Source organism: Parathalassolituus penaei (assembly GCF_026626885.1).
Taxonomy (GTDB): domain Bacteria; phylum Pseudomonadota; class Gammaproteobacteria; order Pseudomonadales; family Oceanobacteraceae; genus Oceanobacter; species Oceanobacter penaei.
The window spans coordinates 1-57,671 of record NZ_JAPNOA010000020.1 but is presented as its reverse complement, the minus strand read 5'-3'; the positions used below and the strand labels follow the sequence as shown (position 1 = coordinate 57,671).

Annotated in this window: 46 protein-coding genes (1 of these 46 running past the window's edge); 27 read left to right on the top strand and 19 right to left on the bottom strand. The window is 57.0% G+C overall.

The annotated features are described in order from the left end of the window. Positions 1 to 1,496, top strand: the 3' portion of a protein-coding gene (locus OUO13_RS07165) for a PAS domain-containing hybrid sensor histidine kinase/response regulator (RefSeq protein ID WP_283173185.1). The gene continues 649 nt to the left of window position 1, outside the view; 1,496 of the gene's 2,145 nt are visible here — the last part of the coding sequence; the start codon falls outside the window, past its left edge; it ends in the stop codon at positions 1,494 to 1,496. A gap of 16 nt (positions 1,497 to 1,512) precedes the next feature. Here the strand turns inward: OUO13_RS07165 and nudE are convergent, their stop codons facing one another. Next, positions 1,513 to 2,079 (bottom strand): ADP compounds hydrolase NudE, encoded by a 567-nt coding sequence (gene nudE / locus OUO13_RS07160; protein WP_283173184.1) that lies wholly within the window; start codon positions 2,077 to 2,079, stop codon positions 1,513 to 1,515. 42 nt (positions 2,080 to 2,121) lie between these two features. Between nudE and yrfG the strand changes: the two genes are divergently transcribed. The 7 genes from yrfG (at position 2,122) to gshA (ending at position 12,333) form a co-directional block, all read left to right on the top strand. Beyond that, positions 2,122 to 2,802 carry a GMP/IMP nucleotidase gene (yrfG, locus tag OUO13_RS07155; RefSeq protein WP_283173183.1) on the top strand — a complete coding sequence of 227 codons (681 nt, stop codon included), beginning with the start codon at positions 2,122 to 2,124 and terminating at the stop codon, positions 2,800 to 2,802. Continuing rightward, positions 2,799 to 3,215, top strand: a complete 417-nt coding sequence (hslR, locus tag OUO13_RS07150; RefSeq protein WP_283173182.1) for a ribosome-associated heat shock protein Hsp15 — start codon at positions 2,799 to 2,801, stop codon at positions 3,213 to 3,215. Before yrfG ends, hslR begins: the two co-directional genes overlap by 4 nt. A 78-nt stretch (positions 3,216 to 3,293) precedes the next feature. Next, positions 3,294 to 4,148 (top strand): Hsp33 family molecular chaperone HslO, encoded by an 855-nt coding sequence (hslO, locus tag OUO13_RS07145; protein WP_283173181.1) that lies wholly within the window; start codon positions 3,294 to 3,296, stop codon positions 4,146 to 4,148. 277 nt (positions 4,149 to 4,425) lie between these two features. After that, on the top strand, positions 4,426 to 5,964 hold the full coding sequence (locus OUO13_RS07140; RefSeq protein ID WP_283173180.1) for a phosphoenolpyruvate carboxykinase: 1,539 nt from the start codon (positions 4,426 to 4,428) through the stop codon (positions 5,962 to 5,964). Between the two features lie 211 nt (positions 5,965 to 6,175). Continuing rightward, positions 6,176 to 7,687: an SPFH domain-containing protein gene (locus OUO13_RS07135; RefSeq protein ID WP_283173179.1), complete on the top strand. Its 1,512-nt coding sequence runs from the start codon at positions 6,176 to 6,178 to the stop codon at positions 7,685 to 7,687. A 560-nt stretch (positions 7,688 to 8,247) separates the two neighbouring features. Further along, complete coding sequence (locus OUO13_RS07130) at positions 8,248 to 10,581, top strand: Tex family protein (protein ID WP_283173178.1); 2,334 nt, start codon at positions 8,248 to 8,250, stop codon at positions 10,579 to 10,581. A gap of 156 nt (positions 10,582 to 10,737) precedes the next feature. Further along, positions 10,738 to 12,333 carry a glutamate--cysteine ligase gene (gene gshA / locus OUO13_RS07125; protein ID WP_283173177.1) on the top strand — a complete coding sequence of 532 codons (1,596 nt, stop codon included), beginning with the start codon at positions 10,738 to 10,740 and terminating at the stop codon, positions 12,331 to 12,333. Between the two features lie 433 nt (positions 12,334 to 12,766). Here gshA and OUO13_RS07120 read toward each other — a convergent pair whose 3' ends face one another. Further along, positions 12,767 to 13,198, bottom strand: a complete 432-nt coding sequence (locus OUO13_RS07120) for a flagellar basal body-associated FliL family protein (protein ID WP_283173176.1) — start codon at positions 13,196 to 13,198, stop codon at positions 12,767 to 12,769. 144 nt (positions 13,199 to 13,342) lie between these two features. On the opposite strand from OUO13_RS07120, the gene OUO13_RS07115 reads away from it, so the two are divergent. The 3 genes from OUO13_RS07115 to OUO13_RS07105 all read left to right on the top strand — a co-directional run bounded on the left by OUO13_RS07115 (position 13,343) and on the right by OUO13_RS07105 (position 15,595). After that, positions 13,343 to 13,876, top strand: a complete 534-nt coding sequence (locus tag OUO13_RS07115) for a disulfide bond formation protein B (RefSeq protein WP_283173175.1) — start codon at positions 13,343 to 13,345, stop codon at positions 13,874 to 13,876. Positions 13,877 to 14,035: 159 nt separating this feature from the next. Next, positions 14,036 to 14,512, top strand: coding sequence for a sigma D regulator (rsd, locus tag OUO13_RS07110; protein ID WP_283173174.1), 477 nt, complete (start codon positions 14,036 to 14,038; stop codon positions 14,510 to 14,512). An 81-nt stretch (positions 14,513 to 14,593) separates the two neighbouring features. After that, a complete protein-coding gene (locus tag OUO13_RS07105) occupies positions 14,594 to 15,595 on the top strand; it encodes a WD40 repeat domain-containing protein (RefSeq protein WP_283173173.1) in 1,002 nt (333 codons plus the stop codon). Positions 15,596 to 16,048: 453 nt separating this feature from the next. Here the strand turns inward: OUO13_RS07105 and OUO13_RS07100 are convergent, their stop codons facing one another. After that, the gene (locus OUO13_RS07100) at positions 16,049 to 16,531 is read right to left on the bottom strand and encodes a DUF4124 domain-containing protein (RefSeq protein WP_283173172.1); all 483 of its coding nucleotides are present in this window, start codon (positions 16,529 to 16,531) and stop codon (positions 16,049 to 16,051) included. Positions 16,532 to 16,936: 405 nt separating this feature from the next. Then, complete coding sequence (locus OUO13_RS07095; RefSeq protein WP_283173171.1) at positions 16,937 to 17,542, bottom strand: TIGR02444 family protein; 606 nt, start codon at positions 17,540 to 17,542, stop codon at positions 16,937 to 16,939. 27 nt (positions 17,543 to 17,569) lie between these two features. Between OUO13_RS07095 and OUO13_RS07090 the strand changes: the two genes are divergently transcribed. Next, on the top strand, positions 17,570 to 19,465 hold the full coding sequence (locus OUO13_RS07090; protein WP_283173170.1) for an ATP-binding cassette domain-containing protein: 1,896 nt from the start codon (positions 17,570 to 17,572) through the stop codon (positions 19,463 to 19,465). A 117-nt stretch (positions 19,466 to 19,582) separates the two neighbouring features. On the opposite strand, the gene OUO13_RS07085 is transcribed toward OUO13_RS07090, so the two are convergent. After that, on the bottom strand, positions 19,583 to 20,554 hold the full coding sequence (locus OUO13_RS07085; RefSeq protein WP_283173169.1) for a carbohydrate kinase family protein: 972 nt from the start codon (positions 20,552 to 20,554) through the stop codon (positions 19,583 to 19,585). Positions 20,555 to 20,768: 214 nt separating this feature from the next. On the opposite strand from OUO13_RS07085, the gene OUO13_RS07080 reads away from it, so the two are divergent. From OUO13_RS07080 to OUO13_RS07070, 3 genes are all read left to right on the top strand, one after another. Next, the gene (locus OUO13_RS07080; protein WP_283173168.1) at positions 20,769 to 21,791 is read left to right on the top strand and encodes a sugar ABC transporter substrate-binding protein; all 1,023 of its coding nucleotides are present in this window, start codon (positions 20,769 to 20,771) and stop codon (positions 21,789 to 21,791) included. A 74-nt stretch (positions 21,792 to 21,865) separates the two neighbouring features. Continuing rightward, positions 21,866 to 22,969 carry an ABC transporter permease gene (locus OUO13_RS07075; RefSeq protein ID WP_283173167.1) on the top strand — a complete coding sequence of 368 codons (1,104 nt, stop codon included), beginning with the start codon at positions 21,866 to 21,868 and terminating at the stop codon, positions 22,967 to 22,969. Positions 22,970 to 22,982: 13 nt separating this feature from the next. After that, positions 22,983 to 23,774: an ATP-binding cassette domain-containing protein gene (locus OUO13_RS07070; protein WP_283173166.1), complete on the top strand. Its 792-nt coding sequence runs from the start codon at positions 22,983 to 22,985 to the stop codon at positions 23,772 to 23,774. A 275-nt stretch (positions 23,775 to 24,049) separates the two neighbouring features. Here the strand turns inward: OUO13_RS07070 and OUO13_RS07065 are convergent, their stop codons facing one another. From OUO13_RS07065 to OUO13_RS07055, 3 genes are all read right to left on the bottom strand, one after another. Further along, the gene (locus OUO13_RS07065; protein WP_283173165.1) at positions 24,050 to 25,582 is read right to left on the bottom strand and encodes an IS1182 family transposase; all 1,533 of its coding nucleotides are present in this window, start codon (positions 25,580 to 25,582) and stop codon (positions 24,050 to 24,052) included. A 431-nt stretch (positions 25,583 to 26,013) separates the two neighbouring features. Then, positions 26,014 to 27,393: a bifunctional UDP-N-acetylglucosamine diphosphorylase/glucosamine-1-phosphate N-acetyltransferase GlmU gene (glmU, locus tag OUO13_RS07060; protein ID WP_283173297.1), complete on the bottom strand. Its 1,380-nt coding sequence runs from the start codon at positions 27,391 to 27,393 to the stop codon at positions 26,014 to 26,016. 120 nt (positions 27,394 to 27,513) lie between these two features. Beyond that, on the bottom strand, positions 27,514 to 28,485 hold the full coding sequence (locus OUO13_RS07055; RefSeq protein ID WP_283173164.1) for a metal ABC transporter solute-binding protein, Zn/Mn family: 972 nt from the start codon (positions 28,483 to 28,485) through the stop codon (positions 27,514 to 27,516). Positions 28,486 to 28,543: 58 nt separating this feature from the next. Between OUO13_RS07055 and OUO13_RS07050 the strand changes: the two genes are divergently transcribed. Genes OUO13_RS07050 through znuB form a run of 3 tightly spaced genes read left to right on the top strand, consistent with a single transcriptional unit; the run spans position 28,544 to position 30,604 of the window. After that, the gene (locus OUO13_RS07050) at positions 28,544 to 29,059 is read left to right on the top strand and encodes a Fur family transcriptional regulator (RefSeq protein WP_283173163.1); all 516 of its coding nucleotides are present in this window, start codon (positions 28,544 to 28,546) and stop codon (positions 29,057 to 29,059) included. Then, complete coding sequence (locus OUO13_RS07045; protein WP_283173162.1) at positions 29,049 to 29,816, top strand: ATP-binding cassette domain-containing protein; 768 nt, start codon at positions 29,049 to 29,051, stop codon at positions 29,814 to 29,816. The genes OUO13_RS07050 and OUO13_RS07045 overlap by 11 nt, the downstream gene beginning before the upstream one ends. Beyond that, positions 29,813 to 30,604, top strand: coding sequence for a zinc ABC transporter permease subunit ZnuB (gene znuB / locus OUO13_RS07040; RefSeq protein WP_283173161.1), 792 nt, complete (start codon positions 29,813 to 29,815; stop codon positions 30,602 to 30,604). Before OUO13_RS07045 ends, znuB begins: the two co-directional genes overlap by 4 nt. A 69-nt stretch (positions 30,605 to 30,673) precedes the next feature. On the opposite strand, the gene OUO13_RS07035 is transcribed toward znuB, so the two are convergent. From OUO13_RS07035 to OUO13_RS07025, 3 genes are all read right to left on the bottom strand, one after another. Beyond that, positions 30,674 to 31,321 carry an LVIVD repeat-containing protein gene (locus OUO13_RS07035; protein WP_283173160.1) on the bottom strand — a complete coding sequence of 216 codons (648 nt, stop codon included), beginning with the start codon at positions 31,319 to 31,321 and terminating at the stop codon, positions 30,674 to 30,676. Between the two features lie 134 nt (positions 31,322 to 31,455). Continuing rightward, positions 31,456 to 32,403, bottom strand: coding sequence for a hypothetical protein (locus tag OUO13_RS07030; RefSeq protein ID WP_283173159.1), 948 nt, complete (start codon positions 32,401 to 32,403; stop codon positions 31,456 to 31,458). A gap of 132 nt (positions 32,404 to 32,535) precedes the next feature. Next, positions 32,536 to 33,138: an SCO family protein gene (locus tag OUO13_RS07025; protein WP_283173158.1), complete on the bottom strand. Its 603-nt coding sequence runs from the start codon at positions 33,136 to 33,138 to the stop codon at positions 32,536 to 32,538. Positions 33,139 to 33,194: 56 nt separating this feature from the next. On the opposite strand from OUO13_RS07025, the gene OUO13_RS07020 reads away from it, so the two are divergent. Then, positions 33,195 to 34,535, top strand: coding sequence for an MATE family efflux transporter (locus tag OUO13_RS07020; RefSeq protein WP_283173157.1), 1,341 nt, complete (start codon positions 33,195 to 33,197; stop codon positions 34,533 to 34,535). Positions 34,536 to 34,704: 169 nt separating this feature from the next. After that, the gene (locus tag OUO13_RS07015; protein WP_283173156.1) at positions 34,705 to 35,319 is read left to right on the top strand and encodes a hypothetical protein; all 615 of its coding nucleotides are present in this window, start codon (positions 34,705 to 34,707) and stop codon (positions 35,317 to 35,319) included. Here the strand turns inward: OUO13_RS07015 and OUO13_RS07010 are convergent. After that, positions 35,305 to 36,237 carry a LysR family transcriptional regulator gene (locus OUO13_RS07010; protein WP_283173155.1) on the bottom strand — a complete coding sequence of 311 codons (933 nt, stop codon included), beginning with the start codon at positions 36,235 to 36,237 and terminating at the stop codon, positions 35,305 to 35,307. The genes OUO13_RS07015 and OUO13_RS07010 overlap by 15 nt on opposite strands. A 124-nt stretch (positions 36,238 to 36,361) precedes the next feature. Between OUO13_RS07010 and OUO13_RS07005 the strand changes: the two genes are divergently transcribed. After that, positions 36,362 to 36,904, top strand: coding sequence for a cytochrome b (locus OUO13_RS07005; protein ID WP_283173154.1), 543 nt, complete (start codon positions 36,362 to 36,364; stop codon positions 36,902 to 36,904). Positions 36,905 to 36,973: 69 nt separating this feature from the next. Further along, a complete protein-coding gene (locus OUO13_RS07000; RefSeq protein WP_283173153.1) occupies positions 36,974 to 37,543 on the top strand; it encodes a YceI family protein in 570 nt (189 codons plus the stop codon). Between the two features lie 163 nt (positions 37,544 to 37,706). Here the strand turns inward: OUO13_RS07000 and OUO13_RS06995 are convergent, their stop codons facing one another. The 6 genes from OUO13_RS06995 to prlC form a co-directional block, all read right to left on the bottom strand. Next, on the bottom strand, positions 37,707 to 37,982 hold the full coding sequence (locus OUO13_RS06995) for a SemiSWEET transporter (protein WP_283173152.1): 276 nt from the start codon (positions 37,980 to 37,982) through the stop codon (positions 37,707 to 37,709). A gap of 293 nt (positions 37,983 to 38,275) precedes the next feature. After that, entirely contained in the window at positions 38,276 to 39,355 is a 1,080-nt protein-coding gene (locus OUO13_RS06990) for a hypothetical protein (RefSeq protein ID WP_283173151.1), read from the bottom strand. A 27-nt stretch (positions 39,356 to 39,382) separates the two neighbouring features. Further along, positions 39,383 to 39,997: a penicillin-binding protein activator LpoB gene (locus OUO13_RS06985; protein ID WP_283173150.1), complete on the bottom strand. Its 615-nt coding sequence runs from the start codon at positions 39,995 to 39,997 to the stop codon at positions 39,383 to 39,385. A 61-nt stretch (positions 39,998 to 40,058) separates the two neighbouring features. Further along, complete coding sequence (locus OUO13_RS06980; protein ID WP_283173149.1) at positions 40,059 to 41,717, bottom strand: COG3014 family protein; 1,659 nt, start codon at positions 41,715 to 41,717, stop codon at positions 40,059 to 40,061. A gap of 1,238 nt (positions 41,718 to 42,955) precedes the next feature. Further along, complete coding sequence (locus tag OUO13_RS06975; RefSeq protein ID WP_283173148.1) at positions 42,956 to 43,240, bottom strand: YheV family putative zinc ribbon protein; 285 nt, start codon at positions 43,238 to 43,240, stop codon at positions 42,956 to 42,958. Then, positions 43,240 to 45,300, bottom strand: coding sequence for an oligopeptidase A (gene prlC, locus OUO13_RS06970; RefSeq protein WP_283173147.1), 2,061 nt, complete (start codon positions 45,298 to 45,300; stop codon positions 43,240 to 43,242). The genes OUO13_RS06975 and prlC overlap by 1 nt, the downstream gene beginning before the upstream one ends. 263 nt (positions 45,301 to 45,563) lie before the next feature. On the opposite strand from prlC, the gene OUO13_RS06965 reads away from it, so the two are divergent. The 5 genes from OUO13_RS06965 to OUO13_RS06945 all read left to right on the top strand — a co-directional run bounded on the left by OUO13_RS06965 (position 45,564) and on the right by OUO13_RS06945 (position 51,332). Next, a complete protein-coding gene (locus OUO13_RS06965) occupies positions 45,564 to 47,594 on the top strand; it encodes a monovalent cation:proton antiporter-2 (CPA2) family protein (RefSeq protein ID WP_283173146.1) in 2,031 nt (676 codons plus the stop codon). Between the two features lie 124 nt (positions 47,595 to 47,718). After that, entirely contained in the window at positions 47,719 to 48,270 is a 552-nt protein-coding gene (locus OUO13_RS06960; protein WP_283173145.1) for a gamma carbonic anhydrase family protein, read from the top strand. Positions 48,271 to 48,383: 113 nt separating this feature from the next. Beyond that, positions 48,384 to 49,028, top strand: coding sequence for an LON peptidase substrate-binding domain-containing protein (locus tag OUO13_RS06955; protein WP_283173144.1), 645 nt, complete (start codon positions 48,384 to 48,386; stop codon positions 49,026 to 49,028). 143 nt (positions 49,029 to 49,171) lie between these two features. Beyond that, the gene (locus OUO13_RS06950; RefSeq protein WP_283173143.1) at positions 49,172 to 50,125 is read left to right on the top strand and encodes a hypothetical protein; all 954 of its coding nucleotides are present in this window, start codon (positions 49,172 to 49,174) and stop codon (positions 50,123 to 50,125) included. 280 nt (positions 50,126 to 50,405) lie between these two features. Then, positions 50,406 to 51,332, top strand: coding sequence for a hypothetical protein (locus OUO13_RS06945; RefSeq protein ID WP_283173142.1), 927 nt, complete (start codon positions 50,406 to 50,408; stop codon positions 51,330 to 51,332). 79 nt (positions 51,333 to 51,411) lie between these two features. Here the strand turns inward: OUO13_RS06945 and OUO13_RS06940 are convergent. Next, on the bottom strand, positions 51,412 to 57,671 hold a 6,260-nt coding region (locus OUO13_RS06940), incomplete at its 5' end, for a tandem-95 repeat protein (protein ID WP_283173141.1).

Genomic DNA, 57,671 nt, shown 5'->3' with positions numbered 1-57,671 from the left:
TGTTGGTGTGTGATGCTGATTGCATGGTACGACGAGTCAATCATCAAACTCTGGTACTACTACAGTTGTCGGAAAAACAGATCAACGGTTTCCCACTGAGCTGGCTGATGCCTCGCCATCAGGCACTGGCTACCGAGCTGCAAATTAAAAATGTGATTGGCCGTCAAAACGGTAGCCTGGCGCTGGAGTTTCCGCTGGTAACCACGCACGGTCGTGAACGGATTGTTAACTGGCGCATTACCTGGCTGGACGATTGTCAGGAGTTATTGCTGGCGGGCCTCGATATGACCGAAATCATCGCCAACCGCACCGCCCTCGAAGCTGCCAACCAGCGCATTCGCGAGGCCCTGACCCAAGCCGAACAGGCCAACCATTCCAAGTCGATTTTCCTGGCCAACATGAGCCATGAAATTCGCACCCCGATGAACGGCATTCTCGGTGCCACCGAGCTGATTCTCGACTCCAGCCTCAGCCATGAACAACGTCATTACCTCGACATTATTCATCGTTCATCGCAGGGCTTGCTGGAAATTCTCAACGACATTCTCGACCTGTCGAAAATCGAATCCGGCCATCTGGAACTCGAAGACATCGATTTCGACCTCAACCAGCTACTCACCGAGATCTGCCAGTTATTTCGTGAACCAGCACGCCGTCAGCATCTGAATCTGATTTATTACTATAGCGGTCACTTGCCACATCAATGGCGCGGCGACCCCAAACGCCTGCGCCAGATCATCACAAACCTGCTCAGCAACTCCCTCAAGTTCACCGAAGAAGGCCGGATTGAAATCCGGGTTGAAGGGGAGCAAACCGCTCAACGGGAATACCGGCTGGACATCGCCATTATTGATACCGGCATTGGTATCTCAGCCAACCAGCAAGAGCAGATTTTCTCGGCTTTCCGTCAGGCCGACAGCAGCACCAGTCGCCGTTACGGAGGCACCGGACTGGGCCTGACCATTTGCCGCCATCTCGCCGAAGCCATGAAAGGCCAGATCCTGCTGCACTCCGAACCAGGACGCGGCAGTACTTTTACCCTTACCCTACCAATACGCCAGGCCAGCCTGCCAACATCGTCAGGGCCCGCCGCTCGCCTACAACCGGCACACTTACAAGGCCATGTACTGTTGGCCGAAGATAACGAGGTAAACCGCAAGGTTGCCACCCGCATGCTCGAAAAGCTGGGGTTGACCTGTCTGAATGTGAATAACGGTGAAGAGGCGGTAGAAGCGGTACAACGCCATCCGGTTGATCTGGTGCTGATGGACATCAACATGCCGGTACTGGATGGCATTCAAGCGACCCGCGCGATTCGGGCCTTGAAAGACGAATGTAATACCGTGCCGATTCTGGCGTTAACGGCCAATGCCATGATGGAAGATCGACGCCGTTGTCTGGAAGCAGGCATGAATGGCTTTATCAGCAAACCGATTCGGCTTGAACAGCTACGCCAGGCGCTGCTGGAAGCGCTGCCAACGCTGGCAGCGCCATAATCAGCAACCGGGGAAACTACAGCAGGCGAGTACCTTCAAATTCACCGGCCAGCCACAGCTGTACCAGTGACAACGCGGCAACCGCACGGCCCTCGTGGAAATCCTCACGGGCGTACAGTTGTGGCAGTTCAGACAGTTTCCACGGGACTACTTCCAGAGGTTCCGGCTCATCGCCATCCAGCTTTGACGGATACAGATCACGCGCTACCACCAGTTGCAGACCAGCACTCATATAACCCGGTGACAGCGTCAGCTTTTTCAGCAAGGTCAGCTCACGGGCAGCAAAACCGACTTCTTCCTGCAGCTCGCGGTTGGCAGCATCCGCCAGCGACTCTCCCATATCAATCGCGCCCTTCGGCAGGGTCAGACAGTAGTCATCGATACCGCCCGCGTATTCACGGATCAGGGCAACAGTGTCATCATCCAGCAAGGCAACCAGCATCACCGCACCGTTGCCACGCGGCGCCAGCCGTTCGTAGGTACGTTCAACGCCATTGCTGAAACGAAGTTCCACCGACTCGACCCGGAACAACCGGCTTTCGGCCACAATTGAACGATGAAGAATTTCCGGCTTGCTGCGCATGAATTGCCCCGATTTCAGAATCTGATAACTGAGTATAACCCCATGACCGCACCCGACTGGCAACAAATTGATACTGTTTTGCTGGACATGGACGGCACCCTGCTCGACCTCCACTTCGACAATTATTTCTGGCTGGAACACCTGCCCAAAGCCTATGCGGCCAGCAAGAACATCAGCCCGGCAGAAGCCCTGGCAGAGCTCGATAAAAGTTTTGTGGGCCTGCGCGGCACCCTCAGCTGGTACTGTCTGGATTACTGGAGTGAACTGACCGGCTTGCCGGTGGCGCGCCTGAAAGAAGACGTCGCCTATAAAATCGGCTTCCGCCCCCATGTTCAGGACTTTCTGCAACAATTGAAGCTGGCAGGCAAACGTCGGGTAATTGTCACCAATGCCCACCGTGACAGCGTTAATCTGAAACTGCGACATACCGGCCTCGACCAGTACGTCGACCGTATTATCAGTTCTCATGACTATCGGGAGCCCAAGGAAACCCAGGCTTTCTGGGATCATCTGTTGCAAGACGAACCCTTTGATCCGACCCGCACGCTGCTGATTGACGACAGCCAGGCTGTGCTAGAATCGGCAGCCCTATGGGGTATTGGCCACCTGCTGATGGTTTTCCATCCCGACAGTGCCAAGGCACCGGTTGTCAGCGACCGATTCCCCGGAATCTACCACTTTGATGAACTGGCCCCCGGCCAGCAGGACTCAGATCAGGCGTGAACGACAGCGACAAGATCCGACTCGACAAATGGCTCTGGGCCGCCCGTTTTTTCAAAACCCGGGCGCTGGCCAAAACCGCAATTGAAGGTGGCAAGGTGCATTACGAAGGGCAACGCTGCAAGGTCAGCAAAAGCCCGGAAGTAGGTGCCAAACTGACCATCCGCCAGGGCTTTGATGAAAAAGAAGTGATCATCAAGGCACTGTCGGAACAGCGTCGTGGTGCCCCGGAGGCACGCCTGCTGTACGAGGAAACCCCGGAAAGCATCAAAAAACGGATGGACGAAGGTGAACGCCGCCGTATCCTGGCCCTCAGCCAGGTCGTTCCTGATCATCGCCCTAATAAGAAAGAACGCCGCGACATGCGTCGTTTTGAAGCGCAGCAGCAACCGGCAGACTGGCCCGACTTCTATTGAAGTCCGCCGGTTTGACCCCATCTTGCTGCCCTACCGGACGACCCGCATCGTCACCCACGACTACCACAGGTAATTGCCATGTCACTCAGCAGTGCCGACCAGCTGCAACGTTTCTCTTTCGACGACACCCCGATTCGTGGAGAAATTGCCCATATCAATGAGAGCTTCCGCGAAGTACTCAAGCGCCACCAGTACCCGGCGCATATCAGCAAGGTACTGGGTGAACTGATGGCCGCCACTGCCCTGATGAGTGCCAGCCTCAAATTCAAAGGCCGCCTGACCCTGCAAATCCGTCTGCCGGGCAATATCTCCCTGCTGCAGGCCGAAACCAGCGATCAGGGTGAGCTGCGTGCTATCGCCCGTTACGACGTTGATCAGCCAGAAAGTGAACTTGTGTTTGAAGACGGCCATCTGGTGATGACCATTGAGCCGGAACAGGGCCAGCGTTATCAGGGCATTATCTCCATCAACGCCGGTAACGTTGCCGCCGCACTGGAAGACTATTTCACCCAGTCGGAACAGCTGCCAACCCGTTTCTGGCTGAGCGCCAACGCCGACTCTGCTGCCGGCCTGATGTTGCAGAAACTGCCATCACAACAGACCGAAGCGGACGTCGACGCCTGGGATCGCATCAGCCACCTGGCTTCCACCGTACGTCCAGCCGAACTGCTGGAACTGGAAACCGAAGAATTGCTGCATCGCCTCTATCACGAAGAAGTATTGCGTCTGCACCCGGCAGCAGCCCTGTGCTTCAAGTGCACCTGCTCACGCCCGCGTCTGGCCGACGCCCTGCATCAGCTGGGCTATGCCGAACTGGCCAGCATGCTGGCCGAAAGCGCCCCGATCAGCATTACCTGCGACTTCTGTCAGCAACACTACGAATTCAGCCAGGCTGACGTGGACGGGCTGTTTCCAGAGCGCAATTTGCACTGAAAAAGCGCATGAAATCAGGCATTCTGGCCAGCCATTGATCTGGATTTGTCCGCTTTATCAGTAGCGAACAAATGTAAAAATCGTGGCAAAACAGGCTGGTATCGGTCAGTTATTGACCGATCCGCATTTGGGGGGCTTAGCGCAACATTGTTTTTCTGGCATAATCGCGCCCCTCATTGTTATGAGAACGTCTGAAGCACCGGACGGTTGTACGAAAAAAAACAGGTAATGGCCGACCGGCCAACCGCAACAGCGAGGACCCTCCCGGGGTATCCATATGACCACTGTATACACGGATTTATCTACGCCATTTCTGGTAGAACAGGCCATCGCGCGTGGCGAAGGCAAACTCCAGGACAATGGCGCCCTGGTAGTCGAAACCGGCGCCCGTACTGGCCGCTCTCCGATGGACCGTTTCATCGTTGAAGAGCCAAGCAGCAAGGATGCAATCGATTGGGGCAATATCAACCGCCCGTTCGATGCGGACAAATTTGATGCCCTGTGGGACCGCGTTGAAGAATACCTGGCGCAGCATGACAGCTTCGTGTCTCATGTTCACGTAGGCTCTGACCCACAACACTACCTGCCAGTCAAAATGGTTACCCAGACGGCATGGCAGAACCTGTTCGGTCGCAACCTGTTCATCCTGCCAGAAAGCTACAACCCGTCAGATAAAGAAGAATGGACCATCCTCAACGTTCCAGGTTTCGAATGTGTTCCTGAGCGCGATGGCACCCGTACTGACGGCACCGTTATCCTGAACTTCGCCCAGCGCAAGGTTCTGCTGGCTGGTATGCGTTACGCCGGTGAAATGAAGAAAGCCATGTTCGGCGTTCAGAACTTCCTGCTGCCAGAAAAAGACGTTCTGCCGATGCACTGCTCCGCCAACGTTGGCGAAGACGGTGATGTATGCCTGTTCTTCGGTCTGTCCGGTACCGGCAAGACCACCCTGTCTGCTGACCCTGAGCGTTACCTGATTGGTGACGACGAACACGGTTGGGGCAAGGGCACTGTATTCAACATCGAAGGTGGCTGCTACGCCAAAACCATCGATCTGTCCAAGAAGAACGAACCAATCATCTGGGATGCCATTCGTTTTGGCGCCATCGTTGAAAACGTTGTTATCGACCCGGTTACCCGCGTTGCTGACTACAAAGACGTATCCCTGACTGAAAACACCCGTTGTGCTTACCCGCTGTCCCACGTGGCCAAGCGTGTTGAAGAGAACATGGCTGGTGAACCAAAAGCCGTTATCTTCCTGACCTGTGACATGACCGGCGTACTGCCACCAGTATCCGTTCTGACCCACGAACAGGCTGCTTACCACTTCCTGAGTGGTTACACCGCTCTGGTTGGTTCGACTGAAATGGGCGGCGTGAAAGGTCTGAAATCTACCTTCTCTACCTGCTTCGGTGCTCCATTCTTCCCACGTCCAGCGGGCGAATACGCCGAACTGCTGATCAAGCGTGTGAAAGAGTTCGACTCCCAGGTTTACCTGGTAAACACTGGCTGGACCGGCGGTCCTAACGGTGGCGGCGGTGAGCGTTTCAGCATCCCGGTTACCCGTGCTGTGATCAGCGCCATCCAGACTGGCAAACTGCGCGGCGTCGAAACCGAAGTGGTTCCAGTATTCAATCTGCTGGTTCCGAAGACTCTGGAAGGCGTCGACAGCAAACTGCTGAACCCACGTAACACCTGGGCCAGCCCAGAAGCTTACGATGCAGCAGCTCGTCAGCTGGCTACCCAGTTCGTTGAGAACTTCAAGAAGTACGACGTATCCGACGCGATCGTCAAAGCCGGTCCACAGCTGGGTTAATTCCCACGCTGACCTGCTGAAAAACCGCGGCTTGCCCGCGGTTTTTTTATGCCCGTGATATGGGCCAGGCGCTGCCAGCATGCTCCTCTAACAAGTGCTCTGTATTTTCTACACCGCAAATTCTGCCACTGGTCTGTTAATTCAACCCTGTCACATACGTCCCCAGCACAAACCCTTAGAATCCTGAAAACGATACAGAAAGGGAATAATCATGGTGTTTTGGGGATTTCTGATTGCCATCCTCTGTCTGGTACTCACCGCCGTTGTGGCCTTCAAACGCAACCAGCTGCGGGTACGCAAACAACGAATAGAACATGACATCGCCGCCAAACAGGGCAACAGCGATCTGTTACACGCCGAGCTGGAACAACTGGGTTCCGGCCTGCCAGCCCAGCTGATTCCTGGCCTGCTCAGTGCTGCCGTGCTGGCCTTTATGGTGGGCGGTTTTAACCAGATGTTTTTCTACGCCGAACCCGGCTACATCTACCATGTCCGCACCATTACCGGTGAAGAAAAAGTCGTATCGGATGTGGGTTACAACCTTTACCTGTTTGGCCGTTACAACGCCTGGAAACGTGCCCTGACTGTTCAGGCCGTCAGCGGCAAACCACAGGAAAGTATGGATGCCGAAACCGACCAGCACGACGCCAGTGCCACCCTGCCACCGCTGAACATCATGTTCCTCGACCAGGTAGACGCCAACGCCGAAGCCACTGTACGTTTCAGCATTCCGGAAGATACCGAAAACTTCCTGAAGCTGGCGCACGAATATCGCTCACCGGAAAACATGTTACGCACCGCGTTGATTCCAGCCTTCAAGGAAACCCTGCAGGCCACCGCATCCCTGATGAGCGCCGAAGAGTACTACTCCGGCAGCCGTTCCGAATTCAACACCGAGTTCGAAAAACAGATGGGCAACGGCACCTACATCGTCCGTCGTGAAGAAGTCGCCCAGTCCACTGGCCGTCGTGCCAAATCCACCGCCAACGCCACCCTCGGTGAACAGCAGCAGGAATACGGCGACGAAACCAAACTCATGTTTGTGGTGAACAAGGTACTGGATGAAAACGGCCTGCCAATGCGTAAAACCCAGAAATTCACCAACTTCGGCATCACCGTGGTGGATGCCCGCGTCACCGACATGCGTCCGAACAACAAGTTTGTCGAGCGTATGCAGCTGAAACAGAAAGCCTCCGCCGACCGCGCCATCGCCCGTGAACAGCGGATTCAGGAAGAAGAACAACGTCTGTTGGCGATCGCCAAGGGTGAACGTGAAGTGGCGGAACGTCAGGCTCAGGCCAAGGTTGAACAAATCCAGCGCACCACCGAAGCCGAGACTGAAAAACAGCTGGCCCTGACCAACGCCGAAAAACTGCGTGAACAAGCCGAAATTGCCAAGGAAACCGCCCAGATCGAACTGGAAAAAGCCCGAATTGAAGCCGAAACCCAACGCACTCTGGCCGATGCCGAGGCTTACCAGAAAAAAGTGATTCTGGAAGCCGACAACGCCCTCGCCCAGAAACTGCAGGCTGAAATCGACATCCAGAAAACCTGGGCTGACGCCTTCGCCCAACGCAAAGTCCCAACCACCGTATTTGGCGGCAGCGACGGCGGCGCCCCGGTCGGCTCCGACTCCGAGGTCAAAGCCTTTATGCAAATCCTCACACTCGACGCCGCCAAACGCCTGAGTTACAGCCGCGAAATTACCGAAGCCGGAAAATAATCGGCAGTCGGGGCGGGCCGCGTTCGGATCGGGCGTCGGGCGTCGGGCGTCGGGCGTCGGGCGTCGGGCGTCGGGCGTCGGGCGTCGGGAGAACAGTATCCATCAACAACGATTTCACCCAGCGCAGCTGGCCGCAGAATGCCCATCTGGGCGAGCCGGGATTCACCGCAACGGCCGACCCGGCCGGGGCATGGATGCTCCGCTAGCTCAGTTGGCACAGGGATGTGCCATCTGAGCGGGGTCGAAACGCCGTTGTCGGTGAAAACCGGAAAAACGAGCCCAGCAGGGCTAAGCAGGGGGAGGCCTGCCCGGCCGGGGGACAAGGTCCCCCAAGAGGGCAACCAGACTGGAGCCTGACGCCAGCTTTACCCAGCGCAGCTGGCTGCCTAAGGCCCATCCGGGCGAGCCGGGATTAACACAGAGGCCCGACCAGGCAGGGCAAGCAGCCTGGGCTTTACCCAGCGCCAGCCCGATTTCCAATTCCCGGCCATTGTTCCTGCCCACCCTCTACCTTTCCGTTATACTCCAAAGCCTGTCGACCGATCACAGATGGACTTTTTATGCTGCTCGAAGCCATTGGCCAACGCCTTGCCCAGGAACTCAACATTCGCCCGCAACAGGTTGCTGCGGCCGTTGCGCTGCTGGATGAAGGCGCCACCGTTCCGTTTATCGCCCGCTACCGTAAGGAAGTGACCGGTTCTCTGGACGACACCCAGCTGCGTACTCTGGACGAACGTCTGCGCTACCTGCGTGAGATGGAAGACCGTCGTGCCTCGATCCTCAAGAGCATCGAAGAACAGGGCAAACTCAGCGCTGAACTGAAGCGCGAAATCCTGCTGGCCGATAACAAGACCCGCCTCGAAGACCTTTACCTGCCGTACAAACCAAAGCGCCGCACCAAAGGCCAGATCGCCATTGAAGCCGGTCTGGAACCACTGGCCGACGCCCTGTTTGGCAACCCGTCACTGGACCCGGAAGCAGAAGCGGCGGCCTTTATCAGTGCCGATAAGGGCGTTGAAGACAGCAAGGCTGCGCTGGATGGCGCCAAATACATCCTGATGGAACGTTTCGCCGAAGACGCCAACCTGCTGGCCAAACTGCGTCAGTTCCTGAAACAGGAATCGACCCTGTCGGTGCGTGTGGTGCCAGGCAAGGAAACCGAAGGCGCCAAGTTCGCCGACTATTTTGAACACGACGAAGCCCTGAAAACCGTGCCGGGTCACCGTGCGCTGGCGATTCTGCGTGGCCGCAACGAAGGTGTGTTGTCATTCTCGCTGGTCACCGGCAATGCCGACGACAAACTCGCCGCCAGTCCGTGTGAAGCAATGATTGCCAGCCACGTCGGGATCGAAAACCGTGGCCGCAGCGCCGACCGCTGGTTGAACGAAGTGGTGAAGTGGACCTGGCGCATCAAACTGCTGACCCACCTCGAAACCGAACTGGTCAGCGAACTGCGCGAACAGTCTGAAGAAGGTGCCATCAAGGTCTTTGCCGATAACCTTAAAGACCTGCTGCTGGCAGCACCAGCCGGTGCACGTGTCACCATGGGTCTCGACCCGGGTCTGCGTACCGGTGTGAAGGTGGCGGTAGTTGATCGTACCGGCAAAGTGGTGGATTACAGCACCGTCTATTGCACCCCGCCGCAGAACCGTTTTGCCGAATCCGAAGCCGTCCTGATGGCGATGATCGCCCGTCATGGCGTTGAGCTGATTGCCATTGGTAACGGCACCGGCTCCCGCGAAACCGACAAGTTCGCTGCAGAAATGCTGAAAAAAGTGAACGCCGGTGGCGGCAAGGTTCAGAAGATCATGGTTAACGAAGCCGGTGCTTCGGTGTACTCGGCGTCAGAGCTGGCAGCAAAAGAATTCCCGGATCTCGATGTTACCATTCGTGGTGCTGTGTCGATTGCCCGCCGCCTGCAAGACCCGCTGGCCGAACTGGTAAAAATCGAACCGAAATCCATCGGTGTTGGCCAATACCAGCACGACGTCAACCAGAGCCAACTGGCGCGTTCTCTCGATGCCGTGGTGGAAGACTGTGTGAACTCGGTGGGTGTGGATCTGAACACCGCATCGGTGCCACTGCTGAGCCGTATTTCCGGCCTCAACAGCACTCTGGCCGGTAACATTGTGGCCTTCCGTGATACCAACGGAGCCTTCCGCACCCGCAAGGACCTGCTGCAAGTACCACGCCTGGGCGCCAAAACCTACGAACTGGCGGCCGGTTTCCTGCGTATAATGAATGGCGACAATCCGCTGGATGCGTCTGCCGTGCACCCGGAATCCTACCCGCTGGTAGAGAACATCGCCCGTCACTACCGCCGCGATGTGCGCAGTCTGATTGGTGATGGCCAGTTCCTGAAATCGGTCAACGCCGAGCAGTTCACCAGTGCCCAGGCCGGTATTATCACCCTCAAGGATATCCTCAGCGAACTGGAAAAACCGGGCCGTGACCCGCGTCCGGAATTCCGTTTTGCCGAGTTCCAGGAAGGGGTGGAAAGCATCTCCGACCTCAAGCCGAACATGGTGCTGGAAGGTGTGATCACCAACGTGGCCGCCTTCGGGGCGTTTGTTGACATCGGGGTACACCAGGATGGTCTGGTGCATATCTCGGCACTGTCGGAGTCGTTCGTCAAAGACCCGCGTGACGTCGTCAAAGCCGGTGACATCGTCAAGGTCAAGGTGATGGAAGTGGATGTAGCGCGCAAACGTATCGGTCTGTCGATGCGGATGAGCGACGACGCCAACAGCAAGGCGCAGGAATCGGTCGCCGGTGAACGCCCGCAACGTGCGCCGAAAAAGCAGGCAGAACGCTACTCCGAGCAGAAGGCACCGGGCAACAACGCCATGGCCGGAGCACTGGCAGCCGCCTTTGCCAAGGCCAACAAGCGCTGAAATCTCTGCTTTTCTGCAACAATCTTTTACCGACCAGAAACCCGACTCCAGCAGTCGGGGACTCTTACGCCGGATGAAAACTTTCACCTATAATCCGGCAATCCGGGCACTTGAACAGTGCCCTTCTCTTATCAGCAGACCTGAATCGAGACGATCTTGGCCATACATTCCTCCTCCGCTGCTCCTTCCTACGCCGACCTGCTTGCCCTGCTGGGCCAGGCAGATAACCTGCCGCTGCTGGCCAATCTGCAGCGTGGTATCGAAAAGGAAGCCTTGCGTTGCACGCCGCAGGGAGTGATCAGTCAGACCGCTCACCCTCATGGTCTGGGTTCCGCCCTGACTCATCCGGGCATCACCACCGATTATTCAGAAGCCCTGCTGGAATTTATTACCCCGGTATTCAGCAGCGGTCAGGAAGCCGTAGCCTGGCTGGATGTGGCACATCGTTTTGCCTACAGTCAGATGCCCGAAGAACTGATCTGGCCAGCCTCCATGCCTTGTATCCTGCAAGGTGAGATGAGTGTGCCAATCGCTGATTACGGCAGCTCCCATCTGGGCCAGCTCAAGCATATCTACCGTCATGGCCTGTGGCATCGTTATGGCCGCGTTATGCAGTGTATTGCCGGTATTCACTACAACTTCTCGATTCCGTCTGCCCTGTGGCCAGTGTTGCAACAGCAGCTGGACCCACAGCAGACACAATCGCTGCAGGATTTTATCTCCGACCGTTATTTTGGTCTGATCCGTAACTTCCGCCGTTATTCCTGGCTGCTGATCTACCTGTTTGGTGCCTCACCAGCGGTCTGTTCAAGTTTCCTCGAAGGTCGTCCACACCAGCTCCAGACCCTCAACAAGGACACACTGTTCAGCCCATTCGCCACGTCACTGCGTATGAGTGACCTCGGTTACCAGAACAATGCCCAATCCGGCCTCAAGGTATGCCACAACAGCGTCGCCAACTATGTAGAAACCCTGGGTCAGGCGGTGCGTGGCTCCATTCCGGCCTATGAAGCCATTGGTGTGCAGGACGAAAACGGCCAGTACAAACAGCTGAATACCAGCCTGCTGCAAATCGAAAACGAGTATTACAGCGACATCCGTCCGAAGCGTATCGCCCGTCATGGTGAAAAACCGCTGGAAGCGCTTGGCCGTTACGGCGTGGAATACATTGAAGTGCGTTGCACCGACATCAATCCGTTCCTGCCGGTGGGTATCGATGTTCCGCAAACCGCGTTTATGGACCTGTTCCTCTGTTACTGCTTGCTGAAACCAAGCGCCAACATTGAGAACGATGAATTCGACCGCCTGCAAGCCAACCTCAAGGCCACCGTGATGCGTGGTCGTGAACCAGGTCTGGAATTGCACGATGGTGAACGCAGCCGCACCCTGCAGGATTGGGGTATGGCACTGCTGGCGGAAATGGACGACCTCGCCGGTATGCTGGACCGCGCCAACCACTCAAGCTTCCACCGCGACAGCCTCGGCCAGCAGCGCCTGAAACTGGCCGACAGCAGCCGTACACCGTCAGCACAGGTTCTGAGAGCCCTTACCGAAGGCCAGCTGGAATTCAGTGAACTGACCCTGCAACAGGCGCAGACTCATCGCAAGACCCTGTCCGAGCCGCTGGGAGCGGCCGTTATGGAACGCTGGACCGAGCTGGCACGTCAGTCACTGGAGCAGCAAGCGATGATGGAAGCCAACAGCCACGGCAGTTTTGCCGACTATCTGGCCGAGTATCTGAAGCGCGACTGATCGTCGCAGTGGTTACCGACGCTCACTCACAAACCCCCCGCCGGATCAGGGCCAATCCGGTGTTTTTCTATCCTGCCGAAGTTGCCCAGCGCAGCTGGCTGCAGCATGCCCATCTGGGCGAGCCGGGATTCACCGCAACGGCCGACCCGGCCGGGGCATGGATGCCCCGCAAGGCCCGTTGGCACAGGGATGTGCCATCGGGCCGGGGTCGAAAAGCCGTTGTCGGGGAATACCGGGAAAACGAGCCCAGTCGGGCAAAAGCAGGGGAGGCCCGCCCTCTTGGGGGACAAGGTCCCCCAAGAGGGCATACGGCTGTGCCAATTAACAAGCCGTGCCGATCGTAAGAATGCCGAATGGTGCCTAACTGAGCAGCACTCGCGCATCAGGCGCTTTTCTATATTCAGGCCGTGACGATAACCGCCACGAGCCGCTATCAGTTCTGCACCACAAAGGTATTAAAATACAGATCATCCACCATGGGTGAACCTTCAAGTTTGTTCATGGTGCGGCGTACTTCCTCCAACGCTTCACGGCGCAAATTCTCGCGCCCCTGAGTGGAATTCATGGTTTCCGGCTCCTGTTTGCTCAGGAACATCACCAGAGTGTGGCGGATATAAGGCTTGTGCTGACTGACCTTGCCAGCCGCAGTGGTCGACGTCACCTTGAGTGCCAGTTCGGTGCGGATATAACGCATCCGCCCGGTGCTGCCGAAGTTCACCACAAACGCCGGTTCAAAATAGATGTATTGGGTGGCAGGCAACGCCGCCGCATCTTCTGGCGGAGGATCTTCTGCATACGCAATCGGTGACAGTATTCCGGTGCTGGCCAGTGTTGCCAGCAACATAATCATCATGGCACGGAACATTCGGGCATCTCCGTTGACTATTGAGCCTGACAAGGTGCAATCGGCACCCTGACTCCTCAGTCTAGATCAGAAAATGCCCTTCTGAGCTGTGATAGACTGCGATACACCAACGACTTATTCACCCTAAACCACAAGGTACCTTGCATGAGCCAGGCCCTGACTCCACCCCTGCTGAGATACGGCTATCTGGCCGGTTTTCTGATTTGCGCAGCCCTTTTGGGTGCTGCCTATTATTTTGAAATCGTGATGTACCTCGACCCATGCCCGCTCTGTATGGTGCAACGTCTGGCAACCCTGCTGATTGGCCTCAGCTGCCTGCTGGCGTTTGTCTGTGCTGAATACCGCTGGGGTTCACGTTTAGCACTGGCACTGGTCACGGCGTCCGCCATCTTTGGTTATTTTGTGGCTGACCATCACATCTGGATCCAGCACCTGCCACCGGACGAAGTACCGGCCTGTGGTCCGAGTTTCGAATACCTGATCGAGACCCTGCCACTGAACGAGCTGATATCCATCATGCTGCACGGTGACGGTAACTGTGCCGAAGTGAACTGGATGTTCTGGGGCATGAGCATGCCGGAATGGACCCGTATCTTCTTTGCCTGCTTCACCATCGCGGGTCTGATCTCCCTGATCTACACCTGGAGCCGTGGCGAACGCCGCAACCAGCTGAACTGATCGACGCCGGGCTTTTCTGCGACAACAAGCAGAAAAGCCCGTGTTTGCAAGAAAAAAACCGCAAAAAAGCTGCTTGCCTCGATGTTTTCAACCCGCCTATAGTGAAGCCACAAACGAGAAAGACGGGCATGAACCCGCCGCCGGACTGAGGACTTTGCCATGTTGGAAAAATGTAATTCCGCAAAAGAACGTTGGGGTGGTGTACATAAAATGATCGACGGCTGGCTCAATGAACGTCAGCAGCTGATCGTGCAGTTCTGCAATCTCACTGCTTCCCGTCCACTCGATCCTGACGCTGCACCGCTGGCTGAACAGCTGCAAGGTTTCTGTCAGGTCATGATGGACTACTGCTCCGCTGGCCACTTCGAAATCTATGAACAACTGGTCGCCGAAGCCCGCGAATTTGACGACGGCGGTGTTGAATACGCCTCTGCCGTGGTGCCAAAACTGGATGCCCTGACCGGTAAATGTGTCGATTTTAACGACCGTTATGATGGCAGCTGCACTCTCGAACAACTGGGCAAACTGCCAGCCGACCTGTCACTGCTGGGTGAAATCCTGGAAGAACGTTTCCAGCTGGAAGACCAGTTGATCGAACGTTTGCACACCATTCACCGCGAAACCGTCACCGACTGAAAACAGCCCCGGTTCTGGCGTCTACACTGGTAACAGGGTCCAACGACCCTGCCACCGGTAATGGATACCCAGGACACGCCCATGACAATCCCCCCGCGTTCTGCCACACACCCAAGCCGGCCATTCGTGCGCCTGCTGCTGGTTGTTTTGGCCACACTGGCCACCAGCGCCTGTTTGCCCACCGGCAAAGCTCCCAGTCAGAGTGTTGAAGTTGCACGACAGGCCATTTATTCCGGCCATTTCAGTCAGGACGGCCAATGGCTGCTGATTGGCAGTTATTACCACGGCGGCAATCTCTGGAGCACCAGCCCGGTTAACCGTCACTTCGACTGGAACCATCAGTCCGATGGCACCACCGGTATTATTGGTGCCGCGTTTTCGGCGGATGGCCGTTATGCCGCCAGCAACGATAACCGCACCATCGTCTTGTGGGATATGAACTCCGGCGAAGCCAAAGGCTTCTGGACCGCACCGGGCGTGATTGAAAGCATGCAACTCACCAGTGATGGCCGTTATGCCATGCTCGGCCTCGAAGACAACAGCGCCACCCTGTTTGATATCCAGAACGGCGGCATCCGCGCCCGCTACCCTCACTCCGATATCGTTTACAGCGTTGCCATGAGTCGGGATGCCCTGCAACTGGTCACCGGCTGTGCCGATGGTCTGGTGCAGGTGTGGAAATCCGGTCAGACCGAACCACTGATCAAGGTGCAGCAAGATAACCCGGTGCGCACCGTCGCCATGACCAGTGACGGCCGTCTGATCTTTGCATCAGCGCTGGGCAAACCAGGGCGCATCATGGAAGCCAGTTCCGGGCGGGTAGTCGCCGAGCTGCCAGCGTTGCGAGGCTATTACACCGCCGCCCGTTTTTCCGACAACGGCGACCAGTTATTAACCGGCTCCAGCTCCGGCCAGGTACAGCTGTGGACGAGCAATTCCGGGGCCTTGCAGGAAGAGTGGTACAGCAAGGGTTTCTCGCTGTTTGCCAACACCCGTACCCAGGTGGAAGACGTGGCTTTCGCCCGTGATGGTGGTGTGCTGGCCATTACCAGCAACGGCCAGCTGCATATCATGAAGCGTTAGAACGCGCTCGATACAGTCTCGCAGCGAGAGCCTCACATCGGCTGCGGCACAATCTCCACGGCTTGTTAATTGGCACGCCCCTATGCCCTCTTGGGGGACCTTGTCCCCCGGCCGGGCGGGCCTCCCCCTGCTTTTGCCCGACTGGGCTCGTGTCTCCGGTTTTCACCGACAACGGCTTTTCGACCCCGGCCCGATGGCACATCCCTGTGCCAACGGGCCTTGCGGGGCATCCATGCCCCGACCGGGTCGGCCGTTGCGGTGAATCCCGGCTCGCCCAGATGGGCATGGCGCAGCCAGCTGCGCTGGGCAACGTCGGCAATCCATGATGAGGCTATTACGGAGAGAATGAATCTGACGCTTAGGTTTATGCCCGGCATACTCATGGGCACAAAACACAGGGCTGGCCCGGATGCCGATCAGCGTTGGAGAATCCTTAACCGATCAGCCTTGGCGTTATTGCCCGCTTTGCTGAATCGCCTGGTTATGCTGATTCAGTAACTCCTGCACCGCCTGCGCCTGTTCAACCGTGTTGAGCACCGTACCGGGGCTGGTCAGTGGCGTTAGCGGCGTGACGTTACGACTGTCTTCGATCAGGGCAACAGAACCCTTGCGTGCCGGAGCACCGGCATCGGCAGTTGGCTCCGGTATTTTTTCACTACGAACGATGTTGGCAGCGGTATCAACCTGCACCGCAACGGCTTTGACACCTTCCGGCACCTTGTCACCGTAGTGCCAGTTTCCTTGCGCATCCTGCCATTTCTGGAATGTCTGCCGGGTTTGCTCCGACGACACGGTAGATTCTTCGCGTTTGGCCTGTTCTTTCAGGTCATCGAGTGTGGCAGACAGTGGACGACCGTCAGGGCCATTCATAAATCGTGGCAGTACCAACGCACCACCAACCAGCAGACCCAGGCCAATTATCATTCCGGGTTTCATCTTGATCGCCTTTTTTATCCCTGTTGTTGTTATCCAGCGCCAACACTTCTTGACGTTTGGAACTGCAAGCTAATGGATAAGTGGCCATTCAACAACGCTTTCCCGACCAGCGCTTTTACCGCGCGGTTACCTCTCCCCTAGGGACCCTCTGAATAACTCGGTGCCCGCTCTGACTTATCGGGATGGTGATGAATCACGAAGCCGGTTTGATGGCATAGCGGGCTACGTCAAAAACCGGCGACACCGAGTCATCACCATCCCGAAAGCCCCAAAGGGCGCGGGCTGCAGCGCGTTTGAGCGGTGTTGCCGATCTTGAAAAGGACTCGTCATTTCGCTGCGATCGTCGCCTTGCTCACACGCGCTGCAGCGCTCGCGCAGAGCTGTGCAGAGTTATTCAGAGTGTCCCTAGCGTAACTCGGGAAATTCGTCCGGCCACAACTGTCCCTGACGGGGGATAGACGCCATATAGGCATCCAGTGCCAGCAGCAGAGTGTGCACGGAACTGCGCACCTGACCGGATGACACCCGCACTTCGTCGATGTTCATGGAGTCCTGCACATTCTGCCGTGCCAGCTGCCGAATCGCACGGTGCTCCTCGTCGTCCTGCACCGGTTCAACTGCTGGTGCTTCGTAATCAATCAGCGCAAACAGACCGGCGAGGCCCATCTGTTCGGCTTCCAGTTCAATCCCCTGCACACGGCTGCGGAAATCGGTTACCGGTGATACCGGGCCACGCCGGCTGCTGCCCGGCAAGGTACGACGCACCTGACGCAACGGCAGCACCACGTGCTCCCGCCAGGCCAGATATTCGGCAAAGTCCTGATGCTCAAGCTTGGGCCACTGACGCCACTCGCTGGCCAACCAAAGGGCGGCCAACAGCAACAATACATCTGCGCCGTGATCATCCTGTAACTCAATCAGGACGTTCTCGACATCGGGATACTGGTAAAACGACTGCGCAAATTGCCACAGTGGGTTATCCAGTGATTCTGTGGCACACTGCGCCGCCATTGCTGCTACCTGTTGTTGCTGCCAAAAATGATCGAATTAAATCAGGTTTCCCTGCAACGGGGAACGCAAACCCTGCTGAAAGAAGCCAGCCTGCGGATTCACGACGGTCAGAAGATTGCTCTGATCGGTCCGAACGGGGCCGGCAAGTCTACCCTGTTTGCCCTGCTTAATGGTGAACTGACGCTGGACGGTGGAGAACTCGGTATTCCCGCCAAGTGGCGTATTGCCCACATGGCTCAGGAAGTCGAGGCCAGTGAACGCACGGCGCTCGATTACGCCATCGACGGTGACAAGGTGTATCGCACCATCGAAGCCGGTATCACCAACGCCCGTAATGACCAGGAACTGACGCACTGGCTGGATCAGATGGACCAGCATCAGGGCTATCAGGTTCCGGTGCGTGCGGAACAGCTGTTACACGGCCTCGGTTTTGCTACCGCCGACATGCAGCGGGCAGTCAAGGATTTCTCCGGTGGCTGGCGGATTCGTCTGAATCTGGCCCAGGCCCTGATGATGCCGTCTGACCTGCTGCTGCTCGACGAACCGACCAACCACCTGGATCTTGAAGCGACCCTGTGGCTGGAAGGCTGGCTCAAACAGTATCCGGGCACCTTGCTGTTTATCTCCCACGACCGCGATTTTATCGACGGTGTGGCCGATCACATCGTGCACCTGTACCAGCAACAACTGACCCTCTACCCGGGCAACTATAGCGCCTACGAACGCATCCGTGCGGAAAAACTGGCGCAACAGCAAACCCTGTACGAAAAACAGCAGACCCGTGTCTCTGAAATCGAACAGTTTGTGGCCCGCTTCCGCGCCAAGGCTTCCAAGGCCAAACAGGCGCAGAGCCGTCTGAAAGAATTGCAACGCATGGAGCTGATTGCACCAGCCCATGTGGATTCGCCATTCCGCTTTGAATTTCCGTGTTACGAGCAGATGTCGAGCCCGCTGCTGAGCCTCGAACAGGCCAGCCTCGGTTACGGCGACAAGGTACTGCTGCCGAACATCAAGCTGTCGATTGTGCCGGGTCACCGGGTGGGTCTGCTGGGGCCAAACGGCGCTGGTAAATCCACCTTGCTGAAAACCCTGTGTCAGGACATTCCGCTGCTGACCGGCCAACGTACCCACGGCGAACACATGCGCATTGGTTACTTCGCCCAGCACCAGCTTGAAAGTCTCGACACCAGCGCCAGTGGCGCGCTGATCCTGCAACGTCTGCGTCCGCAGGCCAGCGATCAGGAAATCCGTAACTTCCTCGGCGGTTTCGGTTTTAACGGGGATCGTGCGCTGGAAGTCATCGAGCCATTCTCAGGTGGTGAAAAAGCCCGTCTGGCGCTGGCCTGTGTGGCCTGGATGAAACCCAACCTGCTGATCCTCGACGAACCAACCAACCACCTCGATATCGAGATGCGTGAAGCCCTGACCCTGGCGCTGCAGAACTTCCCGGGCGCCATTGTGATCGTCAGCCACGATCGCCACCTGCTGAAAGCCACGGTCGACGAATACTGGCTGGTGGATCAGGGCAAGGTGCAGGAATTTGATGGTGACCTCGACGATTACCACCAGTATCTGGCCACCCGGGTTGAACTGAGCCCATCCGGCAGCAGCATGCCGGGTGCCGCCGTCAACAACTCCGGTGCCGCGGTGGATCGCAAGGAACAGAAACGTCTGGAAGCCGAAAAGCGCCAGCGTCTGGCACCTCTGCGCAAGCAGCTCGAAAAAGCTGAAAAACGCATGGAAAAACTGCAGAGCCAACTGGCAACCGTGGAAGAACAGCTGGGTGATACCGCCCTCTACGACGCCGCACGCAAGGCCGATCTGCAGAAACTCCTGACCGAACAGGCGAAACTGAAAGGTGAGCTGGAAGAAGTCGAGATGGAGTGGATGAGCATCAGCGAAGAACTGGAATCCGCGGAATAAGTCACCGCCCCCGCTCTCGCTTGCCAGCAACAGCCCGGTTTTTACCGGGCTGTTGCGTTTTTACAGGTCAGGCTCTGGAGGTCAGGCTCTGCCCGTCCGGTTTCGACCCATCAGAACTCAACCCAGATCGGCCAGGGTTGGCATCGCCGCAAAGGCACCATAATGCGCTGCCGCGTAACCACCACAACGGGCAGCAAACAGCAGGCTGTTGTGCAGACGTTCGCTGTTGGCACAGAAATCTGCCAGACCAGCCGCGCTGATATCCGCAGACGCCAGCTGGAACAACAAACCACCCACAAACGCATCACCGGCGCCGGTGCTGTCGACCATGGTGACCGCAGGCGGAGTCAGGCTGGATTCACGGAAACCATCCGCGGTACGCACCAGAATACGCAGTGGCTGGCCACCATCGGTGATCAGCAACAGCTGCGCTGGACTATCAAACAGGCGTTGCAGAGTCGCCTGCTCCGACTGACCGGCACACATGTACTCCAGTTCTTCCTTGCTCATTTTCAGCAGGGTTGCTTCCGCGACCAGACGCCAGACCGGATCACGTTCAGCGGCACCCGCCGCCCACAGGTTATGGCGCAGGTTAAGGTCAAAACTCACCAGCCAGCCATGCGCACGTGCCATCTGCACACCAGCCAGCGTCACCGCCGCGATTTCCGGGGTAGTCAGAGTGTTGGAGCAGATATGCAGAATACCCGGCTCGGCAAACCACTGCGGCTGGAATTCATCAGCGCGGAACAACAGGTCGGCCGACGGATTGCGGTAAAAACTGAAAGAACGCTCGCCATTGGCATCCAGTGACACAAACGCCAGCGCCGTATTGGCTTCACGGGTGCTGAGCAGGTAACGGGTGTCCACACCGGCCGCATGAAATTCGTCACGCAGGAAATGGCCAAACATGTCATCGCCGATTTTACCGGCCATAAAACTGCGCCCACCCAGACGCGCCACCGCCACCGCCACGTTGGCAGGCGCACCACCGGCATATTTGGTGAAGGATTCGGTTGTATCGTCCGTACCACCCACGCGGCTGGACAACATGTCGATCAGGGCTTCGCCGAAGGCAATTGTGCTCAGCATTGTTATTTTCCTGCACAAGAAACAGAGGGAGACACCAGGGCGCTGGCATCAGGCTACCCGACAGGATAAACCCAGTAATGGCTGGCCGTATGTCAGCCGCTGTTTGGATTATTGCAATTGTTAACAGACGACAAAAAACGCGAAATATCCGGTTAATTCCGGCGGGTTCCAATGCTCGGGCTGATCACAATAATAATCACCAGAGAAGCCCGATATGAAACTCAAATCTCTCGCCATGGCCGTACTGGCCTCCGCTTGTGTTGTTACTTCTGCTGTGCAGGCTGCCGACAAACCGGTAGTGGGTCTGATCACCAAAACCAACACCAACCCGTTCTTCGTGAAAATGCGTGAAGGCGCCACTGAAATGGCCAACGCCATGGATATGGACCTGCGTACCTTTTCCGGCAAGTTCGACGGTGACAACCAGTCCCAGGTACAAGCGATCGAGAACCTGATTGCCTCCGGTGCCAAAGGCATCCTGATTACCCCATCCGACCCGGAAGCCATTGTGCCTGCGGTGGAACGTGCTCGTGCAGCCGGCATTCTGGTGATTGCCCTTGATACACCACTGAGCCCGGCCGATGCCGCCGATGCCACCTTCGCCACCGACAACTTCAAGGCCGGTGAGCTGATTGGCCAGTGGGCAGCCGCCCAGCTGGGTGACAAAGCCAAAGACGCCCGTATTGCCATGCTCGACCTCAACGCCAGCCAGATCACCGTCGACGTCGCGCGTGACCAGGGCTTCCTGAAAGGTTTTGGTGTCGATGTTGGTAACGCCGAACGTATTGGCGACGAAAAAGACGCCCGTATTGTTGGCCATGACGTGACCCAGGGTGCCGAAGAAGGCGGCCGTCGCGCCATGGAAAACCTGCTGCAGCGCGATCCGAAAATCAACGTGGTGTACACCATCAACGAACCGGCCGCCGCCGGTGCCTATGAAGCCCTGCGCGCCGTTGGCCGAGACAAGGACGTTCTGGTGGTATCCGTTGACGGTGGTTGCCCAGGTGTGTCCAACGTTCGTGACGGCGTGATTGGTGCCACTTCCATGCAGTTCCCGCTGCAAATGGCGGCCAAAGGTGTGGAAGCGGTTCTGGAATACGCCAAGACCGGCAAAAAACCACAGGCCAGCGAAGGTCTGGACTTTGTTAACACCGGTGTTGATCTGATCACCGACAAGCCAGTACCGGGCGTTCCGTCCAAAACCTCCAAGGAAGGCCTGGGCCTCTGCTGGGGCTAAGCCTGCAGGCGGGATAACCGCCATATCTGATCACCGGTGGCCATCGCCACCGGTTACCCAAACCGGAGTCTGATATGACCACTACCACAACCTCTGGCATGGCGGGGGTATCCATGGCTGTAGATAACCGCATTGCTGAACACGAACGGGTTGCCGATGCCGCAGGCGGCAAGGTTGCTTCCTTCACTGTTGAACACCTGTCACCGCTGGAACGTGCGCACCGCTTCTTCCACGCCAACCCGGTGGCAGCACCGGCAATTGTGCTGTTGCTGGCCTTGCTGGGCTTCAGCCTGGTGATTGGTGAACGCTTCCTTGATCCGTTCAACCTGTCATTGATCCTGCAACAGGTGACCATTATCGGCATTCTGGGGATCGCCCAGACCCTGATTATCCTGACCGCCGGTATCGACTTGTCGGTGGGTGCCATCATGGTGCTGACCTCTGTGATCATGGGCAAGATGGCCGTGGATGTGGGTATGCCACCGGTAGTGGCACTGATGGCCGGTATGCTGGCCGGTGCCGTCACCGGTTATATCAACGGTTTGCTGGTCACCCAGTTCCGTCTGCCACCCTTTATTGTGACGCTGGGTACCTGGAACATCTTTTTTGCGCTCAACCTCTGGTACTCCCAGAGTGAAACCATCCGCTCCAAAGCCATTGCTGATACCGCACCACTGCTGCAGTGGACCGGCCAGAGCGTCGAGATTTTTGGTGCCCGCCTGACCTACGGCTCGCTGCTGATGCTGGTGCTGTTTGCTGCGGTCTGGTACGCCCTCAACCGTACCCCATGGGGCAAACACGTATACGCCACCGGTGATGATCCGGCTGCCGCCAACCTCGCCGGTATTCGTACCAACCGCGTTCTGCTGTCTGTGTATGTGGTCGCCGGTGTGATCTGTGCCATTGGCGCCTGGGCCCTGATCGGCCGGATCGGCTCCGTCAGCCCACAAGCGGGTATGACCGCCAACCTCGACAGTATCACGGCCGTAGTGATTGGTGGTTGCTCGCTGTTTGGTGGCCGTGGCGCCATCTGGGGCACGCTGGTTGGTGCTCTGGTGGTCGGTGTGTTCCGCAACGGTCTGGCCCTCGCCGGTGTCGACGTGTTGTGGCAGGAATTTACCGTGGGGCTGCTGATTATTGTGGCCGTGGGCATGGACCAGTGGATCCGCAAGGTCTGACAGGAGCTGTGATATGAATCCGAATGATCTGGTAATGAAGGCCACTGGCCTGGTGAAACGTTACGGCCATGTCACTGCGATTGACGGTGCCGAATTCGAATTACGCCGCGGCGAAATCCTCGCGGTGATTGGTGATAACGGCGCGGGCAAATCCTCGTTGATCAAGGCTTTGTCCGGCGCACTGGTACCCGACAGTGGTGTGATTGAACTGGATGGCAACGCCGTTCATTTCAAAAGCCCGATGGACGCCCGTAAGGCTGGTATCGAAACCGTTTATCAGAACCTTGCAGTTGCGCCGTCACTGGACATCGCCGACAACCTGTTTCTGGGCCGCGAACGCCTGAAACCGGGCATCCTCGGCAAGGTGTTCCGTATGCTCGACCGCAAGGCCATGCATGAAGAAGCGCGTCAGAAGCTGTCCGAACTGGGCCTGCTGACCATCCAGAACATCAACCAGGCCGTGGAAACCTTGTCCGGTGGTCAACGTCAGGGCGTCGCCGTCGCCCGCGCCGCCGCCTTCGCCCGTAACGTGGTGATTATGGACGAACCCACCGCCGCTCTGGGTGTAAAAGAATCGCGTCGGGTGCTGAACCTGATCAAAGACGTACGCGACCGCGGCCTGTCGGTGATCCTGATCAGCCACAACATGCCACACGTGTTTGAAGTAGCCGACCGCATCCACATCCACCGCCTCGGAAAACGCTGCGCGGTCGTGAGCCCGAAAACTCACAGCATGTCGGAAGCCGTCGCCATCATGACCGGCGCCATGGACCCGAATGATCATCCAGCGGGGGCTTACTGCTAAGACTCTGCTGACTGGGGAACGTATCGAAGTGTGCTTGTCCGTAAGACCTCTGCCGGTCGCGGATATTTTCAGCCCCGCCCTGCGGGGCTTTTTTATGGGAGCTCGCAGCTGAGTGTCGGGCATCCGGCATCCGGCATCCGGCATCGGGTGTCGGGTGTCGGGTGTCGGGTGTCGGGTGTCGGGTGTCGGGTGTCGGGTGTCGGAAGAACAGCATCCAGACCCAAACCACCAGCACAACATTCCCACGCAGGAGAGGCTGTGAAAGTATTCTCCGATCAGTAACTGGCATGCTGATCATTTGGGATTGGCCGATAGCATCGGCCAATCCAGAACAATAAATACAAAATGAGTTCTTTCAGATGCTCACAGAACTTCAGGAACACTGAAGTACCCAGGATATTCAGGACTCGGGTCAGATTGTAGCCAACCACCGCCAATGACCATTCACCTCGGACTTTCCTGAAGCCACGCACCAGAAAGTGCGTCCATCCCATCCGGGTTTTGAGTGTGCCAAAGACGTGTTCAACCAGCGCGGCTCGCTGTCGCATTCTGACTGCGCCTTCCGCTTCCATGCGCTGGCGATGGTCATCCAGACTGTCTTCGTGCACCCACCGGTAAATCTGACGAGTACGACTCTTCGAAGCCAAACAGTGTTGGCGTAACGGGCACTGATCGCAATCTGCTTTTTTACTGACGTACTTGTCTCGCAGTTTGTTGTTCTTTCTATGACTCTGACCTGTTTTTGACAGGAACTTGCCTGCTGGACAGCGATAGCGGTCAGCCTCTGAGTCATAGATAAAATCTTCTCTGCCATAGCGGCCTGCGTCCTTGATGGCTCTCTGTTTATTGGGCTCGGGAACGTAGGGAAGAATATTGTCGTCCTGACATTGTTTGATATTGGATTGCTCAAAATATCCGGCATCTGCCAGCACGGTCAGTTGATCAGCCTCTAGTGCATTTTTCGCCTGAGCAGCTATGGCGTGAAGCTGTTGCTGGTCGTTGGCGTCATTCGTGACATCACTGGCCACGATTAGCTGACGGTCCGCTTCAACTGCCACCTGAACGTTGTAACCGGCCATTTTCTGGCCATTTTTGAAGAGTTTGCGAGCATCAGGATCGGTATCGGAGAGTTGTCGCTCGTCGCTGGATTCCAGGGTTTTTAACGCTTGATCCAGTTTGGCTTTTTCATCCAGTAATCGCTTCAATTTATCAGGGAGCTCGCCATCGGTACTGTGCTGGGATTCATCCTGATCTTCGGCATCCAGCGATTCGTGGTATTGGCGGATCCGCTCTTCCAGCTTCCGAAGCTGACTTTGCAGACCTTTGTGAGTCCGTATGCTTTTCAGGCTGGCGTTGCCCTGAAAGAAGCTGCCATCAATGGCGACCAGATCTTGTGATACCAGATTCAAACTGCGACAAAGAAGCAGGAAATCCCGGTTTACTCTGACCAGAGCATCGGCATTGTCTTTGCGAAAATTGGCAATGCTTTTATAGCCAGGCTGCTGTTTTTCCATCAGCCAGATGACTTCCAGATTACGCTGGCACTCTTTCTCAAGTTTCCTGGAGCTGCGGACACCATTCATATAGCCGTAGAGATACAGCTTGAGCAGACTGGCGGGATCAAAAGGCGGCTGCCCTCGATTCGATGATGACGATACGTTCGTAAAATGAAGGCTGGTGAGATCCAGCGTGTCGACGTAGGCATCAATCGCTCTGACCGGGTTGTCATCGCTGATGCGTTCATCCAGAGCTTCGGGGAACAAACCCAGCTGCTCGCGGCTGTGCTTTCTCTGGTAACGGCGGGTCATCGGAGAACCTTCAACGGAAAGTATTCGAGAGCAGAATACCATCGAATACTTTCACAGCCTCAGGAGCGTGGGAACGAGAAAGCATCCATCAACACACCGATTTAACCCAGCGCAGCTGGCTGCCGTTAATTGCCCATCTGGGCGAGCCGGGATTCACCGCAACGGCCGACCCGGCCGGGGCATGGATGCCCCGCAAGGCCCTATTTTTACCAATAGACAGGGCACAAGGACGTGCCATCGGGCCGGGGTCGAAAAGCCGTTGTCGGGGAAAACCGGATAAACGAGCCCAGTCGGGCAAAGCAGGGGGAGGCCCGCCCGGCCGGGGGACAAGGTCCCCCAAGAGGGCAAGCAGCCTGGCGTCTGGCGTCTGGCGTCTGGCGTCTGGCGTCTGGCGAGCAGCATTCCCACAGGCACGTGGGAACAAGATCGACTTATTTTTTCTTCTGCGGACGCGCCCAACCATCAATATTGCGCTGCTTGCCACGCGCCACCGCCAGCTGGTTATCTTCCACCTTGCTGGTAATCACCGATCCAGCACCAATGGTCGCGCCAGCGCCAATATCCGCCGGGGCGACCAGCGCTGAGTTGGAGCCGATAAAGGCGTTGTCACCAATCAGGGTCTTGAACTTGTTAACACCATCGTAGTTGCAGGTGATGGTGCCAGCACCGATGTTTACATCGCGGCCCAGCTCGGCATCACCGATGTAACTCAGGTGGTTCACCTTGGAGCCTTCACCGATACGGGCTTTTTTGATCTCAACAAAGTTACCGACCTTGGCACCGCGGGCGAGGTCAGCACCCGGACGCAGGCGGGCGTAAGGGCCAACCACACAGTCGGCTTCACTGCGGGCTTCCTCGATCAGGCTGTAGGCGTCGATACGGGTGCCAGCACCAATACGGCTGCTGCGGATCACACAGTAAGGGCCAATTTCGACGCCGTCTTCCAGCACCACATCGCCTTCAAACACACAACCAATATCAATACGCACATCACGGCCACAGGTCAGCTGGCCACGGATGTCGATACGGGCCGGGTCGGCCAGCTCTACACCATCGCGCAGCAGTTGTTCCGCCAGCTGTTGCTGGAAAACCCGTTCCAGCTGCGCCAGTTGCACACGGTCGTTAACACCCTGCACTTCGCTTTCGGCCTGCGGGTGAATAGCGCGAACCGCAACGCCTTCCGCTACCGCCATGGCCACGATATCGGTCAGGTAGTATTCACCCTGGGCATTGTTGGCCTGCAGCTGTGGTAACCAGCGATTCAGGTGGCGGGCAGAGACCGCCAGAATGCCGGTGTTCACTTCACGAATGGCGCGCTGTTCGGCGCTGGCATCCTTGTGTTCAACAATGGCCTGGATGTTACCGGCATCGTCACGAACGATACGGCCGTAGCCAGTCGGGTTGGCCAGTTCGACGGTCAGCAGCGCCAGACCACCATCGTGGTTGGCATCGCTGTGGGTCTGCTCCAGCAAACGGCTGAGGGTATCGGTGCTGATCAGGGGAACGTCGCCGTACAACACCAGCACCCGGGCATCGGCGACAACGGCAGGCATGGCCTGGGCAACCGCATGGCCGGTGCCTTTTTGTTCGGATTGCAGCGCCCAGTGGATACCGGCGTCGGTAATCGCGGCTTTTACCTGTTCCGCGCCGTGTCCAATCACCACATGCTGGACAGCTTCCGGCAGGCGGGCGGCACTGTCGAGCACGTGTTGCAGCATGGCCTTGCCAGCCAGACGGTGCAGCACCTTCGGCAGTTCTGACTTCATGCGGGAGCCTTTTCCGGCGGCGAGAGTAACTACAGCAAGCGGCATGGCGAGGGACATGGCGATCGGTCCTGATGTTGGGCAAAAAGTTGCGCCATTCTAGCCATGCGAGAGAACAGCGGCCAGCCCGAAGGGCAAGCCGCAAGCAGGGAGTCTTATTCGGGCCGATCAGTCGTGATGATCGTTGTGGTCGGCGTGGTCGTCATGATCAGCCGCTTCATGGTCGTGATCATGCTCGGCGTGCTGCTGCAGATCCTTCACAGCCTGGGCGCGGGTTTCGTCACTGACCGCAGCCTGAGGCAAACCGGCGCCGGTTAGACAGTCATGAGCACGATGGGCCATGTCGAGCAGGAACTGCGAGTAACCCTGCGGATTGATTTCGATATTGCCACCCAGCGGGTCCAGTTCACCACGGCCCACCGTCAGACCTTCCACCAGGCTGTCCACCAGCGCAGGCGAGAATTCAGGTTCGCTGAACACACAGACGGCTTCGCCACGCTGCAGCTGCTCACGCATGGTTTGCAGGGTACGCATACCGGGTTTCTGTTCTGGCGACAGGGTAAAGGAACCCACCTGATTCAGGTGCAGGGCATCCACCCAATGATCATAGGCACGGTGGAACACAAAAAAGCCGCGCTCGCGAACCGGAGCCAGCAGTGTCTGGCTTTCGGCCATGGCACTGTCGACCTCGGCGGCAAAGGCGGAGCTGTCAGCCCCCAGCTGTTCGGCCAGCTGAGCCTGCGCCAGCTTCATCACTTCCGGTGACAACCACCAGTGTGGGTCAGTAATCCGGCTGGACGGCGCCAGCGACGATACATCCAGCCAGATCTTGTCGGACCAACGACTGGCAAAACCTTTCAGATACGGCTCCGCCAGCGGGCCCGACCAGATAATGATGTCGGCGTTCTGGATCAGATCGATGTCCGACGGACGCAATGAGAAGTCGTGCGGGGTCATGCCCGCCGGTACCAATACTTCAAGATTGTCAGCCGGCACCACCGAGGCGGCCATTAGCGCCAACGGATGCACGCTGGCCAGCACCTTCTGCTGATGCGCATCGTGTTTGAACAAGGGAGAGGCCATCAGCTGGGAAATTGGTAAAAAAAGCGCAAAAAGCGCCAATATCAGACGTCTGTTCATTGTGTCCCGCGGGCGGTATCGTAGAATTGCAACATTATAACCTAAGGCGTAGAAACAAATGAGTCAGAATGTGTACGAACCTCACAATCATTCTGCCTGTGTCCGACACGCGATACAGGAAGCCCAGGCCCTGTGTGAGGAAAAAGGTGCACGTTTGACCCGTGTACGTCTGCGGGTGCTGGAATTGATCTGGCAAAGTCACAAACCGGTAGGAGCTTACGAGCTGCTGCCACTGCTCGCCCAGGAAGGCTTTAACTCGGCACCACCCACGGTGTACCGGGCGCTCGACTTCCTGCTGGAACTGGGGCTGATCCATCGCCTCAGCACCATCAACGCCTACGTTGGCTGCAACCGCCCCCATGGCAGTCATCCGGTCTGTTTTTTTATCTGCAACTGCTGCGGTCGCGCCCAGGAACTGGAAAACGACAAGTTGCGGGCCATGACCCGTCAGGTCGAAGCCCTGCTGGGCGTTACCGTAGAGCAGCAAATGACCGAACTGTCTGGTGTATGCCCGGCCTGCCGGGAACACACCACCCCTGAAACCAGCGGAGAACACTGCTGCCATGACCACTGATGTGCTGCTGCAGGCCAGTCACCTGTACCTGGCGCGCCGCCACAAACAGGTTCTGACCGACATCAGCCTGAACCTTGAACGCGGCCGGATTACCACCCTGATTGGCCCCAACGGCTGCGGCAAATCGACCCTGATCCGTATTCTGCTGGGGCTGGAAAACGCCGACCAGGGCGAGATAAAACGCGCCCCCGGCCTGCGTATCGGCTATATGCCACAACGTCTGGCACTGGAACCGCGCCTGCCTCTCACCGTCACCGGCTTTCTGAAGCTGGCCCGGGGGGCGACCCATGACGCCATCGAATACTGGCTCGACCGCCTCGATATCCGTCTGCTCGCCGCTCAGGACATTCAGGATTTGTCCGGTGGTGAATGGCAGCGGGTATTGCTGGCGCGAGCCCTGCTGATTCGCCCCGACCTGCTGGTGCTCGACGAACCGGTGCAAGGGGTCGATGTGCAGGGCCAACATGCCCTCTATCGCCTGATTCCGCAGCTGCGTAACGAACTCAACTGCGCGGTACTGATGGTGTCGCACGACCTCCATCTGGTGATGGCGGCCACCGACGAGGTGATTTGTATGAACGGCCATATCTGCTGTTCCGGCCATCCCGATCAGGTGTCCGTCAGCTCCGAATACCGCGAACTGTTTGGCCATGTAATGCCAACCAACCTGCAACCCATCGCCCACTACACCCATCATCACGACCATCGGCACTGCCTGGATGGCCACATCGAATCCGGGAGCAAGCCACAAGCATGAGTCTGTTGAATACCTGGTGGTGGTTGTTACCCCTCGTCAGTGGTCTGATTCTGGCGCTGGTCAGCGGCCCACTTGGCAGTTTTGTGGTGTGGCGACGCATGGCGTTTTTTGGTGACACCCTTGCCCACGGAGCCCTGCTGGGCATCACGCTGGGGGTGTTGTCGGATATTCACCCGACGCTGGCGCTGCTGCTCAGCTCGGTGTTACTGGCGCTGTTCCTGTACCCGCTCCAGCAACGCTCCAGTCTGTCGTCGGATACCCTGTTGGGCATTATTTCCCACAGCATGCTGGCGATTGGTCTGGTGGCACTGAGCCTGGCGCGTAACGTGCGGGTTGACCTGATGGGATACCTGTTTGGTGATCTGCTGGCGGTGGGTCTGGAAGACCTGATTCTGATCAGCCTGGCAGCGGTTATCTGTGGCGGTTTGATTATCTGGCAATGGCGCGGCCTGCTGGCCACCACCGTCAGCCCGGAACTGGCCAGTATCGACGGTTATCCGGTAGCACGCCTGAACCTGCTGCTGATCCTGATGCTGGCGCTGGTGATTTCCCTGGCGATGAAAATTGTCGGGGTACTGCTGATCAGCGCTCTGCTGATTATTCCACCGGCCGCCGCCCGCAGCCTCGCCCGCACCCCGGAAAAAATGGCGCTGATGGCCAGTGTGGTGGGCATGTTGTCGGTTGCCCTCGGCCTGATGGCCTCCTGGCAATGGGATACACCGGCAGGCCCGAGCGTTGTAGTGGTAGCCGCTCTGTTGTTCCTGCTGAGCCTCACCCGTCGGGGTTAGATCCCCCCAAAAACAACAAAGGCCGTCGATGGACGGCCTTTGTTGTTTTGGACATCCGCTGTCCGGTATTCAGTCACCAATACGGATTTCAGATGCCAGCCATAACGCAGCACCATCGTTTGTCAGCAAACGGATGCCCTCATCATGGGTCAGGTAAATCTGGCTGCCGATAACAATGACATCGTTACAGGTGAATTCAGTGAAGTTCTGGACCTCAACCGGTGCCAGACGCTCGGACACGTCATACACCATCAGACCTCCCGCATGACATACCAGCAGCCAATTGTCTTCGAGTGCCAGACCTTTTGGCTGATCCAGTTCAAAGGTGGCGGTCAGCTGAGGCGTGTCCCGCTGCTCAATGTTATACACCACCAGCTGGTTAACCTGTTCAGCACCGCTACTGCTCGCGCTGGTGTCACCATCATCACTACGCATGGTGGCATAAATGGCGGAGCCATCCGTGACGACCGGATCATTGCTCAATACAAGATCAATACCACCGACCAATTCCAGAGAACCATCTTCATTAACCTGAAAAATCATGGTTCCAGTGGTTGTTCCGGCGAACAGCTCGTTTTCACCATGTGCGAACAAGGTATTCAGCACACGATTTGCACTATAGGATTCCCGCAGAGTGAGTTCGCCATTAACCGCATCAATGCTGAAAGTATCAAGCCTGAGGCGGTCATCCAGTACAATCAGAATGCCGTTCTGCATAGCAAAACGAGCGTTTGATCCCAGCTCTCCGTCACTACCAGAGCCACTATCAGTTCCAGCGGACCCACCGCTACTATCACTACAGCCCGTCAGAGCCAGACACAAGCAGGCAAGCAATGCTGATATCCATTTATTCATTTTCCAATCCACCCTTCTGACCGCTCTGCTTTAAGCCAGTCTCCATATAGCCAGGTATTTCCTTCAGGATCGATATAACCGATCAGGAACTGTGTTTGCGAACCTATGTGTCGCGGGTAATAAAAGGCATTGGCTGCAAACGACCCTGGTTCATCCCAGGTCAATATGCCTTCAATGCGGGACACACTGCTGGATGAAAATGTGCCTGCATCCAGATCGGCAAGCGAAATGCTGAGCAGATCCACAAAGGAATTCGCGTACAGATAGTTGTTTTTCACTTCGATATCCGTAACGCCCGGTATAGGCAGGAACACAATCCGTACCGGATTCTGGTTATCGGTTACATCAAAAATATGCACACCGGTCCAGTTGTCCACCACAAACAATCGGTGATCTTGCTGATACAGCTTGCCGGGCCGACGCAATACGGCGGTATTACCATATTCAGGCACGAGATCCTTGCGAATATCGTCCGGGGTCAAATAAATCGGGATACTATACTCCCAGCCGATACTAATACCACCCAGTGGAACACAGGCCACTTGAGACAATAACAAAACGGGTAAAATGAAACCGGCTTGCCGATATGTACAACGAGAGCCCCACGATTGAATTGGAACAAGCCGGATCAGTGCCGCTGAGGCCAGAATAGCAACCACATCCTGCGGATCAAACACCATCCCCGGCAACCAGCCGCTGGCCTGAACACATTCCCCCACAACCAGAAACAGGGTTGGAAACCAGAGTGCTGGCAATGCCAGAGCCCGCCATAACGTGAGTAGCAACAGGGTTAATAACAGAGATGGGAGAAAACCGGGCAGGAATACGCGGTATGCCATTACAGCATCGGGCAACCATGTTGGCTGATGGTGTAACAGCTCCACAAACAATGCGGCACTCCCCAGAATGGGGAGCAGCCAATTGGGTGATAAAGGCTTGTGCATAACGGTCCTTGTCATAAAACGTCAGTTAGTAAATGACAGTTATAACACCTCTTTGTTAAATATTTGATCGTTTTTAGATGGGGCCAGCGGTTACTGCATTAATGACATCGCCAACCCGGGCACTCCTGATGATTACTGTGCCGTTAACGCTTCCAGCACCGTTACCATACGTTCGCCCTTGAACGGTGGTTCGATATAGCCACGATACTGGCCCTGCGGGTCAACCAGTGCCAGATTGGCCGAATGATCCATCAGGTACGGCGCACCTTCACCACGTTCGACCCGGGCATAAAAGCCGTTCAGGGCGGTTGCCAGTACCGGTAATGACTGCGGATTACCGGTGAGGCCAATAAACTCAGGGTTAAAATATTTCAGGTATGGCTGCAGGGACTCCACCGAATCCCGCTGCGGGTCGACCGATACCAACACCAGTTGCAGCTTGCCCCGCACCTCCGGGCTCAGCTGCTTCCAGACCCGGTTCATATCCGCCAATGTGGTTGGACAGATGTCCGGGCAAAAGGTGTAACCAAAAAACACCAGACTCCAGCGTCCCTGAAACAGGCTCTGGTCACGCGGCTGGCCGTGCTGATCAACAAAGCTGACAGCAGGCACCGCCACACCTTGCCGGTAAATCATGACTCCCGTTTGCTGCAGACGATCATCACCACGACCGCCCTGCCAGATGCCCGTTGCCAGCGCCAATACCAGCAGTACAACCAATCCGGTTACTTTCATTCTGTTATCCGCCTTGTATTAGTATCAGCGTTCAAAATCCCGAGAGTATAACAGCCATGCCCGCTTCACCTTCTGACAGCCATCCGTCCGCTGCCGCGACACAGCGTCGCATCCTGGCATTGGCATGGCCGGTGATGCTCAGCAATATCACGGTGCCGTTACTGGGTCTCGTGGATAGCGCCATTCTTGGCCACCTCGATAACGCCAGCCATCTGGGGGCGGTCGCTATTGGTGCACAGCTGTTTACCCTGCTGTGCTGGAGTTTCGGCTTTTTGCGGATGGGCACCACCGCCGCCTGTGCCCGCAGCCTCAGCGAACGCGGCGTACAGGATGCCCTGCAACACGGCATGTGGCTGGCGCTGGCATTAATGCCACCATTGTTGCTGATGGCCTGGCTGCTGTTGCCACCACTGCTGCCATGGATGGGTGCCAGCGCACTGGTTGAAAGTGGTGCTCGCGAGTATCTGCAAATCCGGGCGTTGGCGATTCCGGCGGTTTTGCTGCAATACGTGTTTACCGGCTGGTTTATTGGTCGGGGTGACACCCGCGTGCCATTGGTGGTGATGGTGCTGACCAATCTGGTCAACGCCAGTCTGGATGCCGTGCTGGTGTTTGGCGTTGGCATGACCGCCGACGGTGTGGCTCTTGGCAGTGTGCTGGCGGATTACACCGGGCTGTTGGCCGCTTACGGATTTGCCCGCCGCGCCGGCCTGCCGGGCGTTCGACAATGGCTGGCGCAATGGCCAGGTTTGGCAACCCTGCAGCCGCTGATCCGTATCAACCGCCAGCTGTTTGTGCGTACTCTGGTGCTGTTGCTGGTGTTAACCCTGTTTCAGGCGGGTGGTGCCCGCCAGGATGATCTGGTGCTGGCCGCCAACAGTCTGCTGTTAAGCCTGTTGATGCTGATCGCCAATGCGCTGGATGGTTTTGCCCATGCCGCCGAAAGCCTCGCTGGTCAGGCGCTGGCGCGTCAGCAGTCATACCAGGTTCGGCAACTGGTACGCCTGACCGGCCTCGATTCGCTGTTACTGGCGATGGTGCTGACGCTGCTGTGTGCGCTGGGCGGTGACTGGTTATGGCCATTGTTGACTGACAACCCGCAACTGCTGCCGGTGCTGGATCAGTACAGCCTGTTTCTGGCGGGTTTGCCCTTGATTGGCTTTGGCAGTTATTGGCTGGATGGTGTTGCCATTGCCGCCGGAGCCACCACCACCATGCGTAATGCCATGTTGCTGTCGGCACTGGTATTTCTGGGCATTTGGCAACTGCTGGGTTTTATGGGGAATGCCGGTTTATGGCTGGCGCTTTACGGTTTTTTACTCTGCCGAGCGTTAGCCGCACTCCCCTTCCTGCGGCGCTTGTACCTTGATCCACTTGGGTTTGCGCCAAAGTCCTGACACCCGGTATGTGTACCACTTCACACAAATGCTTAATTTCGTCAGGATTTGTGATTCGTACTGGCTGGCGCGTCAATCTTTACTATACTTTTTTCACAAGAGCCAAAGAATTGGCGTAACACTTTGATTAATATAGATTTTTCACCCATCAGTCTTACAGGGGAAGAGAATGGCTAAAGCAGTGCACGCGGCGTTGTACCTCCGGGGAACAGAGCACAATGCCCTCGCCGACGACTGGTGCGACATCGAACGGCGAATCACCATGAACCTCAACTCACTGGTGCGTATCATCAGCCTGCCCAGTGAAATGGCCGTACATCAGGTCGGTCAGTTTGTTCTGGCGTACTGCGACTACCAACTGAGCAGCCTCGAACGGTGTCAGGATAACGACAGCCATACCCTGCGGGTTCTGATCAACCGCACCATCAGCAACCACCCGTTGTTTGTGGCGGCAGAAGCCAGCAACCAGCCCTACATGACGTCGCTGCAGCAGGCCTATTTTACCCTGCGAGTACTGGAAGAAGCCGGTGATCGTTATCGTCAGATATATCGTCAGCCACTCAGTGCACACGACCTGTCGACCGCCAACCTGATTGTCTATTGCCTGCTGGGTGAACATCAGGCCTCAGCGCTTGATTCGCTGGCCGCTGCGATTGTCAGCAGCTGGGAACCACTGGGCAAACCCCAACAGGCTCACCCGGACTCAGCGCTGGTGCACATTTGCCAGAACTGGCCATGCCTGGCCTCAAGCCTCGGCCTGCCCAGCCTGTTAATGGCCGACTGACGGCTCCGCCGGGCGGTTGATCCGCACCGACATCTCCGGCACCCACTGCAGGATAAAGTCCTGCAGTGCGCGGATGCGGGCACTGCCACGCATGTCCTTGTGATACACAAACCACATGTGAGACTCCGGCACCGCCAGTCCAAAATCGACCCGTTCCAGTGCCGGTGCCCAGTTGCCAAAACGCTGCAGGCCACCAATCGGCCCAATGCCCATACCTTCAATCACCGCTGAGTGAATATCCGAAAAGCTGTTGCTCTGGAACACAATCTGGTCCGGGTGCAGGCGTTCAACCAGCTCGCAAATCCCTGGAATGCCCTGCTTTTCGCCACTGGGCAACACCCATAGATGATGGTGAATATCGGCCATGGAGCGTGGTACTCCGTGACGTTCGATATAACTGCGCGACGCGAAATAATCATGGCTGATGGGCATCAGCGGCCGCGCCACCAGATCCGGTTCGCGCGGTTCAGCGCCCATACGAATCGCCACGTGTACCTCACCTTCAGCCAATGACAACACATCGTCGGTAGCAACAACCTGCACCCGGATATTCGGATACGCCTCGCGGAAGGCATATAGCACCGGCGCAAAGAACAGCGAAAAGTCCGATACCGTCGAAATCCGCAGGGTGCCCACCGGCGAGCCTTCCTGCGCCGACAACGAACTGAACAGCCGCTGCATATCCATCACAATCGGCCGCATACGGGTCAGCATCATGTTGCCCTCGTCGGTCAGACGATAACCACGCTGATGGCGAATAAAGAGTTTTACCCCCAGCCGCTGCTCCAACTGGTTGATGCGCCGTAACACGGTGGAGTGATTCAGTCCGAGTTTTTCACCGGCACGACTGAGGCTGCCAAGTTCGGCCACCCGGTAGGCAACGTAAATATCGTCCCAGCTTAAATCTTCACCGAGCATGACAAGTTCCTTACTCAAGCTGTGCAAATTTGCACAACTATTGTCCGTGAATCGCTATTTTTAAGCCAACCGCATTTGCGTACTGTGTAAAACATTCTCAATTGCTACCTCGGAGCCCCACTGCATGCTCAAGAATTCCACATCCGGATACGGTCTGGTTGCGATTGCCCTGCACTGGCTGATGGCGCTGGCGATTTTCGGCATGTTTGGTCTGGGCCTGTACATGGTGACCCTGAATTTTTACCACCCCTGGTATCACGACGCGCTGGAAACCCATAAATCCATCGGGATTCTGGTTGGTCTGGCACTGGTAGCACGGGTGATCTGGCGTATCAGCAACCCGACTCCGGCCGGGCTATCTGCCAAACCGCTGGAAAATACTGCCGCTCATCTGGCGCACATGCTGTTGTACGCACTGATCGCGGCACTGCTGGTCAGTGGTTATCTGATTTCCACCGCGGATGGCCGCTCGATTGACGTATTCGGCTGGTTCCAGGTTCCATCCCTGTTGCAGGTAGAAAATCTGGAAGACAGCGCCGGTGAGGTACACGAATTCCTCGCCTGGACCTTGATTGTACTGGTTGTTGCCCATGCGGCGGCGGCTGTTAAACACCACGTTATCAGCAAGGACAACACCCTGCGTCGTATGTTGCGCCCAGGCCTGTAACCCTTGTTTAACTGAATTAACTCACGCTGGCGGCAGAAGACTGCCACTTTGAATCACATGGAGTTCATCATGAAAAAACTGCTTCTCGCCCTGTCTGTATCCGCTGCTGCTCTGGCCAGCACTGCTGCCAACGCTGCTGATTACGTTATCGACACCCAGGGCGCTCACGCTTCCATCAACTTCAAGGTCAAGCACCTGGGTTACAGCTGGCTGACTGGTCGTTTCAACGACTTCTCCGGCAAATTCTCCTGGGATGCTGAGAAGCCAGAAGCGTCTGCCATCGAAGTTACCATCAAGACCGAATCTGTGGACACCAACCACGCCGAGCGTAACAAGCACCTGCGCAGCAAGGATTTCCTGACCGTTGACCAGTACCCAACCTCTACTTTCAAGAGCACTGGCTACAAGGTGACTGGCAAGGGCACTGGCGAACTGACCGGTGAATTCACCCTGCACGGCGTGACCAAGACCATTACCTTCCCGGTAACCCAGATTGGCGAAGGCAAAGACCCATGGGGTGGCTACCGTGCCGGTTTCTCTGGCACCACCAGCATCAACCTGGGTGACTACGGCATGGACGGTTACCTGGGCAACCTGCCTGTGGAACTGGAACTGAACGTAGAAGGTCTGCGTCAGTAATTCTGTCGTCTCATGACGGGCGAGCCCGGCCCCATCACCGGATACTCGTCTGTCAGCAGCCAGAAACAAAAACAGCGCCCAAGGGCGCTGTTTTTGTTGGTGCCGGTTTTGTCTGGCTAACGGTTTATCTGGAAGACAATTCCCGCCGCCAGAAGACCGCGGCTTAACGGCCGGTTTCAGTATTGCGGTACTTCAGCTTCATGATCAGGATGGTCATGGACAGCGAACCGGTAATGGCGTTGGCAATCACCAGTGGCCAGTCATTTTGCAGCAGGCCATACACCAGCCACACCATGATGCCGAAGGTAAAAATGCTGTACATGGTCAGGGAAATGCCTGACAGGTCGCGGGTGCGCCAGGTACGCAAAACCTGCGGCACAAACGACACAGTGGTACAAAAGGCGGCAATAAATCCGATAATTCCGATGTATGAATCCATGATTCGACTCACTTGTTCCCTGCTGCCAGACATACACATGCCGGTCAGGTGAACATGACAAAATAAGGGTTTCTGGTTTCTACTTGCGGCCGGTTGGCCCTGGGTATGGATGTTTTGAACGGACGATAAAGGTGTCCGGAATAGATCATCCTGATCTCAAAACCACCGTGGATGTTGGTCATGCATCCACAGCAGAAGGGTCTGATGCCTCTTGCGCAACGTCCTGCCACGCGATCAGTTTTTATTAGTCAAGGGAACCGCTCAACACTCGTGCAGAGTTATTCAGAGTGTCCCTAACGCAGACGCTCCGTCAGTGTTTTAGCCAGCTCATCACCCAGACGGTTGGCGACCGCCTCGGCTGCCTTTTGACGAGCAACACTCTCGATTCCGGAGACTCCGCGAGCCCTGACGCTGAGTGAACTCAGTGCCCGGCCGTTATTATCGCGGATGATAATTCGCGTATTCAGAAATGCATAGTAGCTGCCCTGGGTCAGCTGACTGTCAGACTCGACGTCGAGCTCAAAAAACAGGTCGCCGGAACCGCTGGAAGCGACTTTCATACCCTGGCGGGTAAGGGCTTCGAGCACACTGGATTCTACCGCCCGGGCACCGTTATCACGGCACACCAGCACCACCCTCACTTCACCAATCAGGTCGTAAATGCGCTGCTGCAACAACACCAGATCGGTGTCAGCGGCTGGCGCGTGATGATCACGGCTAACCAGCGCCATTTTGGCGGCGATGGCATCGCGTTTGGCGAACAGCTGTACCGCTGGCAACAACTCCCGCAGACGCTCCAGAACCGGGCCGGAAACACCGCTGTCAGCCAGCAAACGATAGGCTTCCAGTTGCTCGTCGATTTCCGCAATCCCGCGCCGCATGCGGCTTGCAGCGGCATCACGGTCGAGTTCGGCGAGGGCGTAGGCGTAACCGTTATAGACATCGCTATCGGCAATGCGCAGCTCGTCCAGCTCAACTTCCGGCACCTGGCTACGCGCCAGTAGCCGCATGCTTTGCTGCACCCGGGTTTCTTCACCGCTGCTGCGGTATTCAGAGGAGTCTTGCAGGACGCTGCCGGAAACCGTTACCCGCAGCTGACTGACGAGGTCGAGACGGGCCAGTTCTCCGGCGCGACGCACCGCCGCGGTCTCGTCACCGAGTGCTTCGATGCTGCCAACACCATAAGCCATCCCCTCTTGTACGGGAGGATTAGTGACCCAGATGGGAGTTGTCAGATTGGCACGATTTGCCGCACCAGAATGACCACTTTCGGGGGTACTGGCGCAGCCAACCAACCCCAGTGATGGAGTCAGCAGCAGCGCCAGTAACAGTGCTGGTACGCTCAGACCGGTTTTGCGTCCTTGCATGGTCATAATCAGCCCTTCCCCGTCTGCGATGGATTACAGGCCAAATGAAGCCTTGTCCTGAACCTTCTGGATCTTCTTCTGACCATTCCACACTTCGATGTTGGAGGTCATGTCGACCAGCTTGAGGTCAACCTGGTAGAAGGTTACGCGTTTCTTGTCGACCTGGTCCACGATGGAGTTGATGGTGCCGGTCATTACGAAGTCAGCCGCTTTTTCCTGGCCCTGAGCCACCGGATCACGGGAGTTCAGTTCCTGCTCACGACGCTCTTCACGAATATCCAGACGCTCGTCACCCGACGCCACAAAGTCAGCCTTGCCGGAGCGGATCACACTGCGCTTGATATCGTTGATGAAGGTATCGATGGCAATGTGTTCGTGCGACTTGTTGGTGATGCTCTGGATGATCACGGTTGGCTTGCGGCTGTGGTCCATCTCGAACTCGGATGCCCACGGGAACGACAGCATGTCGGTGATCATTTCCTCGGCTACCAGACGTGAATCCGTCGCGTTCCAGCGATCGGACAGCGCGATTTCCTCATCTGCACCCACGCGGGTGACTTCGGTAGCACTGCAACCGGCCAGCAGGCCCAGTGGCAGCAGACAGGCCAGGCCCAGTGCTGGCAGCAGACGTTTGGTGGCGATTTTCATGATCATCTCCTGTGGTGGCCATTTTTCTGGCCAGTAATAGTCGTGCGAATTAATGGGCTGTTTAATGGTCTGGGGCCAGCGCCCGCACTTCCCACAGACGGATATCTCCCGCCTGCACGGACACTTGCGTACTGTTGCTGGCAATTTTGCCCATATCCAGTTTTGAATTCAGAGTCAGCTGATGCTCGCCCGGTTCCAGCGCCACCCGACGAATACGGATTTCCGCTGGCAGCAGCAACCAGCTGCGGGTTTCAGCGGCTTCGGTCAGCTGTGCCGCCAGTTTGCCCACCAGTGCCAGCAAACCGCTGCTATCGAATTTGGAACCCACTTCCGAGGCAGTCAGAGCCTTCATGGATGCCCGAGCCAGCGCGGTACGGATATCCGTTGTTGATGACACCAGTTTTTCCTGCAACGCGATTTGTGCCGGGCTGGAGGCCTTGATCATGGGTAATGTCTTGCCATCGGTAATCAGGGTCGAATCACCCTGACGCGGCATAAAGCGGTAATACGGCACCGTTACCCGCATGGAGTTACCAATGGCGCGGTCGAGACCAATACTTTGCACCACCTGCCAGCCCGGCCCCAACAGCTCGGTGTGTACAAACGGCGTGAACCAGCGGTTGTTGCGTGTGCCATCCAGATAACCGGTAATGATGTTGAACAGGCCTTTGTCGGCGTACAACACGTAAAACCAGGCCCAGGCATCCAGATCAAAAGTGGTCAGATACGGCTGGATCTGGAACGCCTGCAACGCCGGATTGGCCCAGATTTCGAGGTTCAGCTCTTCCAGCTGTGGCACGTTACCCTTGTGTTCAATCACCACCAGCTGCGCCTTGCCGTCCCAGCTGGCCAGCTGGTCACGCTGTTCCTGGGTCAGTTTGGCTTCGGCCAATGCCCGCCATTCGTTTTCGTAGTTACCGCTCTGGCGCATCACCCGCACCACATCAAACCAGGCCTGGGCGGTGATATCACTGCCAAGGCGGAATTGTTTGGCGAAACCGTCTTCGTAAGAATGGGCAGCCTGTTCATAACTGATACGGGCGTCGTCGAGTTCACCGTTCATTTCAAAACTGAGACCGGTGAGGTAATAGGCCATGGCGTCTTCGCGGTAGCGCAGCTCGTCCATATCAAACAGATTCCCCATCAGGGTGCCGTAGATATTCATCAGCTGGCCAAACAAACTGGCTTCGTCGTCTTTTAACTGTTCGTAGGAACCGATTTGCGATTCCAGATCATTCAGACGCACAAGGATACGGCGAGATTCAACCCGTGCACCTTCCAGCAGCTCCTGACGCTGCTGCTTGCTGTCGGCACTGGCCGCCAGCTGCAGGTAGTTGATTGCCTTGTAGTAGTTGATCAGGACTTTCTCGTGGGTAGCCCCGCGATACGGCCCCTGACGTGGATTACTCATCATCTCCAGCACCTTGGCGGAGACACTCACGGTTTCGAGTTTTTCAGCGATGGCTTCGGCCTGATCAAACGAGGCATTACTGTCGCGGTAATTGCCCTGCATCTGCTGGATGGCACCCAGCTCGAGGTAATACAGCAAGGCATCACTGCCATCCGGTTTCAGGGCTTTTTTGAGCTCGTTTTCAGAGCTGACCAGATCGCCCCGGTTAACGTCATCCAGCACCTTGTTGATACCGGAACCATAGGTGGCACAACCGGCAAACAGGACCAGCAAGAACATGGATAACCAGAGGACTGAACGGGATCGCACATCGACACTCCCTGACAAAAGTCAGCAGAGTCTAGCGACTGACAGCCTGACTGGCCAGCGTCGGCAACGCGGTGGGTAGGGAATACCGGCGGAATGTTGATGTGTCGGGTGCTGAGGATTCAGCGCAGATTGTAAATTGCCAGACCGCTAGCCCTGCCTGGGGGACCTTGTCCCCCGGCCGGGCGGCCGTCCCCCTGCTTAGCCCTTCTGGGCTCGAGCCTCCGGAATTCCCACACTCGGCCGAATCGACCCCGACCCGATGGCACATCCCTGTGCCAACGGGTCTGGCGGGGCATCCATGCCCCGGCCGGGTCGGGCCTCGATGTGAATCCCGGCTCGCCCAATGGGCATTCTGCAGCCAGCTGCGCTGGGGCAATCCGGTACTAATTGAACATTCTTCAGGTAGGTCGGAAGAGCGGAGCGTTATCCGACAAAAGACCTCGATTGAGGGCTTCTCTGATAACTGGAGCAACGGTGTCTTTTGATATAGCCCGATCCTTGCAGTACTTGCTCTCCAGCCAAATGGACAGGCCTTTTTGACCTTTACTTGCATTACATCCACAACAGCAGAGAGCAATATTTTCTCTAGTAATCAGCTTGGCGTCATTGATGATATGTTCCCAACTTGCCGCGTTTCTGCGGGAGACACTTGCCGGCGTAAATGGCTGCCGACAATAAACACAATCGCGGTCTCTAGCCCGAACTTCGCTATCCAACCATTCGGGTATATTCCATTTATTAGCCATCACTCCATACCTGTAAACGTGAAACCTTTGAGGAAAAAAGAGGCACCAGGCTAATGGGAGAATAGGCCCCCAACACCGCATTAACCCAGCGTAGCTGGCTACCCAATGCCCATCTGGGCGAGCCGGGATTCACTGCAACGGCCGACCCAGCCGGGGCATGGATGCCCCGCAAGGCCCGTTGGCACAGGGATGTGCCATCGGGCCGGGGTCGAACAGCCGTTGTCGGTGAAAACCGGATAAACGAGCCCAGTCGGGCAAAAGCAGGGGGAGGCCCGCCCGGCCGGGGGACAAGGTCCCCCAGGAGGGCAAACAGCCAGGCCAATTAACAAGCCGAGTAGCCGTCGACGTCAGAGGTCGGATAACGCCCAGTCCGGGCCAGCAGCCTTGCGATTAACAAGCGCTGCTAGGCAAGCTGCATTCCCACGCGGGAACGGGGTGAGATAAGCCCCAAACAAAACGGCCGGTTACTTTCGTAACCGGCCGCTCTGGCGCTTACTGATTCGGGGTCAGGCCCAGTATCTTCAGCGGTTTTTCTTCCTCGTCGTAAATCGCCTTGCCATCCACCGGTGTTACCCGGGTGACCAGTTCGGCAGCCTGACGATCTTCCTGCGCTTGCTGGCTCATGGTTTGTACAAAACCACAAGCCACACACTCACGCACTTCTTCACCAGCATCGTTGCTGTACATCACCGTCTTGTCCATTTCGGCGCATTTCGGGCACACCACACCGGCGATAAACCGGCGTGGACGTGGGGCCGGAACGTATTGATCGGACATCAGACAGTCTCCTCTTCGGGGATTTCAATTCCGCAGTGACGCAGCAGAGGTTCCACCGATGGTTCACGACCACGGAAGTTGCGGAACAACTCGGCGGCTTCACGGCTGCCACCCTGGCTGAGGATTTCATCAAGGAAGCTCTGGCCAGTGGTCGGGTTGAAGATACCCTCTTCCTCGAAGCGTGAGAACGCATCGGCGCTCAGAACTTCAGCCCATTTGTAGCTGTAATAACCGGCGGCGTAACCACCGGCGAAGATGTGGGTGAAGCCATGCTGGAAGCGGCTCAGTGGTGAGATTGGCACCACGGTGACTTCGCTACGCACCTGATTCAGCAGGGTCTGGACGTCAACGCCGTCGGCGCGGAATTCGTGGTGCAGACGGAAATCGAACAGCGCGAATTCGAGCTGACGCATGGTGCCCATGGCGCTCTGGAAGTTCTTGGCGGCCAGCAGTTTGTCGAGCAGCTCTTTAGGCAGCGGTTCGCCGGTTTCGTAGTGACCAGAGATAAACGCCAGAGCCTCAGGCTCGTAACACCAGTTTTCGAGGAACTGGCTTGGCAGCTCCACCGCATCCCAGGCCACGCCGGAGATACCACTCACCGCCGCGACGTCCATACGGGTCAGCATATGGTGGATACCATGGCCGAACTCGTGGAACAGGGTGGTCAGTTCGTCGTGGGTCAGCAGTGCCGGTTTGTCGCCCACTGGTGGAGTGAAGTTACAGACCAGATAGGCCACGGGCAGCTGCAGGCCGGATTCGGTGTTGCGACGGGTGCGGCAAACGTCCATCCAGGCACCACCACGCTTTTTGGCACGGGCGTAGAGGTCGAGGTAGAAGGAAGCCAGCTGGGCGCCGTCCTTGTGAACCTCGAAGAAACGTACGTCCGGGTGGTAGGTGTCGAACGTTGTCTGTTCAACAAACTGCACACCGAACAGGCGTGAGACGGTTTCGAACATGCCCTTGATGACGGTATCCACCGGCAGGTACGGACGAATGTCTTCCTGGGAAATCGAATAACGCTGCTGGCGCAGTTTTTCGGCGTAATACCCCACGTCCCACGGCTGCAGGTCGTCGGCACCGTAGTTGTCTTTGGCGAAGGCTTTTAACTCAGCGATTTCACGCTCGGCCTGTGGCTTGGCTTTTTTGGCCAGGTCGGTCAGGAACTCCAGCACCTGATCCGGTGATTCGGCCATTTTGCTGGCAACGGAATAGGCGGCGTAACTTTCGTAACCCAGCAGCTGGGCCATTTCAAACCGCAGTGCCAGGATTTCCTGCATATTGGCGCTGTTGTCGAACTCACCGGCGTTCGGGCCGATTTCAGACGCGCGCGTCACGTAGGCGCTGTAGACCTCCTGACGCAGTTCGCGGTTGTCGGCGTAACTCATGATCGGCAGGTACGACGGCAGATCGAGCGTCACCACGTAACCCGGCAGTTCTTTCTGCTGGGCCAGTTGCTGCAGCAGCGATTTGGCGCTGTCCGGCAGGCCAGCCAGTACAGACTCGTCGTCGATGTGTTTGTGCCAGGCGTGGGTGGCGTCCAGCACGTTTTCACTGAACTTGCTGGTCAGCTCGGACAGACGCTGGCTGATTTCACCGTAACGGGCTTTTTTATCAGCAGGCAGATCCACACCGGACAGGTGGAAGTCACGCAGGGCGTTGTTAACGGTGGTCTGCTGTTGCTGGCTCAGGGTCGCAAATTCTGCCGAAGCCTGGATCTTTTTGTAGGCCTCACAGAGTTCAACGTTCTGGCCCAGCTCGGTGCTGTACTGGCTCAGCAGTGGCAGACAGGCGTTATAGGCTTCGCGCAGTTCGTCGGAGTTCTTCACACCATTGAGGTGGCCCACCGGCGACCAGGCCTTGCTGAGTTCGTCATCCCACTGTTCCAGCGGCGCTACCAGAGTCGCGAAGGTCGGCTCGGTGCCAGTACGGAAGCTTTCCAGCAGCCCTTCGATACGGGCGCGGTTACGGTTGAGGATTTCCTCGATGGCCGGTTTGACCTGATCAGCGCTGATCGCTGAAAAGGGTGGCAACAGATGATCTTCAAGCAGCGGATTGGTCATACACGATATCCCGGACAACGATTCATGCCCTCAGTATTTGGGCCAGAGCGTCACAATTCAAGCACGACCAAACGATTACAGGGATAACCACAGGCTATTGAACCGCACAGGCTGCGCTGGTTTGCCGTTGTTGCACAAAGCAGACAATCTGATTCACGAATTCCCCCCTCTGGCTAATTGGCAGCAGCGCCAAAACATAGTGCAATAGTGCACCCCCACCGCATCCGTGCGGCTTTCTTTCGCCTCCTGCCAATCAGCGATCCATGACCAGTTATTTTCTTCAGGCTTTTGTTTATCTCGCGGCAGCTGTTTTGCTGGTGCCACTCGCCAAACGTTTTGGTTTGGGCTCTGTTCTCGGTTATCTGATGGCAGGGGTGCTGATTGGCCCGGTACTGGGTCTGGTGGCGGAGTCGTCGGCGTCGTCGGTGCAGCACTTTGCCGAGTTCGGTGTGGTGATGATGCTGTTTCTGGTGGGGCTGGAACTACAACCACAGTCGTTATGGGCAATTCGTCACCGGCTGTTCGGGCTTGGCGGTTTGCAGGTGGTGGTCACCTCGGCTGCCATTGCCGCCTGCGGCCATTTGCTCGGCTATCCGTGGCAAAGCTCGCTGGTGGTGGGCTGGATTCTGTCGTTGTCGTCCACCGCGATTGTGTTGCAGACCCTCGCCGAGAAAAACCTCAGCAAATCTGAAGGTGGCAGCAGTGCGTTTTCGGTGCTGCTGTTCCAGGACATTGCGGTGATCCCGATGCTGGCGGTGATTCCGATGCTGGCCTTGCCAGACCTCTACGAAGCGGCCGCCAACGCGGCAGTAGCCAGCCACGATGATCTCAGTCTGGTGGCACATCTGCCGGTGTGGGCCAACGCCCTGGTGGTGGTGATTTCGGTGGTGGGCATTATTCTCGGTGGCCATTTTCTCGGCCGTCCGCTGTTCCAGTACGTGGCCAGCTCCAATTCCCGCGAGGTGTTTACCGCCACCGCGCTGCTGCTGATGGTGGGTATTTCCGCCCTGATGTCGCTGGTTGGCCTGTCGCCGGCACTGGGGGCGTTCCTCGCCGGTGTGGTGCTGGCCAGCAGTGAGTTCCGCCATGAGCTGGAAAACCACCTCGAACCCTTCAAGGGCCTGCTGCTGGGGCTGTTTTTTATCACCGTGGGTGCCGGGGTCGATTTCGGCCTGTTGTGGCAAAACCTGTTCACCATTATTGGCCTGACCCTCGCCCTGATGCTGCTGAAATGTGGCCTGTTGTGGCTGCTGGGCTGGATGTTCCGCCTGCCGCGCAGTGATCGCTGGCTGTTTGCCTTCAGCCTTGCCCAGGCCGGTGAATTCGGTTTTGTATTGCTGGGTTACGCCGCGGGCCAGCACGTTTTAACACCAGAACAGGCGCAGTTGCTGGCACTGGTAGTGGCACTGTCGATGTTCCTGACGCCGGGCCTGTTTATCCTGCTGGAGCGCCAGATTCTGCCGCGTATGCAGCCTAAGGCCAGCGCTAGCGAACCCGAGGCCGAAGACATCGAACTGGCTCCGGTGATTATTGCCGGGGTTGGCCGTTTTGGTCAGGTCGTGAACCGCCTGCTGGTATCCAACGGTTTCCGCACGGTATTACTCGACCACAAGGCCAGCCAGATCGAGCTGATGCGGCGGGTTAACGTCAAGGGTTACTACGGTGATGCCAGCCGCCCGGAGATGCTGGAAACCGCTGGTATCGCCGAAGCACGCCTGTTGATTGTGTCGATGGATGAACGCGAGCAGTCACTGCAGCTGGTGCGTCACGTCAAGACCCATTACCCGCAGGTGCAGATCATCGCCCGCGCCTTCGACCGTCAGCATATGTACGAGCTGCGCGATGCCGGTGCCGATACCTGTATCAGTGAAACCTACTACTCAGCGCTGGAAGCCGGTACACATGCCCTCAAGGTGATGGGTTACAGCGAACAGGCCGCCGACCAGCGCAAGCAGGCGTTTAACGACACCGAAAACCGCTTCCGCGAGAAACTCTACCAGAGCTGGCGTGAACAGGGACGCCACGGCAGTTTCGATGATTACTTCCGCAGCGCCGCCATTCGTTTGCAGGAAGCTCTGTATCAGGCCATGCAGGCGGAAGAAAACGCCGAAAAGGCATCGGCAGCAGCAACTCAGGATGTGAATGTGGATGCGGCCGAGGCAACGGCTGTTGAAGCACCTCAAGCACCTCTTGCTGCTGCCACTGAAACCAGCACCTCGGAAACCAGCACTAACACAACAGCCACTGACACCGTGGCAGCGGCTGATACAAGCAGCGCTCGCTCCCCCGCTTGACCTTGCGGTCAGTCCGGCCTGCCAGCCCCGCATAACTGGCAGGTCGGAACTCCTCTTGCACTACAACCCCAAAGGCCGCACAGTCGTGACATAACCGATTATTTATCGCATTACGGAGTCCAGCATGGGCAAAAGTGTACGTTCGTATCAGGGCCATTCCCCGAAACTGGGTGAACGGGTATTTGTAGATTGCAGCGCCGTGGTCATCGGCGATGTTGAGCTGGGCGACGACAGCTCGGTATGGCCACTGGCGGTGATTCGCGGCGACATGCACCGCATCCGCATCGGCGCTCGCACCAGCGTGCAGGACGGTGCTGTGTTACACATCACCCACGCCAGCGACTACAACCCCGGCGGTTATCCGCTGATCATCGGCGACGACGTCACCATCGGCCACCAGGCCATGCTGCACGGCTGCACCATTGGCAACCGGGTACTGATCGGTATGAAATCCATGATCATGGACGGTGCCGTGATCGAAGATGAAGTGATCATTGGCGCCGGTGCGGTAGTGACGCCGGGCAAAACCCTGCAAAGCGGCTTTGTCTACATGGGTTCACCGGCGAAAGCGGTGCGGGAAATCACCGACAAAGAACGCAGCTTCTTTACCTACGGCGCAGGTAATTACGTGAAGCTCAAGGATAAACACATCGCCGAGGGTTACGACCAGGACTGATTGGCCCTGACCATTCCCGACAGAAACGGTCGTCGAGCCAACGCTTTCGGGGTGCAGCCCTGCCGTTGTGCGGTTATAGTGAAATCATCACCCGCTGATGGCAGGAGATTGTTATGGTCGACATCTGCATCTTTCCGATACCGGAATGTGTGACCTTCCCCGGCACCGTTTTTCCATTACATGTATTCGAGCCCCGTTACCGCGCCATGATCCAGCATTGCCTGGATAACCAGTTGCCGGTGGCAATCTGCCATACCCGCAAGATGATTCATGCCGCCCCGGTATATCAGTCCAGCACTGAAGCGCTGCAGTCCAATCAGGCCACCTATCAACCGTTCGAGATATTTTCCGCTGGCCGCTGTGAGCTGGTGCGGTCGCTGCCGGATGGTCGTTTGTACCTGAACGTACATTTGCGCCAGCGTTATCGGATGGTGGCGGAGAAACAGACCCTGCCGTACCGGGTGTTTGAATGTGAGCCGTTTCAGGATATTGAACCGGATGAGAACGAACAGAACCTGAATCGCGAACTGCAGGACAAGATCGTCCATCGCCTGCAAGCACTGGCGTTCCGGCACCCGGAGCTGGAAGTCGGTTTTGCGCCGGATGAGTGGCTGGCCAAGGACGTTCACACCTTCAGTTTCCAGCTGTTCGGGCTGGTATCGTTCGGTGCTGATCTGCAGCAGGAAATCCTCGAAATGAACAGCATTCACCAGCGTCTGCAGCGCGCCCTCGAATTGCTGAACAGCATCGACTACTAAACCCGGTTTTTGACGCTGTTATCACTCACCGGGTGACGTTAATAACAGTTCTATAACAAAGCATCTGACAGTCCTTTGCAGTCTATGACATGCAGCGTTCAATGGCGGCCCTGAACTCCGGCTTCCATTTAAAGGACTATCCCATGCGCCATACACCAGCCCTTCTGTCCGTACTGATTTCTGCCGCACTGCTGACTGCCTGTGGCGGCGGCGGTGGTTCCAGCAAAAGCTCCAGCAACAATTCCGGCTCTGAAAACTCCGGCAACAGCGTCACTCTCGATACCGTCAGTTACACCGGATCAACCGACACAGCCGAACTGACCACCGACAATCAGGACGCGGTCGCCACCGATGCCGGTAAAGCGGTATTGGCCATGATCAACCGCGCCGACAGCGAAGAACTGGTCAGTGGTATTCAGGGCATGCGTGCTTCCGCCAACAGCAATACCCTCACCGGTGAATGTGGCGGTACTGCCCAGGTCAGCGGCTCCGGCGACGAGAACAACAACAGCTACTCCATTCGTTACAGCAGCTACTGCACCCCGATTGACGAAGATGAGCTGGTCATGAACGGCCTGATTTCCGGCTCCAACCGCACCTCAGGTTCCACCAGCACCATTCACATCGACTACGACAACATCACCATGACTCTGGGTGGCGACTCTGTGGGTATCGATGGTTATGCCGATGCGGTGATCATCAGCGGTGACAACTACCAGAACAGCTACAGCGCCCGTTTCAACATGACCTACAACGGTGAAACCCATCTGACCGCCTGGGACATCACCTGCAGTAGCGAGCGTTGTGTGTACAGCTCCTACTTCGTCAGCAACAACGAGGTGTACAAAACCTCCAACTACAGCCTGTATGAAGATGGCTACGGTTATTACCAGCTGGAAACCACCCTGTATCTGCCTGAATACGGTCAGGTGGAGCTGACAGGTACTGATATCGAACTCTGTGAAGACGGCAGTGATATTGCCAGCGGTACTCTGGAAATTACCGGTGCTAACAACAAGACCATGGAAGTGGTGTACAGCGGTTGTGGTGTAGCTACAGTCACTCTGAATGGCAACGCCAACCTGCTGAGCAAATAATCCGGCCTAAAACCGGTTGAAAACAAAACGGGTGGATTTCTCCGCCCGTTTTTGTTGGTGCCGACTAATACACTCCCGGCTAATACTGCCAGCGCAGTTGTACGCGCTATTGAATTGCTGAACAGCATTAATTGGCGATTCGTTTTTGACAAAACCCTTACTTTAAGTGTGACGCAATTATCATTTACTAAATAAATATCCTGACAGTCCTTTGCAGTAAATGACATGCCGCGTTGAATGGCGCCCCTCAGAACCTGGCTACCTTATAAAGGACTATCAAATGCGCAACACACCTGCCTTGTTACCTCTCATGATTGCTGCTGCTCTGTTGACTGCCTGTAGTGGCGGCGGCGGTAGTTCTGGTAAAAAAAGTTCCGGTATCAACATCAACAACATCAGCTACTCCGGTGCCACCGGTTCAGCCGCACTGACAACCACCAACCAGGATGAAATCGCCACAGATTCAGGCAAGGCTGTGATGGCGCTGATCGACCGTGCCGACAGCGAAGACATCAGTGATCTTTTTTTAGGCCTGAACCGCTCGGCAGCCAGTGAGTCATATGAAGGCGATTGCGGTGGCACTATGCAGGTTTCCGGATCTGGCGACGAAAACAACAGCAACTATTCCATTCGTTTCAACCGCTACTGCACCCCGGTCGACGAAGATGAGCTGGTCATGAATGGCCAAATCTCCGGTACTACACGCACCTCCGGCTCCACCATCACCATGCGTTTGGACTATGACAACCTCACCCTGTCGCTGGGCGAAGACTCTGTGGGTATCGACGGATATATCGACACCAGGGTCGTTGATAGCGAGACCAATTATCAAAGTACCTACAGCTCCCGTTTCAACATGACCTACAACGGTGAAACCCGCCTGACTGCATGGGATGTGACATGCAACAACTCGAGCTGTGTTCGTGAGGCCTACTTCGTCAACGACAAAAAGGTATACAAGACTACCAACTACCGCCTCTACGAAAACAGCTACGGTTATCAGCTGCGAACCGCTCTGTATACGCCAGAGTACGGCCGTGTAGAGCTGACGGGGACAAATATCGAGCTGTGTGAAGACGGCAGTGATATTGCCAGTGGCACTCTGGAAATTACCGATTCCAACAACAAGACCATGGAAGTGGAGTACAGCGGTTGTGGTGAACGTACAGTCACCCTGGATGGCAACGCCAACCTGCTGAGCAACTAATCCGGCCTCAAACCGGCTGAAAACACAACGGGCGGATTTCTCCGCCCGTTTTTGTTGGTGCCGACTAATACACTCCCGGCTAATACTGCCAGCGCAGTTGTACGCCGCGCAGCTGTACGCGCTGGTGCTCCAGCAGAATGTGCCGCACCTGGGCTTCCACACTCCACTGCGAACCCAGTTTCCAGCTGACGCCAGTACCAATCAGCAGATCAATACCACTACGATCCAGATTCAACCGACTGTCGTTGCTGCTGCGGCTTTCCTGCCAGTTGTATATCCCGGCTTCGAAGTTCCAGCCAATCGATGGCTGCACCGGTAATGGCCAGAACAGCCGTTGTGTCAGGGTCCAGCCTTCCGCACTCACCGGATAATAGCGTTCCAGAACAGGATTAAGACTCTCTACTGCCGAGTTCATACGCAATTTTGCATCCACCTGACCCAGATCCAGATAACCGACCTCCAGTGCCAAATAACGATTCAGCCAATAACCAGCGCTCACCCCCCAGGCCTGACGGCCGGAATCGTATGCCAGTAATTCGGCTTCAATTCCGGCGTCAGCCAGATGCATGCGGAAGTCACCCCGGCTTTCGGTTGAACCAGCCTGATACAAGGCCCCAGCCACGTAGGTTTCATCCTGCAGATGCTGCAACCAGCGCTGTACAGGCGTGGCAAACGGATCATCTGCCCGTGAATGCTCCACGTGGAACATTCCGGTAATCGCAATGGCCAACGGCACCAGCAACAGGCCGCCGGAACGCTGGCGGCCAGAGCGTTTCGTTGTAACAACCGGAACCGGCTGCGCCATACGCTGATCACGGCCAGAGCGAACCAGAGTTACCAATCCAAGTACCAGCAGCAGCAGCCCCCCACCTATGTCACCAATCGCACCACCTCCTTGACTGCGAATACGAATGTCATCAACAGCACTGAGTACACTGACGGCGCCCGGATCCTCAATCGCGGCGTTGACGCGATCATCGGCATCGTTGGGGCCACCATCTTCAATAGTCAGCTGGATGCAGTGATAACCTTCGATCAGACCTGGTTCCCAGGCATCGTCCCCCGGAGGTGGGCAATAACCCGGAGTACCGGCAGCCGAGTGCAGGGCGTTGTTGTCGTCTTCCACAAAGTTGTTCCACTGGCCGTCATCGAACTTGCGATAGATGGCATCCGCCGGGATGGCCTCCACCTGTGGCAGGACGATACGGACACTCTGGCCAAGGGTCGGCAGGTTCTGGATTTCAAAGTCGAAGACACCACCCACCGGCTGGTAGGACGGGTCTGTACCCAGATCTTCCTGCGTTTCCAGATCTGTGGTGGTCAGCAGTACGCCACCACTTTCACCCATGATGGCGAACTGGCCGAGACGACATTGGACACCCGGATCACATTCCACCAGGAAACCATCGGTGGTGCTGGCGACTTCCGGCAACACGTTGCTGGCGCTGATGTTATCGAGGTAATCCGGAATACCGTCACCATCACTGTCACCAGTACCTTCCGTGAGGTCGTCGATACCATCACCATCACTGTCGTTACTGGCGCTCAGTTCCGGTGCACTGGCCACAACGCGGAAGTAGAGGCTGGCGGTATCGGAAGCACCGGCGTTATCCAGCACCGTGATTTCGGCACGGTAGCGCCCTGGTGTCAGATTCAGCGGATCGAAGATCAGCTGGCTATTGGCCTCATTACCATCGGTCTCTGCCAGACGGCCGTCGTTATTGCTCCAGTCGTAGCGAATGGCGTCACCAGGGTTGGCATCCGTCGCGGTAGCCCTCACGATCACAGGTCCGCCACCGGTAATCACCCGGGTAGTCTCGACACCGGCCTGCAGCAGCAGGATTGATACCTCCGGTGCCACGTTTTCTTCCCGTACCCGGATCCACAGGTTGCCTTTGGCACCGAGGTTGATGTCATGGATATCCATGGCATCCGGATCGTAGCCATTGGCCAGATCCTCGGCATTACTGGTGTGGTCATCCAGACGCACCACCAGAATCTCTTCACCTTCGGCGATGCCATCGTCAATCAGGTTAAACGTCACACTCTTGCTGGTTTCACCGTCGTTGAAGATCACCGAACCGGCCACCAGATCGTGGTCAGCGCTGTCGGTGGTGCTGGCACTGTCGATGACATAAGGCACTTCCAGCGGATAATCCGGCGCCGGACCATTCAGCAGAATACTGAAGCTGGTGGCCGAACCTTCGACGCGGGTCTGATCCTTGCTGAGGGAGACCAGCGGCCGAATGCTTACCCTCTGGGTCGCCGTACTGCTGTTGCCCTTGCGGTCGGTTGCCCGGAAGGTCACGCTGTTACGCCCTGGTGCCAGCAACAGCTGACCGTTGCTGAGACCATCCACCGAGGTATTGCAGCAGTTATCGCCGTCAACGTTGTCGCTGCTGAGGGTCGCCAGCATGGCGCTGGCGTCGGCACTGGAGGTCAGGCCCAGCAGTTGATACAGGTTGACGCTGGTGAACAGCCCGGTGGCATCCAGCACGATGTCGTCCGGTACCTGGATAACCGGTGGAGTGGTATCCAGATATTCACTGCCATCCTGCGGACTGGTGTTGTCTTCAGACTCCTGACGATTGCTGATGGTGTCGCCATCGCTGTCGGCATCAGCATCACTCGGATCCAGCGGATCAAAGCCCCAGACCAGTTCGTACTCATCGCTCATGCCATCGTTGTCATCATCGGTATCATCAATGTTGGCGATACCATCGGTATCGTTGTCACCGATGACGGTAATCACAAAGCTGGCCAGCGTGCTGTCGAGGCTGCCATCCGACACACGGATGAGGATATTGCTGTAATCACCGGCATCCCCCACCTGTGGTGAACCGCTGAGACTGCCGGTACTGCTGTCGAAGCTGGCCCAGGCAGGCAAGCCGCTGATGCTGAAGCTGAACCCGCTGCTGTCGATGTCCGTCACCACTGGTGTGAACAGGTAGCTCTGGCCTTCCAGCACACTGGCCGCCGGGGCACCACTGATCTGCGGCGCATCGTTAACGGCAGCAACACTGATGCTGACGCTGACGACGTCCGAGCTGTCGCCCATTTCATCGGACACCTGATAGGTGAAGCTGTCTGCGCCATAGTAGTCCGCCGCCGGGCTGTAGGTGATGGTGCCATCACCGTTATCCTGCAGCGTACCGTGTTGCGGTTCAGTGCCAATCAGGATCGAACCATCGTCGAGAATACCGTCGAGGTCGGAGTCGTTGGCCAGTACATCAATCACCACCGCCACGTCTTCGTCGGTGCTGGCGCTGTCAGGATTGGCCAGCGGCGCGTCGTTCACCGGTTCCACCGAAATGGCTACCGTCGCTTCGTTGGACCAAAGGCCCTGATCGTCCTGCACACGGTAGGACAGGCTGTCGACACCGTTGAAATTGGCGCCCGGTGTATAGGTAATCACCCCGTCGCTGCCGACGCTGGCAACCCCCTGGCCCGGCAACACAAGCAACTCCAGCGTTGCCGCCTGCAGGGTGCCATCCACATCGGCATCGTTACCAAGGGCATTGATGTTGTGACTGCTGTCTTCCAGCAGGGTGACGCTATCGTTGTTTGCCACCGGTGCGTCGTTGACGCTGTTGATCACCATACTGACCGTGGCCACATTGGAGGTCGCATCAGCGTCGTCCTTCACCACGTAGGTAAAGCTGTCGGTACCGTTGTAGTCGGCCGTCGGGGTGTAGGTAACAACCCCGTTTGACGGGTCGATCACCACACTGCCGTGGGCAGGTGCAGCAATAACCGTCACGCTGGTGCTGTCGACCACGCCGTCAAGGTCGGTATCGTTAGCCGTCAGATCAATCGCCACCGCCGTGTCCTCATCGGTGCTGGCACTGTCCGCCACCGCCACCGGTGCGTCGTTGACGCCCTGGACGTTGATGATCAGGGTTGCGACGTTGGAGGTGGCGCCACTCTGGTCATCAATCTGGTAGGTGAGGCTGTCGGAACCATTGAAGTCCGCCTCCGGGATGTAACGGATAGCGCCGCTTTCCACGCTAGCGCTGCCATGCTGCGGCTGACTGACCAGTGTCAGACTGCTGCTGTTGAGGCTGTCACCGGCATCCACATCGGTATCGTTGGCACTGACGTCCACCAGAACTTCGGTGTCCTCATCAGTGCTGGCCACATCCGCCACCGCCACTGGCGCATCATTGACCGCCACAATGGTCAGGCTGACCACAATATCGCCGCTGTTGCCGCTGTGGATATCATCGACGCGGTAACTGAAGCTGTCGCTGCCGTTGTAATCAGCGGCCGGAGTATAGGTAATCACACCGGTAGCCGTATCCACACTGGTCGTGCCGTGAACTGGCGCTACGGACACGGTGACACTGGCGGCATTGAGGCTGCCATCGGTATCGCTGTCGTTGGCCAGCACATCAATCTGCACGGCGTTGTCTTCGTTGGTGCTGGCACTGTCGGCCACACCCAGCGGCGCCAGGTTGGCAATGCTGAAGTCCAGTTCCGTCACTGCAGAAATCCCCACCCACGGGTTACCGGCACTGTCCAGCAAGGCGCCGCTGTCGGCCAGCACATGGTAGTGATGGGTTGGTGTCCAGCTGGCGGCTGGAGTCAGGGTCAGCTGGTTGCTACCAAGGCTGATCTGGCCGGAGCCGATCGCGATGGTTTCCAGCAGCACGCCATCGGTGTCGTCATGGAGATACAGATTGCCGCTACCGGCCTGGATATCCTCATCAAAAGACAGAACCAGCACATCGTTGTAGGCCACTCCGGTACTGTCATCCGCAGGCACGCTGGTGGTCAGCAGCGGAGCTGTGGCATCCAGCGTACTGGTGCTGACAACCTCAGTGGCAGCGTTACCGGCCGCGTCGGTCAGGATCAGGGAAATGGTCAGAGTGCCATCCTCCAGTCCGGACAGATCCAGCCCGGCCAGCACTTCATCAGCACTGCTGACGATGCCGGAGCCGGTGACAGGCGTACCGCCACCACTGGAGCTGATGCTGTAGCTGTAGGTACTACCCACTTCCGCAGCCGCCATGGTCAGGTTGATGGCTGACGCTTCGCTGGCATTGATCAGATCGTCATCAAAACGGATGCTGTGACCGTCTGGCACGGTGGCATCCAGAGTGCTGGAGTCGGTCACCGAGGTGGCGACGTTACCGGCGCTGTCGGTGAGGATCAGCGTGATGGTCAGGGTACCGTCACTCAAACCGGAGACATCAATACCGCTGATCTGCTGCCCGGCACTGCTGATGGTGCCGGTTCCTGTGACCGCCGTACCACCACCGGAACTGCTGATGCTGTAGCTGTAGGTGGTGCCAGCCTCGGCCCCTGTCAGCGTGAAGCCAACAGCATTTGCATCCGTGGCACCAATCATACTGCTGTCGAAACTGACGCTATGACCCGCCGGAGCACTGGTATCCACAGTGGCAGTGGCGGTGGCACTGGAGGACAGATTGCCCGCACTGTCGGTCACGTAGACCACCAGCGTCAGGGTGCCATCGCCAAGGCTGGCCAGACTGGTCACCGCACTCTGATCGGAACTGCTGACCAGAGTGGCCCCCGGCATATTCAGCGTCGTGCCATTCAGGGTGTAGTCATAGCTGTAATCAGCCCCCACTTCACCATTGCTGAAAGTGAAGAAGACCGAGCTGATCTCACTGGCGTTATAAACCGAATCATTCAGGCTGACGCTGAAATCACCAGGAGCACGAGTGTCCAGCGTGGTGGTGTTGGTAACCGCAGTCGCCGCGTTACCGGCGCTGTCGGTCAGGATCAGGGATACGGTCAGAGTACCGTCACTCAAGCCAGACACATCCACACCACTGATCGGCTGACCAGCACTGCTGATGGTGCCGGAGCCGGTTACCGGTGTACCGCCACCGCTGGAGCTGATGCTGTAGCTGTAAGTCGCACCCACTTCAGCTCCGGCCATGGTCAGGCTGATGGACGCCGCTTCGCTGCTGCTGATCAGGCTGTCATCAAAACTGATGCTGTGGCCCGTCGGAACCGAAGTATCCAGAGTACTGCTGCCGGTGACCGCCGTGGCGGCGTTGCCAGCGCTGTCGGTCAGCACCAGCGAAACAGTCAGAGTACCGTCACTCAAGCCAGACACATCAATACCGCTGAGCTGCTGACCAGCGCTGCTGATGGTGCCAGAACCGGTCACAGGTGTACCGCCACCACTGGAGCTGATGCTGTAGCTGTAGGTGGCACCCACTTCGGCACCGGCCATAGTCAAGCTGATGGAGGAGGCTTCACTGCTGCTGATCAGGCTGTCATCAAAACTGATGCTGTGGCCGGAAGCCGCTGTGGTATCCAGAGTGCTGGTGTTGGTAACGGCGCTGGCGGCGTTGCCAGCGCTGT

Coding starts and splice junctions, on each gene's coding strand:
- OUO13_RS07025 (WP_283173158.1), bottom strand. CDS start 33,138: ATGAAAGTAACCGGATTGGTTGTACTGCTGGTATTGGCGCTGGCAACG.
- OUO13_RS07115 (WP_283173175.1), top strand. CDS start 13,343: ATGAGCCAGGCCCTGACTCCACCCCTGCTGAGATACGGCTATCTGGCC.
- OUO13_RS07090 (WP_283173170.1), top strand. CDS start 17,570: ATGATCGAATTAAATCAGGTTTCCCTGCAACGGGGAACGCAAACCCTG.
- OUO13_RS07010 (WP_283173155.1), bottom strand. CDS start 36,237: ATGCTCGGTGAAGATTTAAGCTGGGACGATATTTACGTTGCCTACCGG.
- OUO13_RS07050 (WP_283173163.1), top strand. CDS start 28,544: ATGAGTCAGAATGTGTACGAACCTCACAATCATTCTGCCTGTGTCCGA.
- OUO13_RS07005 (WP_283173154.1), top strand. CDS start 36,362: ATGCTCAAGAATTCCACATCCGGATACGGTCTGGTTGCGATTGCCCTG.
- OUO13_RS06995 (WP_283173152.1), bottom strand. CDS start 37,982: ATGGATTCATACATCGGAATTATCGGATTTATTGCCGCCTTTTGTACC.
- OUO13_RS07105 (WP_283173173.1), top strand. CDS start 14,594: ATGACAATCCCCCCGCGTTCTGCCACACACCCAAGCCGGCCATTCGTG.
- prlC (WP_283173147.1), bottom strand. CDS start 45,300: ATGACCAATCCGCTGCTTGAAGATCATCTGTTGCCACCCTTTTCAGCG.
- rsd (WP_283173174.1), top strand. CDS start 14,036: ATGTTGGAAAAATGTAATTCCGCAAAAGAACGTTGGGGTGGTGTACAT.
- OUO13_RS06950 (WP_283173143.1), top strand. CDS start 49,172: ATGCGCCATACACCAGCCCTTCTGTCCGTACTGATTTCTGCCGCACTG.
- nudE (WP_283173184.1), bottom strand. CDS start 2,079: ATGCGCAGCAAGCCGGAAATTCTTCATCGTTCAATTGTGGCCGAAAGC.
- OUO13_RS07055 (WP_283173164.1), bottom strand. CDS start 28,485: ATGAACAGACGTCTGATATTGGCGCTTTTTGCGCTTTTTTTACCAATT.
- OUO13_RS07100 (WP_283173172.1), bottom strand. CDS start 16,531: ATGAAACCCGGAATGATAATTGGCCTGGGTCTGCTGGTTGGTGGTGCG.
- OUO13_RS06985 (WP_283173150.1), bottom strand. CDS start 39,997: ATGAAAATCGCCACCAAACGTCTGCTGCCAGCACTGGGCCTGGCCTGT.
- OUO13_RS07045 (WP_283173162.1), top strand. CDS start 29,049: ATGACCACTGATGTGCTGCTGCAGGCCAGTCACCTGTACCTGGCGCGC.
- OUO13_RS07130 (WP_283173178.1), top strand. CDS start 8,248: ATGCTGCTCGAAGCCATTGGCCAACGCCTTGCCCAGGAACTCAACATT.
- hslO (WP_283173181.1), top strand. CDS start 3,294: ATGTCACTCAGCAGTGCCGACCAGCTGCAACGTTTCTCTTTCGACGAC.
- OUO13_RS06945 (WP_283173142.1), top strand. CDS start 50,406: ATGCGCAACACACCTGCCTTGTTACCTCTCATGATTGCTGCTGCTCTG.
- OUO13_RS07065 (WP_283173165.1), bottom strand. CDS start 25,582: ATGACCCGCCGTTACCAGAGAAAGCACAGCCGCGAGCAGCTGGGTTTG.
- OUO13_RS06960 (WP_283173145.1), top strand. CDS start 47,719: ATGGGCAAAAGTGTACGTTCGTATCAGGGCCATTCCCCGAAACTGGGT.
- znuB (WP_283173161.1), top strand. CDS start 29,813: ATGAGTCTGTTGAATACCTGGTGGTGGTTGTTACCCCTCGTCAGTGGT.
- OUO13_RS06955 (WP_283173144.1), top strand. CDS start 48,384: ATGGTCGACATCTGCATCTTTCCGATACCGGAATGTGTGACCTTCCCC.
- OUO13_RS06975 (WP_283173148.1), bottom strand. CDS start 43,240: ATGTCCGATCAATACGTTCCGGCCCCACGTCCACGCCGGTTTATCGCC.
- OUO13_RS07080 (WP_283173168.1), top strand. CDS start 20,769: ATGAAACTCAAATCTCTCGCCATGGCCGTACTGGCCTCCGCTTGTGTT.
- glmU (WP_283173297.1), bottom strand. CDS start 27,393: ATGCCGCTTGCTGTAGTTACTCTCGCCGCCGGAAAAGGCTCCCGCATG.
- OUO13_RS07135 (WP_283173179.1), top strand. CDS start 6,176: ATGGTGTTTTGGGGATTTCTGATTGCCATCCTCTGTCTGGTACTCACC.
- OUO13_RS07035 (WP_283173160.1), bottom strand. CDS start 31,321: ATGCAGAACGGCATTCTGATTGTACTGGATGACCGCCTCAGGCTTGAT.
- yrfG (WP_283173183.1), top strand. CDS start 2,122: ATGACCGCACCCGACTGGCAACAAATTGATACTGTTTTGCTGGACATG.
- OUO13_RS07030 (WP_283173159.1), bottom strand. CDS start 32,403: ATGCACAAGCCTTTATCACCCAATTGGCTGCTCCCCATTCTGGGGAGT.
- OUO13_RS07070 (WP_283173166.1), top strand. CDS start 22,983: ATGAATCCGAATGATCTGGTAATGAAGGCCACTGGCCTGGTGAAACGT.
- OUO13_RS07085 (WP_283173169.1), bottom strand. CDS start 20,554: ATGCTGAGCACAATTGCCTTCGGCGAAGCCCTGATCGACATGTTGTCC.
- OUO13_RS07020 (WP_283173157.1), top strand. CDS start 33,195: ATGCCCGCTTCACCTTCTGACAGCCATCCGTCCGCTGCCGCGACACAG.
- OUO13_RS07120 (WP_283173176.1), bottom strand. CDS start 13,198: ATGTTCCGTGCCATGATGATTATGTTGCTGGCAACACTGGCCAGCACC.
- OUO13_RS07015 (WP_283173156.1), top strand. CDS start 34,705: ATGGCTAAAGCAGTGCACGCGGCGTTGTACCTCCGGGGAACAGAGCAC.
- OUO13_RS07140 (WP_283173180.1), top strand. CDS start 4,426: ATGACCACTGTATACACGGATTTATCTACGCCATTTCTGGTAGAACAG.
- OUO13_RS07000 (WP_283173153.1), top strand. CDS start 36,974: ATGAAAAAACTGCTTCTCGCCCTGTCTGTATCCGCTGCTGCTCTGGCC.
- OUO13_RS07095 (WP_283173171.1), bottom strand. CDS start 17,542: ATGGCGGCGCAGTGTGCCACAGAATCACTGGATAACCCACTGTGGCAA.
- OUO13_RS07075 (WP_283173167.1), top strand. CDS start 21,866: ATGACCACTACCACAACCTCTGGCATGGCGGGGGTATCCATGGCTGTA.
- OUO13_RS06965 (WP_283173146.1), top strand. CDS start 45,564: ATGACCAGTTATTTTCTTCAGGCTTTTGTTTATCTCGCGGCAGCTGTT.
- OUO13_RS06990 (WP_283173151.1), bottom strand. CDS start 39,355: ATGACCATGCAAGGACGCAAAACCGGTCTGAGCGTACCAGCACTGTTA.